Source organism: Paracoccus sp. (in: a-proteobacteria) (assembly GCF_030536915.1).
Lineage (GTDB): Bacteria > Pseudomonadota > Alphaproteobacteria > Rhodobacterales > Rhodobacteraceae > Paracoccus.
This window is the reverse complement of record NZ_JAUNPC010000012.1, coordinates 1-45,763: the sequence shown is the minus strand read 5'-3', so window position 1 is coordinate 45,763 and position 45,763 is coordinate 1. Positions and strand designations below refer to the sequence as shown.

The window sequence follows — 45,763 nt, the reverse complement described above, 5'->3', positions numbered from 1 at the left end:
CCGAAACCGGCATGGCGGGGCAGCCGAAGAACGTCATCATGCTGACCTCGGACGCTTACGGGGTGATGCCGCCGATCGCGCGGCTGACGCCGCAGCAGGCGATGTATCACTTCCTGTCGGGCTTCACGTCCAAGACTCCCGGGACCGAGGACGGGGTTGTGGAACCGCAGCCGACATTCTCGACCTGCTTCGGTGCGCCCTTCATGCCGCGCCGGCCCGAGGAATACGGGCGTCTGCTGGAAGAACGGATCGAGAAGTCGGGCGCTGTCTGCTGGCTGGTCAACACCGGCTGGACCGGCGGTCCGTTCGGCACCGGCTCGCGGATGCCGATCAAGGCGACCCGCGCGCTGCTGACCGCTGCGCTGGACGGATCGCTGAACAGCGTAGAGTTCCGCCGCGACCCGAACTTCGGCTTCGAGGTCCCGGTTTCGGTGCCGGGCGTCGAGGACAAGCTGCTGGACCCGCGCCAGACTTGGGCGGATGGTGCGGCTTACGACGCGCAGGCCGAGAAGCTGAAGGGGATGTTCCGCGAGAACTTCCAAAAATACGAGAACAAGGTCGATCAGGACGTCCGCGACGCGGCGATCTGATTTCGCTTCCAAGCTGATGAAAGGGCGGTTCCGAATGGAGCCGCCCTCTTCTTTTGCGTCATCGCCGGACCGGGGCACTGCCCCATCGCCGGATACGACGATCCCGGGATATTTTCACGAAGAAGAACACACAGGCGGAGCCCTGCCTTGCCGCGGAGGGACCGGCTGGCCTGCAAGGACTCGAAGAAAGTCGTCCACCTGTGCTGCTGCGCTAGTTCCCGCTGGCGCAGCTACCTGCGGGAAATCACCGCTTGCGGATGCGGCGCAGCTTGCGGGCGCGGGCCTCGCCGGCTTTGGCGTTCTGGGTGTCGCGGCGGCGGGGGGGCTTGCCGCGGCGGCCCTGCGGGCCCTTGGCGATGCTGCGGCCCTCGACCTCGACCAGTTCCAGCGTCAGTCCGCCGGTGGTCGGGACCGCCTCGGCCAGGCGCACCGTCACGCGCTGGCCGATGCCGATCACCATGCCGCTGTCGGACCCGACCAGCGTCTGGGCATCGCGGTCGAAGTGGAAATACTCGCGCCCGATCTCGCGGATGGGTAGAAGGCCGTCGGCCCCCGTCTCGTCCAGCTTGACAAAGGCGCCGAAGCGCTGGACGCCGCTGATGCGGCCGGTGAACTCGGAGCCTACGCGGTCGGCGAGGTAGGCGGCGAGGTAGCGGTCGGTCGTGTCGCGTTCTGCCGCCATGCTGCGGCGTTCGGTGTCCGAGATGTGCTGGGCGGTGTCCTCCAGCGTCTCGATGTCCTGCGCGGAGAGGCCATCCTTGCCCCAACCGTGGCCTGAGATCAGCGCGCGATGCACGATCAGGTCCGAATAGCGGCGGATGGGCGAGGTGAAATGGGCATAGTTCTTCAGCGCCAGCCCGAAGTGCCCAAGGTTTTCTGCGTTGTAATAGGCCTGCGTCATCGACCGCAGGGTACTGACGTTGATGAGTTCGTCGAAGTCGGTCCCCTGCGCCTGCGCCAGCAGGCGGTTCAACTGGCTCGTCTGCAGGACCTGCCCCTTGGCCAGCGCGAAGCCCGAGGCCTCGGCCACATCGCGCAGCGCGTTCAGCTTCTCGGGGCTGGGCTCCTCGTGGACGCGGAACAGCAGCGGGCGGCGCAGGCGGGTCAGTTCCTCGGCGGCGGCGACGTTCGCCAGCACCATGAACTCCTCGATCAGCCGGTGGGCGTCGAAGCGGTCGCGGAAGGCCACGGATTTCACCCGGCCGTCCGGGGTCAGCTCGATCCGGCGCTCGGGCAGGTCGAGGTCCAAGGGCTGGCGGCGGGCGCGGGCGGCCTTGAGCAGGTCGTAGGCCGCGAAGAGGGGCCGGATCACACTGTTCATCAGGGGCGCGGCCTGCTCGTCGGGATTGCCGTCCGCCGCCGCCTGCGCCTGTTCGTAGGACAGCGAGGCGAGGCTGTTCATCATCCCGCGGTGGAAGTCGTGTCCGATCTTGTTGCCCTGCGAATCGATCCGCATCCGCACGGCGATCACGGGGCGGTCCAACCCTTCGTGCAGCGAACACAGATCGCCCGACAGAACGTCGGGCAGCATCGGCACCACGCGGTCGGGGAAATAGGTGGAATTGCCCCGGTGCCGCGCTTCTTTATCAAGCGCGGACTGCGGGCGGACGTAATGCGCCACGTCGGCGATGGCGACCCAGAGGATCATGCCGCCTTCGTTCCTCGGGTCGTCGTCGGGCATCGCCGCCACGGCGTCGTCGTGGTCGCGGGCGTCCTCGGGGTCGATCGTGACCAAGGGCAGGTTCCGCAGATCTTCCCGCTCCTTCATGGTGGCAGGCTTTTGCGCGTCGGCCTCGGCCATCACGGCGTCGGGGAAGTCGTCGGGGATGCCGTGCTGGTGGATGGCGATCAGGCTGACCGCGCGGGGGGCCGAAGGGTCGCCCAGCCGCTCGATGATCCGCGCCTGCGGCAGGCCGATACGATTGCGGGAACTGATCTGCTCGGCCTCGACCAGTTCGCCGTCCTGCGCCTCTTGGGTGGCGTCAAGGGGGACGCGCCATTGGCGGTCCACGCCCTTGTCGATGGGGACGATCCGGCCGCCCTCGGTTTCCTTGCGGAAGATTCCGACGACGCGGTGGGGCGCCGTGCCGATCCGGCGCATCAGGCGGGCCTGATACTGGTGATCCTCGCCCTCGACCTCGGCCAGGCGGACCAGCACGCGCTCGCCCGCACCAACGGCAGGGTCGGCCTTGCGCGGGGCGTAGAGGATGCGCGGCATGGGGGCGGTGCCCTGCCATTCCAGCGGTCGCGCGAAGATGTCGCCATCCGCGTCGGGCGGCAGGATTTCCACCACGCTGACGGGGGGCAGCTTCTCGTGGTCGCGGTAATGGCGGCGGCGGCGTTCCAGCAGGCCCTCGTCCTCAAGCTCGCGCAGGATGCGCTTCAGCTCGATGCGGTCGCTGCCCTTGATGCCGAAGGCCTTGGCGATGTCGCGCTTGGCGGTGGCGTCGGGATTGTCGGCGATCCAGTCGAGGATCTGCTGGCGGGAAGGGATCTGGACCATGGTGTCACGCTATCACGCCGCTCGCGGCAGGGTTAGAGGGGAAAGCGCGCGCTTGCCTTTCGGTTTCAAGCCGTGGAAATCGGGGCCATGAATGCCGTGATCTCGCCGGGCTTCCGGCAGTTGTCCGACCGTGCCGTGATCGTGGCCTGCGACGCGGGCTACCTGCCCTATGCCTCGGTCGTTGCAAGCCAGCTTGCCGTGCCGAGGCGGGATTTCGACGTGCTGATCGGCTCGCCCGAGCCGCTGGACCTGCCGCCCGCGCTGGCGGATGCGGGCGCGGGTCATGTCGCGGCGCGGGATGCGGCGCTGGAGGCGGCGTTGCCGCTGGATGGGCGGCGCTCGGTCGCCACCTACATGGACGTCTTCCTTGCGGGCGCGCTGCGGGGGACGTGGCGGCGCATCCTCGTGCTGGACGCAGACATCCTGTTCGAGCGCGGCGATCCGGGGCGGCTGATGGCCGCTGACATGCGGGGCCGCGCCGTGGCGGCGGTGCGCGACAACCGGCAATGGCGCCAGCCCGGCAAGCGGGTGCCGGATTTCAAAAGGCTCGGCTGGCCCGCCGCACCCTATTTCAACGCGGGCGTGGTGATGGTGGACACCGAGGCCTGGACCGGACAGGACCTGCCCGCCCGCTGCGCCGCCTTTGCCCGCACGCATCTGGCGGGCCTAGGCCGCGATCAGGCGCTGCTGAACGGCGTGCTGCGCGGCGACTGGGCCGAAATGAGCCCGCTCTGGAACTGGCAGTTCACCTGGGCCTCGGCGCATCTTTCCGCCATGGCCGACCCCTGCCTTGTCCATTTCATCGGGCCGGAGAAGCCGTGGCTGAAACGGTCGGAAGGCATCGTGCCGATGCGCTGGCGCGCGCCCTATGCCGTCCTGCAGGGTGCCGAGGCGGGGCTGGACCGCCGCCACTGGCCCGACCGCCGCCGCCTGGGCCGCGCGCTTCTGCGGCAATGGCGGGCGGCGGGGCCGATGCTGGATTACCTGAACCGCTTTCCCGACGAATACGCGCTGCTCGACCCGCGCTAGGCGGCCGCACCCCGCAACGCCCGAACCCGCGCGGCAAGGTCGGCCAGATCGTCGTCGGGGATGCCCAGTTCGGCCAGATGCGCGACGGTGTTGTAAAGGTAATCCGCATTCGGTCCCCGCCCGCCGCAGGCGAGCGCGATGATCGCCGCCTGCTCGTCAAGGCTGAGGCCGCCGGCATACTGCCCATGGCCGGGCCGCATGACATAGGTCAGCCCCCGGACCCGGCGGCCATCGGCCAGCGCAAGCGGCAGCAGCGTCTCGCGGTAGGCCTGCGTCACCAGTTCGCGGGCGCGGATGGCGGCGATCACCTCGGGCCACAGCGCGTTCTCGACCCGCAGGGCAAGGCCGGTGCAGTCCTGACCCGGATGCGGTTCCAGCCCCAGGACAAGGCCGGGGCAGGCCTCGGTCCCCCGGTAGGTGACGGACCGCAGGCAGAAGCTGCGCCGCCAGCCGTCGGCTTGGGCGATGACCGATTCCGCCACCGGGAACTCGGGCGCCCACATCAATGAGCCGTAGCCGAACACCCAGAAGCCGTCATCCATCGCTTGCCCTTTCCCTCGCCTGCAGGTTAGGCGAGAGACGCATGATTTCAAGAGAGGCGCCGTGCGGACTCTGGTGATCCTGATGCTGCTGATCGGCGGGACCGTGGCCGGCGCCTGGCTGGGGGGCGAGACCTGGCTTGCGCGCAAGGCGCAGGCCATGATCGCCGAGGACCCCCGGATCGAGGCCGCCTCGGTCACGCCCCTGCGCGAGATCGACCGGATCGGCCTTGGCCTGACCGGGGTCGAGATCGCCACGCCCGCCGGCGAGGCCGTTCTGCCGGCCGTCGAGCTTTGGGCCGCGCCGACCTCGCCCACCCAGTTCCACGCGGCCCTGCCCTCTACCATGACCCTGCCCGTGATGGGCCGCCCGCTGGCGGTGACGGCGGCGGAGGCGGTGCTGTCCATGCGCGTCTCGCCGGGCAGCGACATGGCGATCAGCCGGGTGGCAGCCGCCAGCGGACCCGTGGCGATAGAGGGCCACCCCTTGCTGGAGGGCCTGGACGCGCAGGCGCAGCTGGTGGCGATGGGGGCCACCGCGCCCCGCACGGCCCGCGCGGCCTACGAGCTTGGCGGCCGACTGCGCGACCTGACGGGCATGGGCCTGCTGCCCCGTCCGCCCGCGCTGGCCGACCGCGCCATTTCCGTCGAGGGCGCCGCGCGGGTCTTCCTGACCGCGCCCTTCCGACAGGCGGCGGATGCGCCGCTGCCGGAACTGGTGGGCGTGTCGTCGGACGGCGTGACGCTGACCCTGGGCGACCAGTCGCTGCGCCTTGCGGGCACGGTCCGGGCGGGCGATGACGGCCGGGCCGAGGGCGCGGCCTTCGTCTACACCACCGACGCCCGCGCCTGGCTGCAACTCGCCGCCGATCTGGGCGCCATCCCGGCCGTTACCGTGGCGCTGGCCGATACCGCGCTGCAGCAGGCGGCCGAAATGCCCGTCGAGCTGCCCGCGGGCGTCCCCGCCCCGGCCGAGCCCGCAAAGGGCGAGCTGCGCGTGCCGCTGATCTTCCGCGACGGCAAGGCCTTCCTCGGCCCCCTGCCCCTGGGCGAGGCGCCGCTGTTCCCGGCCTAGGCGCGGTCCTTGACCGCCGCCCGGCCGAAGTCGGGGGCGGCGGTGTCCTGCCCTGCCTCGATGATGCCGCGCCGGATCGCGCGGGTGCCGGTGAAGTATTTGTGCAGATGCTCGCCATCACCCATGCGGATGGCGCGCTGCAGGACGAACAGCTCCTCGGCGAAGCGGCCGAGGATGTCGAGGGTCGCGTCCTTGTTGTGCAGGAACACGTCGCGCCACATCGTCGGGTCCGAGGCGGCGATGCGGGTGAAGTCGCGGAAGCCCGCGGCGGAATAGCGGATCACCTCGGATTCGGTGACGCGGCGCAGGTGGTCGGCGACGCCGACCACCGTATAGGCGATCAGGTGCGGCACATGGCTGGTCACGGCCAGCACGAGATCGTGGTGCGGGGCCTCCATCGTCTCGACATTGGCGCCCATTGCCCGGACCAGCGCCGAGAGTTTCCCGACCGCGGCCGGATCGCTGTCAGGCAGTGGCGTCAGCAGCCACCAGCGGTTCTGGAACAGCGTGGCGAAGCCCGAGCGGGGGCCGGAATGTTCCGTCCCGGCAAGCGGGTGGCTGGGGATGAAATGGATGCCTTGGGGGACATGGGGACCGACCGCGTCGATGACCGACTGCTTGACCGAGCCCACGTCCGTCAGGATCGCGCCGGGCGCCAGGTGCGGTGCGATCTCGGCGGCGACCTCGCCCATTGCGCCGACCGGGACGGCCAGCACGATCAGGTCCGCGCCCTTGACGGCCTCGGCGGCAGTCTCGGCCACCTCGTCCACCAGCCCGATCTCGCGCGCCGTGTCGCGCGTCTCGGGTGAGCGGGCATAGCCCACGACGCGGGCGGCAAGCCCGCCCTCGCGCATGGCCAGCGACATGGAGCCCGCGATCAGGCCGAGGCCGATCAGGGCGACACGCTGGAAGATCGGCCCGCTGCTCATCGCGCGGCCATGAACCGGCCGACGACCTGCGCCACGCGGCGGCAGGCGGCCTCGTCCCCGATGGTGATCCGCAGGCATTGCGGCAACCCGTAGCCGCCGACGCGGCGGACGATGATGCCGTCCTCGCGCAGCGCGGCATCGCAGGCGGTGGCGGTCGCCTCGTCGGCGAAGCGGGCGAGGATGAAGTTCGCGTGCGAGGGGTCCGAGGGAACCCCGTTCCGGGCGAGCGCCGCGGAAAGCCAGTCGCGCATCCGGGCGTTCTCGGCCCGCGCGTGGTCCACGTGGGATCGGTCGCGGACAGCGGCCTCGGCCCCCTCCAGCGCGACGTTCGACAGGTTGAAGGGACCGCGGATGCGGTTCAGCACGTCGATGATCTGACGCGGGCCATAGCCCCAGCCAACCCGCAAGCCACCGAGGCCGTAGATCTTCGAGAAGGTCCGCGTCATCACGACGTTGGGCAGGCGCGTCGCCAGTTCCGCCCCGCCGTCGAAGTCGGCGCTGACGTATTCAGCATAGGCCGCGTCGATCACAAGGATCGCCTGCGGCACAGCTTGGGCCAGCCGCTCAAGCTCTGCCGTCTCGATCATCGTGCCGGTCGGGTTGTTGGGGTTGGCGACGAAGACCAGCCGCGTCTGGGGCGTCGCCGCCGAGATCAGGGCGTCGATGTCGGTCGTCCGCTCGCGTTCCGGGGCCTCGACCGGGGTGGCCCCGGCCGCCAGCGCGCTGATCCGGTACATGGAAAAACCGTGTTCGGTGAACAGCACCTCGGTCCCCGGTCCGGCGTAGGACTGGCAGAGGAAATGGATGATCTCGTCCGAGCCCACGCCGCAGATGATCCGGTCGGGGTCGAGGCCGTGGACCTCGCCGATCGCCGCCCGCAGATGCGCATGGTCGGTCGGGGGGTAGCGGTGCATCGCCTGCGCCGCATGGGCCACCGCCTCGCGGGCACTCGCCGAGGGGCCGAAGGGGTTTTCGTTGGAACTGAGTTTCAGCACGTCGCTGCGGCCCGACAGCGTGGCGCTGCCGGCCTCGTACAGCGCGATCTCCATGATGCCGGGTTGGGGCGTGACCTGAAGGGGGGGCGTCTGGGTCATGGAAAGGCTCTCGGCTGTGCTGCCGGCGTCTTAGGCAAGCGGGCGCGCGATGGAAAGGGGCTGGGGACCGCGCGGCCCCTGTTGACCCTGCCCGCGCCCCCGCCGACAAGGCGGTCATGCGCCTGTCCGACTTTGACTTCGACCTGCCCGAGCGGCTGATCGCCACCCGTCCCGCCCGCCCGCGCAGTTCCGCGCGGCTGCTGGTGGCACGGGGGGACGCCATCACCGATGCCCGCGTCAGCGACCTGCCCGCGTTCCTGCGGCCCGGCGACCTGCTGGTCCTGAACGACACCCGCGTGATCCCCGCCCGCCTGACCGGCACCCGCATCCGCGATTCTGCGCAAGGCCCCGCCACCGCGCGGATCGAGGTCACGCTGCTGGAACCCGCCCCCGGCGGCCGGTGGCAGGCGCTGGCGAAACCCCTGCGCAAGCTGCGGCAGGGCGAGACCATCCGCTTCGGCGAGGCGCTGTCTGCCCGCGTCGAGGCAATCGCCGAGGCCGGGCTGACGCTGTCCTTCGATGCCGAGGGGGAAGCCTTCGACGCCGCCCTGGCGCAGGTCGGCGCGATGCCCCTGCCCCCCTATATCGCCGCGCTGCGGGCACCGGACGAACAGGACCGTACCGACTACCAGACCGTCTGGGCGGAACGCCCCGGCGCCGTCGCCGCCCCGACCGCGAGCCTGCATTTCGACGAACCCCTGCTGGCGGCGCTGGACAGGATAGGCGTCCAGCGGGTCCATGTCACGCTGCATGTCGGCGCGGGCACCTTCCTGCCGGTCAAGACCGACGACGTGAGCCAGCACAAGATGCACGCCGAGCGCGGTATCGTGACGGAGGAAGCCGCCGCCTCGATCAACGCGGCCAGGGCGGAAGGCCGGCGCGTGATTCCCGTCGGCACCACCGCCCTGCGGCTGATCGAATCGGCGGCGGATGAAGCCGGCCGCGTCCGCCCCTTCGACGGGCAGACCGACATCTTCATCCGCCCCGGCTACCGCTTCCGCGTCACCGATGGGTTGATGACGAACTTCCACCTGCCGAAATCGACGCTGATGATGCTGGTCTCGGCGCTGATGGGAACGGACCGCATCCGCGCCATCTATGCCCATGCCGTTCAGGAAAACTACAGGTTCTTCAGCTACGGCGACGCCTCGCTTCTGCTTCCCGGTGAATCATGCTGACCGTCCTGCGCTCGACCTGGCCCCTGCTGCTGGGCATCCTGATGCTGATGGTCGGCAACGGGATGCAGGGCACGCTGCTGGGCATCCGCGGGCAGATCGAGGGCATCCCGACCACCCAGATGTCCGTCGTCATGGCCGGCTATTTCGGCGGCTTCGTGCTGGGCAGCCGGATCGTGCCGGGGATGATCCAGCGCGTGGGCCATGTGCGGGTCTTCGCGGCGCTCGCCTCGCTGATCTCGGCGGTGCTGATCGTCTATGCCGCCATCCCGCACTGGATCGCCTGGGCGCTTCTGCGGCTGCTGATCGGCTTCTGCTTCTGCGGGGTCTACATCACCGCCGAAAGCTGGGTGAACGCCAGCGCCGCGAACGAGACCCGGGGGCAGGCCATGTCCACCTATTTCATCGTCCAGATGCTGGGCCTCGTCAGCGGGCAGGTGCTGATGAACGTGGGCGATCCGGGCGGCTGGATGCTGTTCGTGATCCCCTCGGTGCTGGTGTCGGTGGCATTCACCCCGATCCTGCTGGCGCAGGTCCCCGCGCCGCGGTTCGAGACCATCAAGCCGATGAGCATGCGGCAGCTTTACCGCGCCTCGCCGCTGGGCTGCGTCGGCATCTTCCTGATCGGCGGGGTCTTCGCGGCCGTGCTGGGGATGGGTGCGGTCTGGGCGGCCACCATCGGCATGTCGGTGCGCGAGATCTCGGCCTTTGTCGCGGCGATCTGGATCGGCGGGCTTTTCGCGCAATATCCCATCGGCTGGCTGTCGGACCGGCTGGACCGGCGGGTGCTGATCACGGTGCTGGCGGTCTTCGGCACGGGCGTCGCGGCGGTCGTCGCGGCAAGCGAAATCGGCATCTGGGGCTACCTGCTGGCGGCGGCGCTGGTGGGCGGGGTCGCAAACCCGATCTATGCGCTGCTGATCGCCTATACCAACGACTTCCTCGACACCGCGGACATGGCGGCGGCCTCGGCGGGGCTGCTTCTCATCAACGGGATGGGATCGGTCTTCGGGCCAATCCTGACCGGCTGGCTGATGGCCGCCATCGGGCCGGAAGGCTTCTGGGTCTATATCGCCGTCCTGCTGGGGGCGCTGAGCCTTTACGGCGGCTGGCGGATGACGCAGCGCGCCACCCCCGATGTCGACCAGAACTTTGCGGTCCTGTCACCCAGCGCCACCACCTTCGCCGTCGAGACCGCGCTGGCCGAGGCCGGCGACAGCACCCCCACATCGCAGGAGAGCACGCCATGACCACCGAAGTCACGCCGGCCGGGATCATCCGCTTCTGGATCGACGAGGTCGGGCCGAAAGGCTGGTATACCCAGAGCGACGATCTGGACCGGACGGTGCGCGACCGCTTCATGGCCGCATGGATCGACGCCCCCCAGCTGGCCGCCGAATGGTCGGGCGCGGCCGAAGGGGCGCTGGCCGCGCTGATCCTGACCGACCAGTTCCCGCGCAACATGTTCCGAAACGACGCGCGGGCCTATTCGACCGACCCGCTGGCGCTGCGCATCGCCCGCAAGGCGATCGAGGCAGGCCATGACCTCGCCACCCCGGAACCCGCACGGCAGTTCTTCTACCTGCCCTTCGAGCACAGCGAGGAGCTGCCCGACCAGCAGCGCGCCGTCGCGCTTTTCGCCGAACGGATGCCGGGCGAGAACCAGATCCATGCCGAGATCCACCGCGACACCATCGCGAAGTTCGGCCGCTTTCCCTGGCGCAACGAGGCGCTGGGCCGCATCCCCACGGAATCCGAGCGCATGGTGATGGAGGCGGGCGGCTACGGCGCGCTGGTATCCGGCAAGCTGTCGCTTGCCGATCTGCCCTGAGCCTGCAAATCTGGCGCAACGTCCCGCAGGAGGTTCCGATGGCGCAAGATTTCGACGTGGTGGTGATCGGGGCGGGCCCCGGCGGATATGTCTGCGCGATCCGCGCGGCGCAATTGGGCCTCAAGGTCGCCTGCGTCGAACGCGAGCATCTGGGCGGCATCTGCCTCAACTGGGGCTGCATCCCGACCAAGGCCATGCTGCGCTCGGCCGAGGTCTTTCACCTGATGGAACGGGCCAAAGACTTCGGGCTGAAGGCGGGCGACATCGGCTATGACCTGGACGCCGTGGTGCAACGCTCGCGCGGGGTCGCCAAGCAGTTGGCAGGCGGCGTCGGACACCTGCTGAAGAAGAACAAGGTCACGGTGCTGATGGGCGAGGCCAGGCTGACCGCCCCCGGCAAGGTTTCCGTCAAGACGGACAAGGGCGTCGAGGAACTGGCGGCCAAGTCGGTTGTGCTGGCGACCGGCGCGCGGGCGCGCGAACTGCCGGGGCTGGAGGCGGATGGCGAGTTGGTCTGGACCTACAAGCACGCGCTGGTGCCCAAGCGGATGCCGAAAAAGCTGCTGGTGATTGGCTCAGGCGCCATCGGGATCGAGTTCGCCAGCTTCTTCAACACGCTGGGCGCCGATACCACCGTGGTCGAGGTCATGGACCGCGTCCTGCCCGTCGAGGACGCCGAGATCAGCGCCTTCGCCAAGAAGCAGTTCGTCAAGCAGGGCATGAAGATCATGGAGAAATCCGCGGTCAAAAAGCTCGACCGCAAGGGCCAGACCGTGACTGCCCATATCGAGGCCGGCGGCAAGACCGAGACCCACGACTTCGACACGGTGATTTCCGCCGTCGGCATCGTGGGCAATGTCGAGGGGCTGGGGCTGGAGGAACTGGGCGTCAGGATCGACCGCACCCATGTGCTGACCGACGAATACTGCCGCACCGGGGTGGACGGCCTTTACGCCATCGGCGACGTCGCGGGCGCGCCCTGGCTGGCGCACAAGGCCAGCCACGAGGGCGTGATGGTGGCCGAACTGATCGCGGGCAAGCACGCGCATCCGGTCAAGCCCTCGGACATCCCCGGCTGCACCTATTGCCAGCCGCAGGTCGCCTCGGTCGGGCTGACCGAGGCAAAGGCGAAGGAACTGGGCCACGAGGTCCGCGTCGGCCGCTTCCCCTTCATGGGCAACGGCAAGGCCATCGCGCTGGGCGAACCCGACGGCATGGTGAAGACGGTGTTCGACGCGAAGACCGGCGAGCTTCTGGGCGCCCACATGGTCGGCGCCGAGGTGACGGAACTGATCCAGGGCTACACCGTCGGCAAGACGGCGGAACTGACCGAGGAAGACTTCATGCATACCGTCTTCCCGCATCCGACCCTGAGCGAGATGATGCATGAATCGGTGCTGGACGCCTATGGGCGGGTGATCCACTTCTGAAGTCGCCCCGCGCAAGCTGAGGTATCCCCTCGCTTGCCGCAGCATTCGTTTTGGGGGAACGTGACCCTGCGCCATCACGCAGCGCCGGCTGTCGCCGGGCTGGAATCACGATAACGGGAAAGATGCTGTCAGCCGATGTGGCCTGGAACACGCCCGCGATGATCCGGCGGCAAGACGCATCATGCAGGCAGTTCCCATCCCCTGGCGGTGCTTGCATCCGGCGGCGGCAGGATCAGGTCAGCAGGCAAGGGGCAGGCGGATGAGGCTTGCGATCCTCGCTCTGCTGGTCAGCGCTGCGCCGCTGGCGGCAGAGCCGCTCTTGCCTCCTGCGGGAGGGGCCTATGACAGCCAGTTGGGCGGCGCCTATGCGCCGCCGCCGGGCACGCGGATCGTCAGCCGCGACCGCAAGGACCCGCCCGCAACGGGGCTTTACAACATCTGCTACGTCAACGCCTTCCAGACCCAGCCAGACGAGACGGCATGGTGGCTTGCAACCCACCCCGGCCTGATCCTGCACCGGGACGGCCTGCCCGTCGAGGATCGAAACTGGCCGGGCGAGTTGCTGCTAGACACGGGCTCGGCCAGCAAGCGCAAGGCGTTGCTGGACCTCATGACTCCGTGGCTGCAGGGCTGCGCCTCTGCCGGGTATGACGCCATCGAGGCTGACAATCTCGACAGCTTCTCGCGGTCGAGCGGGCTGCTCACGACAGCCGACAACCTCGATTTCGCCCGCATGGTGAATGAACGGGCGGCTGCGCTGGGCCTTGCCTCGGGGCAGAAGAATGCGGTCGAACTGGGAACGGCGGGCCGGGCGGCGGGCTTCGGCTTTGCCATCGCCGAATCCTGCGAGGTCTATGGGGAATGTGGCAGCTATGCCGAGGTCTATGGCCCGCATGTCCTTGAGATCGAATATACCGACACGCCCCGCACGGGTTTCGAGCGCGCCTGCCGTGAACGGGGCCGGACGGGATCGGTCGTGCTGCGCGACCGGGAACTGGCTCCGGCAGGGGCGCCGGGCCATCACCACGAGACCTGCCGCTGAACCTTCGCCCCGATCTTTCGGCGGTCCGTCCACCTGGACTGCCCTCGCTGGATCGAGCGGCGGAGCCACCTGCCCTTCTTGCGGCCCCCGCGCGCTGCCGCCCGAACGACACTGCCTGCCGGCAGACAGGCCATCCACGCGCCGCCGCAAGAGGTCCAGCCGTCCTGCAAAGGGTGCGCGGCTTTCCTCTTCAGCAATGCCGCCGAAGACAGGCGATCATGCAGCTTTCCTTCAGGCCCGGGATCGCCCCCGTCTCACCCCAGCGCATAGCCTGTCCCGCGCACGGTCCGCACCGGGTTCGAGCCGCCGTTCGCCATCAGCGCCTTGCGCAGCCGACCCACATGGACGTCGATGGTGCGGCTGTCCACGTAGATGTCACGGCCCCAGACGCGGTCCAGCAGTTGCTCGCGGGTCCAGACGCGGCCGGGGCGTTCCATCAGGGTGGACAGCAGGCGGAACTCGGTCGGGCCGAGGTGCAGGGGCTGGCCAGCCCGGAAGACGCGGTGCTCGCCCGAATCGAGAAGGATGTCCTCGAAGCTGAGGCGCTCGCCCATCGTCGTGGGGCGGGTGCGGCGCAGCTGGGTGCGGACGCGGGCCATCAGTTCCACGACCGAATAAGGCTTCACCACATAGTCGTCGGCGCCGGTTTCCAGGCCGCGGACGCGGTCGCTTTCGTCCGAGCGGGCGGACAGCATGATGATGGGGATGTGGCGGGTGCCGGGATCGGCCTTGACGCGGCGGCAGATCTCGATGCCCGAGACGTTCGGCAGCATCCAGTCCAGCACCATCAGGTCGGGCGCCTCCTCGGAGACCAGCAGCATGGCCTCGTCGCCGGTCTCGGCCCCGACCACGCGGAAGCCCTCGGATTCGAGGTTGTAGGTCAGGACCTCGCGCTGGGCGCCCTCGTCTTCAACCAGAAGGACACAGGGTTGCTGGACGCTCATCTCGGACTCCTTTCGCCGCGGGGGCTGGCCCGTCAGCCCCGACGGTCGGGAATGACGGGATCGATCGGGTGGGTGGCGACGTTGTCGCCCTTGGGCCGGGGTTCGTCGGGCAATTCGCCCGACACCAGATACAGCACCTGCTCGGCGATCGAGGTGGCGTGGTCGCCCATGCGCTCGATGTTCTTGGCGATGAAATGCAGGTGCATGCAGGCGGTGATGTTGCGCGGGTCCTCCATCATGTGGGTCAGGAACTCGCGGAACAGCGCGTTGTACATCTGGTCCACTTCCAGGTCGCGCGCCCGCACGTCGGCGGCCAGCGCCGCGTCCCGCTGGACGTAGCTGTCCAAAGCGTCGCGCAGCATCTCCTCGACCGCCTCGGCCATCCGGCGCAGCGAGACGCCGCCGCCGGGGATCACCGGCATCTGCGCAAGCTGGTGCGTGCGCTTGGCGATGTTCTTGGCATAGTCGCCCACCCGTTCCAGGGCGGCCGCGATCTTGATGACCGACAGCACCAGCCGCAGGTCGGTCGCGGTCGGTGCCCGCAGCGCGATCAGCCGGGCGGCGGATTCGTTCACCTGCAGTTCAAGCTGGTCGATGGCGCGGTCGCGGCGGCGGACCTCCTCGGCCAGTTCCTCGTCACGGGTTTCCAGCGCGCGCGCGGCTTCGGAAATGGCCGCCTCGACCATGCCGCCCATCCGCATGATCTCGGCCTGGATGGACTCCAGGTCGCGGTCGAAGGCCGAAAGGATGTGCTTTTCGCTGTGCATTCCGTCCCTCCTCAACCGATCCGGCCGGTGATGTAGCTTTCCGTCCGCGGGTCGCGCGGGCGGGTGAAGATGTCGTCGGTGTCGGCGTATTCGACCAGGTTGCCCAAGTGGAAGAACGCGGTCTTCTGGCTGACCCGCGCCGCCTGCTGCATCGAATGGGTGACGATCACCACCGAATATTCCGAACACAGCTCGTCGATCAGCTCCTCGACCTGCGCGGTGGCAATGGGGTCCAGCGCCGAGCAGGGCTCGTCCATCAGCAGCACCTCGGGCGAGGTCGCGACGGCCCGCGCGATGCACAGCCGCTGCTGCTGGCCGCCTGACAGGCCGGTGCCGGTTTCCTGCAGCCGGTCCTTGACTTCGTTCCACAGGGCCGCGCCGCGCAGCGCCTTTTCCACGATCTCGTCAAGCTCGGCCCTGTTGCGCGCGAGCCCGTGGATACGCGGGCCATAGGCCACGTTGTCATAGATCGACTTGGGGAAAGGGTTGGGCTTCTGGAACACCATGCCGACGCGGGCGCGCAACTGCACCGGGTCCACGCGGCGGTCATAGATGTCCTCGCCGTCCAGCAGCATCTGCCCCTGCACGCGGGCCACGCTGATCGTGTCGTTCATCCGGTTCAGGCAGCGCAGGAAGGTGGACTTGCCGCAGCCCGAGGGGCCGATGAAGGCCGTCACGGTCTTGTCCAGGATATCGACGCTGACGTCCTTGATGGCGTGCTTGTCGCCATAATAGACCTGCACGTCCTTGCACTGGAACTTGATATCCCGGGCGTTGATGTCCACCGTTCGCTCCGCCAATCGCATGTCGTTCATGATGTGGTCCTTTGTTCCGGGACTTACCAGCGGCGCTCGAACTTGCGGCGCAGGTAGATGGCCAGCAGGTTCATCGCCAGAAGAAAGCCCAGCAGCACGATGATCGCGCCCGAGGCCCGTTCGAAGAAGGCGGGGTCCGCACGCTGGGTCCAGTTGAAGACCTGCACCGGCAGGGCCGAGGCGGGCTCGAAGAAACCTTCCGGCGGGGCCGAAGGATAGGTCGTGACAAAGGCCACCATGCCGATCAGCAGCAGCGGCGCGGTTTCCCCCAGCGCCTGCGCCAGCCCGAGGATGGTGCCGGTCAGGATGCCGGGCATTGCCAGCGGCAGGACATGGTGGAAGATCGTCTGCATCCGCGAGGCCCCCACCCCCAGCGCCGCGTCGCGGATAGAGGGCGGCACCGCCTTCAGCGCGGCGCGGGTCGAGATGATGATGGTGGGCAGCGTCATCAGCGTCAGCACCAGCCCGCCGACGATGGGCGCGGATCGCGGCAGGCCCATGAAGTTGATGAAGGCCGCAAGCCCGAGGATGCCGAAGACGATCGAGGGCACGGCGGCGAGGTTCGAGATGTTGACCTCGATCGTGTCGGTCAGCCGGTTCTTCGGCGCGAATTCCTCCAGGTAGATCGAGGCGGCGACGCCGATGGGCAGCGCCAGCACCAGCACGATCAGCATCATGTAGAAGGAGCCGATGATGGCGACCCCCAGCCCCGCCGCCTCGGCGCGCGTGTCGGAACTGTCGGTCGAGGTGATGAAGTCCCAGTTGAACCGCGTGCGCAGGTCGCCCCGTTCCTCAAGCGCCAGGGCGAGGTCGTATTGCGCGACCGAGGTCTTGGCATCGATGGCAGCGGATTCGCGGGTGACGCGGCCCTTGAACATCCCGTCCACGCGGGACGAGGTCATCGCCGGCACCTCGACCACGCTGCCGACCAGTCCGGGGTCCGCCAGCACCGCGTCGCGCAGGTCGGCGCGGGCTTGGGACGAAAAGAAGCTGGACAGGTCGCGGGCGGCCAGACCCTCGATCTCGATCCCGTTCGTCTCGACATAGGCCGCCAGCGCGTTTTCCAGCAGCTTGCCGTAGCTCATCGTCAGGACCTTCTGCATCTCGGCCGGGTCGCGGTTGCCGTTCGGATCGACGACCTCGGCCTCGATGGCGACAGGGATGCGGGCGTAGGTCTGGAAGAAGGCGCTGCTGCCGTCGCGGAAGATCGTGAACAGCAGGAACATCAGCGCGGCCATCGCCAGCAGGATGGCGGTCACGCCATAGGCGCGGAACCGTCGTTCGGCGGCGTTGCGGCGCTTGGTGCGCGCGTCCTCGACCAGCAGCGACTTGCGCGGCTTCGCGGGCGCGGGATTCACCGGCCGGGGCGGCTGCGTGGCGGCGTCGGTCATTCGTACTGCTCCCGGTATTTCCGCACGATGTAAAGCGCGAGCACGTTCAGCCCCAGCGTCATGACGAACAGCGTCAGGCCAAGGGCAAAGGCCACCAGCGTCTCGGGGCTGGCGAAGTCGTTGTCGCCGGTCAGCTGGCCCACGATCTTGACGGTGATGGTGGTCATCGCCTCGAAGGGGTTGCCGCTGATCCTGGCCATGGCACCCGCGCCCAGAACCACGATCATGGTCTCGCCGATGGCGCGCGAGGTGGCCAGAAGGACGGCGCCCACGATGCCGGGCAAGGCCGCGGGCAGAACCACCTGCCGGATGGTTTCCGAGGGCGTCGAGCCCATCGCAAGGCTGCCGTCGCGCAGCGACTGCGGCACCGCGTTGATGATGTCGTCCGACAGCGAACTGACGAAGGGGATGAGCATCATCCCCATGACAAGGCCCGCCGTCATCACCGAGGAGCCGCTGGACCCCAACCCCAGCGGCTGGGCAATCCAGTCGCGCAGCAGCGGGCCGACCGTCACCAGCGCGAAAAGGCCGTAGACGATGGTCGGGATGCCCGCCAGAACCTCGATCAGCGGTTTCACAAAGGACCGCACGCGGGGCGTCGCGTATTCCGACATGTAGATCGCGGCGAACAGCCCGACCGGCACCGCGACCAGCAGTGCGATGAACGAGATGTAGAGCGTGCCCCACAGCAGCGGCAGCATCCCGAGCCTTGATCCCCCGCCGAAGCTGGGCGTCCATTCGGTCCCGAAGAAGAAGTCCTGCCAGGGATACATCTGGAAGAAGCGGGCCGATTCGAAGACCAGCGACAGCACGATCCCGACGGTCGTGGCGATGGCGATCAGCGAGCAGGTGATCAGGATGCCGCGGACGATCTGCTCGACCACGTTGCGGGCTCGGAACTCGGGCGCGACGCGCGACAGCGAGAAGGCAAACCCCGCCAGCGCAAGGGCCACGGCGGCCCACATCAGCCAGCCGGGCGCATCAAGGAAGCGCGTCACCGCCAGCAGCAGCAGCGCAGGCAGCGCGGTGAACAGCACGACGTTCCAGCCGTGATAGGTCGGCCGCGAATGCAGGACGCGGGTGTTGCCCCCGACCATGCGGATCGAGCGGCTTCGTCCCAGCAGGAAGCCTGCTGTGGCCAGGGCAAGGACGGCGATCATTATCCAGAAGGGCGGCATCGGACCTCGGGCACGCGGCGAAAAACCGGCTGAACAGCCGTGATGATCGTGAAGGGGAAAGGCCGTTTCCGGCCCTTCCGCAAGGCTTCAGGCGAGGCTCAGTTCGCGGCCATCACCGTTTCGTCGGCGACCGCCTGCTGGACGATGGCCAGTTCCGGGTCCGGCACCAGGCCGTATTCGGACAGCGGGCCGCCGGGACCGGCGATGGCGTCGGCGACGAAGAACTCGGCATATTCCTTCAGGCCGGGAATCACCCCGATGTGGCCCTTCTTGACGTAGAAGAACAGCGGGCGCGACACCGGATATTCGCCCGAGGCGACGGTTTCGACCGAGGGGGCGACGCCGTTGATGGTGGCGACCTTCAGCTTGTCGGTGTTGTTTTCATAGAAGGACAGGCCGAAGATGCCGATGCCGTTGGGGTTGCTGCCGATGCGGGCCAGCGTTTCGGTATAGTCGCCGTCGATGTCGACCGAGCGGCCATCGGTGCGCAGGGCGACGCAGGCTTCCTCGGCGGTGTCCTCGTCGGACATGGCGGTCATCGCCTCCAGCGCACCCGATTCCTCGCAGCCGGCAGCCATGACCTTTTCCTCGAAGACCTCGCGGGTGCCGTGCTTGGTGCCGGGGACATAGACGGTGATTTCCTGCGCGGGCAGCGCGGGGTTCACGTCGGCCCAGGTGGCGGCGGGGTTGGCGGCCATCTGGCCGTCGACAACGACCTGGGCGGCCAGCGCCTTGTAGACATCGGCAGGCGTCAGCACGAAGTCCGGGCCACCGATCGCCGAGGCGAAGACGATGCCGTCATAGCCGAACTGCACTTCCATGATGTCGGTGACGCCGTTCGCCTGGCATTCGGCCAGTTCGGCCTCGCGGATCGGGCGCGAGGCATTGGCGATGTCCAGGGTGTTCTCGCCCACGCCGGCGCAGAACTGCTTGAGGCCCGCGCCGGTGCCGCCGCCCTCGACCACGGGGGCGGTGAAATCCATGTTCTCGGCGAAGGCTTCGGCCACGATGGTCGAATAGGGCAGGACGGTGGATGAACCCGCGACCTGGATCTGGTCGCGTGCGGCGGCCGCCGTGGCCGAGACGGCCAGGATGGCCAGGGCCGAGGCAGAGAATTTCATGGTGTTCATTGGCAGCTCCTGCGGTATGGGCCCTCAAGGCCTGCATCCGGTTAGACCCGCTTCATGTCATTCATGTGACAGAAATGCGGCAGCGGCGTGAAGCGCCCATGCGCCGGACGCATGACGGACGCGATCAGCCGCTACCCCGTCCGTCGAAAACGAAAGGGACCGGCGTTTCCGCCGATCCCCAAACATGCCGGTCATGCGGCCCGAGGGTGGCCGGTCGCGGCGTCACTGGGTAAGACGCTCGATCTCCTCCTTCAACCGCAGCTTCTCCTTCTTCATGGTCGAGATGCTGAGGTCGTCCGTCCCGGGCGCCCGCTGGGCGCGTTCGACTTGGTCCGAGAGAGACTGGTGCTTCCTGCGCAGTTCCGCGACATGCGACTGAACCGACATTCCGAATACTCCTTCTCTGGTGTCGAGAAGGGCAGTCCAGCATGATTCGCCTGTCCTGTCACGCCGCTCATGAAGGTTTGATGTCGATGGCGGCCCCATGTCGCAGCACCGCCTGCGCGGCAGGCGTCAGGTCCTCTGCGTCCCGCTCATGCACCGGTTTTTCATGCAGCACGAAGGGCGGGCACAGCCGCAGCGGCCCCCGCGCGCCCTTGCAGGCGGCGACGATCACGCGCCCCGCGTCGCGGCCCTGCCGCGCGGCGATGGGCAGGACAAAGGCCGCCCCGGCCCGGCCAGAGAGGGCGATGAGAATCCGATCCAGCGCCTCGGCCCGGTGGATCAGCGTCAGCCGTCCGCCGGGAACCAGCCGGCGCAGGCCCGCGTCGATCCATGCCTCGAGCGGCGTGTCCTCGTGCCGGGCCTGCGCGCGGCCATCGTGGGCGGCGGGGGTGCCGGTGGCAAAGAAGGGCGGGTTGGCGATGACATGGTGAAAGGCCTCGGCCCGCAATCCGGCGGTCATCCGGGCAAGATCGCCGCCGAGGATGCGGGCAGGGATGCCGGTCGCGGCCGCATTGTGCCGCGCGAGGTCGGCCAGTTCCGCCTGCCGTTCCAGCCCCGTCAGGTCCAGTCCCGGCACCCGCGCGCCCAGGCAGAAAAGCGCGACCCCTGCCCCGCAGCCAAGCTCCAGCACGCGCTGGCCCGCCTGCGCCGGGCAGGCGGCGGCCAGCATCACCGCATCCGCACCCGCGCGATAGCCACGCGCGGGCTGGCGCAGCACCAGCCGCCCGCCCAGGAAGGCGTCGTCGCGGGTCATCCGATCCCGTGATCGCGCAGGATCGCCCTGGCTATGAAATGGTCGCGGTCGGCCACCATCAGCCGGCGCGGCAGGATGCCGATCGAGCCTTCCAGCACGCTCATGTGCTGGTCGAACTGGAAGGCGGTGATTCCCTCGGCCGCCAGCAGGCCCTCGGCACGGGTGATGGTCAGGGGATCGGTGGTGCGCAGGACTTCCTTCATCGGCGCCACGCTATGGCGCGGTTGCGAAACTGTCCACGACATGGCAAGGGGCGCGACGAAAAGGGGTGCTCTCATGGGTGTGAACGAAACCGTGGCGAAACCGCTGGACCGCCTGGCCGCGCTGCTGGCCGAGGACATGGGGGCGGTGGACGCCCTGATCCGCCGCCGGATGGAAAGCCGCCACGCCCCGCGCATCCCCGAGGTCACCGCCCACCTCGTCGGCGCCGGCGGCAAGCGGCTGCGGCCCCTGCTGACCATCGCCGCCGCCCGGCTGCTGGGCTATCAGGGCACGCATCACCAGTTGCTCGCCGCCACGGTCGAGTTCATCCACACCGCCACCCTGCTGCATGACGACGTGGTGGATGAAAGCCGCCAACGCCGGGGCCGCCCGACCGCGAACCTGCTGTGGGACAACAAGTCCAGCGTGCTGGTCGGCGATTACCTTTTCGCCCGCAGCTTCCAGTTGATGACCGAGACCGGCAACATGCGGGTCATGTCCATCCTGTCCAACGCCTCGGCCGTGATCGCCGAGGGCGAGGTGCTGCAACTGACCGCGGCGCAGGACCTGAAGACCGACGAGGACATCTACCTGCAGGTCGTCCGCGGCAAGACCGCCGCGCTGTTTTCCGCCGCGACCGAGGTAGGCGGCGTGATCGCGGGGGGCACCGAGGCGCATGTACAGGCGCTTTACGATTACGGCGATGCGCTGGGGATCGCCTTCCAGATCGTCGACGACATCCTCGATTACAGCGGCACGGCCGAGGTCATCGGCAAGAACGTGGGCGACGACTTCCGCGAGCGCAAGCTGACGCTGCCCGTCATCAAGGCGGTGGCGCAGGCGGATACCGAGGAGCGCGCCTTCTGGCAGCGCACCATCGAGAAGGGCGACCAGTGCGACGGCGACCTTGAACAGGCGCTGGCGATTCTGGCCCGCCACGGCGCCATCGAGGTCTCGCGGGCCGATGCGCTGGACTGGGCCGCACGCGGGCGCAAGGCGCTGCAGGCGCTGCCGGAGGGAGAGATCCGCGGGCTGCTGGCCGAGCTTGCGGATTTCGTCGTCGCGCGGGTGGCGTAAGGCAAGACCGGGGCTCTGCCCCATCTCGTATACGACGATCCCGGGATATTTCCAGCCGAAAGACAGACACATCTGATTGCTGCATCTGCCATGAAAAAGGCCCGGCGCGATGCCGGGCCTTCCTGCTCTGGGCTTCTGCCTCAGTTATAGGCGTTCTCGCCATGGGTCGTCAGGTCGAGGCCCTGCCGCTCGTCACTGACCGAGACGCGCAGGCCGATGGTCATGCGGATCAGGTGGGCGGCGGCAAAGGACACGATGCCAGACCAGGCGATGCAGATGATGACGCCCAGCGCCTGCACCCAGACCTGCGGACCCATCGCATAGCCGTCGAGGCCGGTGCCGCCCAGCGAGGGCGCGACGAAGACGCCCGTCAGGATGGCGCCGACGATGCCGCCCACGCCGTGGATGCCGAAGACGTCGAGGCTGTCGTCCACGCCGATGCGCCGCTTGAGCGAGACCACCACCCAGAGGCAGGCCAGCCCCGCCACGATCCCGATCGCGATGGCGCCCATCGGCCCGACGAAGCCCGCCGCCGGGGTGATCCCGACCAGCCCGGCGATGGCGCCCGAGACCCCGCCCAGCAGCGAGGGATGGCCGCGCATCGCCCACTCGCCCCCGGCCCAGGCCAGCGCCGCCGCCGAGGTCGCCACGACCGTGTTGATGATGGCCAGCGCCGTCAGGCCGTTGGCTTCGAGGTTGGACCCTGCGTTGAAGCCGAACCAGCCGATCCACAGCAGGCAGCCGCCGATCATCGTCATGGACAGGTTGTGCGGCGCCATCGGCTCGCGCCCGTAGCCGAGGCGGGGACCCGCGACCATCGCGGCGACCAGCCCTGCCACGCCCGCGTTGATGTGGATGACGGTGCCGCCCGCGAAGTCCAGCGCGCCATGGGCGAACAGGTAGCCGCCGCTCCACCAGACCATGTGGGCCATCGGCAGGTAGGACAGCAGGAACCAGATCGTGACAAAGGTGAGGATGGCGGGGAACTTCAGCCGCTCGGCCGTGGCCCCGACGATCAGCGCGGGCGCGATGCAGGCAAAGGCCATCTGGAAGGCCACAAAGGCGTATTCCGGGATCTGGACGCCCGCCGTGAAGGTATCGACCAGCGAATCCGGGGTGACGCCGCCCAGGAACGCCTTGCCCAGACCGCCGATGAAGGGGGTCAGCGGGCCTGCCGCATCGCCCTCGGACCCGGTGAAGGCCAGCGAGTAGCCGACGACGACCCAGAGGATCGACATGATCGCGAAGACCGACAGCACCTGCATCAGCACCGACAGCACGTTGCGCGACCTGACCAGCCCGCCGTAGAAAAGCGCCAGTCCCGGCAGGGTCATCATCATCACCAGCACCGCCGAGATCATCACCCAGGCCGCGTCGCCCTTGTCCATCACGGGCGCAGGCGCCTCGGGCGCGACCTGCGCCAAGGCAGGCATCGCGCCGGCGACCAGGAAGGCCAGCGCCGTCGCCAGCGCCGTGCCGGCAGTGGCTGGCTTGCGGAAGGTCCTTGTTCCATGGCCCGCAGACTGCGCGCTCGAAGGGGGTAAGATCTGGCTCATCGGCATGTCCTCGTCGTTTGCGGCAGGCCCTTGCGCCGGCCCGCCCATGGGCCCGATCACGCGGCAACTGCCCGTTCCGCGTCCAGCAGCAGGCGGATTGCAGCCGGCATCAGGCAGGTTTTGCGCGGCCTTGCGGCAAATTCCGGGAAAAATGCGCGATAAAAGGGCAGGTCACGTCTGGGTGCGCAGCCCCAAGTGCCGTGTTCTCAAGCAAGGCCAACTGCTATATGTGGGCGGACGAAAAGGCCGGGGAACGGCCCATTGGATGCAGGCATGAAGAAACCCGACAAGCCCCGGCGCCTTGCCGCCGACCGGCGCTATGCCGCCCCTTCCGACGCGCAGGCGCCCTCGGGCGGCGGGCTGCCGCCGCAGCAGGCGCAGCGCCGCGCGCCGCCCAAGCCCAACCGTCCGCCCCGGCGCGGGAACTTCGTCACGCGCGGTGTGACCGGCACGGTGTCGCTGTTCTGGCGCGTCGCCTGGGGCTCGTTCTGGCGGACGGGGGCGACTCTGGCGCTGATCCTCGGCCTTGCGGTCGCCTATTACTATTCCACCCTGCCCGCCCCGCAGGCGCTGTTCGACGGACGCGCGCGCGGATCGGTCACGATGCTGGACCGCGACGGCCGCGTCTTTGCCTGGCGCGGGGAAACCTACAACACCACCAACGCCGACCAGATCGCGCCAGTGCTGCGCAACGCCGTGGTCGCGACCGAGGACAAGCGCTTCTACGGCCACCTGGGCGTCGACCCGCGCGGCATCGCTAGCGCCATCAAGATCAACATGGCCGAGGGCCGCGGCCCGCTGGAAGGCAACGGCGGGTCCACCATCACCCAGCAGGTGTCGAAGCTTTTGTGCCTGGGCGAGGGCTTCGACCCCATCAAGTGGAAGTCCGAGGCCGAATACGAGGCCGACTGCCGCAAGTCCTCGCTGTGGCGCAAGGTGAAGGAGATCCCCTACAGCCTCGCGATGGAGGCCCGGTATTCCAAGGACGACATCCTCAACATCTACATGAACCGCAGCTACCTGGGCGCCGGCGCCCGCGGCTTCGAGGCCGCGGCGCAGCGCTATTTCGGCAAGTCCGCGGCCGAGGTGAACGCGGCCGAGGCGGCGATGCTGGCCGGCCTGCTAAAGGCGCCCAGCTATTTCGCGCCCACCTCGAACCTTCAGCGTTCGCAGGACCGGGCGAACCTGATCCTCGGGCTGATGCACGAGCAGGGTTATCTGGACGACGCGCAACTGGCCGAGGCCCGCGCGAATCCCGCCGTCCTGTCGCGCGCGGCGGCGGCCCGCGCAGGCGGCTATTTCGCCGACTGGGTGATGGAATCCGGCCCCGGATTCCTGACCTCGGAAACGACCGAGGACGTGACTATCACCACCACCTTCGACCAGACCGTGCAGCGGCAGGCCGAAAGGGCGCTGCAGCGCATCTTCGACGAGAAGGTGAAGGACGGGTCCAAGGCGCAGGCGGCGGTGGTGGTGATGTCGGCCGACGGCGCGGTGCGGGCGATGCTCGGCGGACGCGAGACGAATACGGTCGGCACCTTCAACCGTGCCACGCAGGCCAAGCGGCAGACAGGTTCGGCCTTCAAGCCCTTCGTTTTCGCGGCGGCTCTGGACCAGGGCTATTCGCCCAACGACACCATCCTCGACGCGCCGATCACGATCCACATCAAGGGTTCGAAGCCCTGGACGCCCAAGAACTACACCCGCAACCACATGGGCGAGATCACCCTGACGACGGCCTTCTCGAAGTCGATCAACACCTCGACCATCCGCCTGCAGGAAGCCGTGGGCCGCGACAACGTCCGCCGGGTGGCGCGGGACTTCGGCCTCGCCAGCGACATCATGGCCAGCCCCTCGATGGGCTTGGGCGTTGCCGAAACCACGCTGCTGGAGATGACCGGCGCCTATGCGGGCATCCGCAATGGCGGCACGGCGGTGCGCCCCTACGGGCTGGTCGAGCTGCGGATCAAGGGCGATGACAAGCCGCTGATCGGGCAGGTCGGGGGCATGGGGCAGCGCGTCATCTCGCCCAAGGCCGCGTCCGAGCTGATCTGGATGATGCAGCAGGTGGTCGAAAACGGCACCGGCGGGCGGGCGAAGCTGCCGGGGCGCGAGGTCGGGGGCAAGACCGGGACGACCTCGTCCTATCGGGATGCCTGGTTCATCGGCTTCACCGAGCAATATGTGACCGGCGTCTGGATGGGCTATGACGACAACACGCCGCTGCAGGGCGTGACTGGCGGCGGCCTGCCGGCCGAGATCTGGCAGGCGGTGATGGCCGAGATCCACGAGGGCCTGCCCGCCAAGCCGCTGGGCGTGATCGCGCCGGACGCGGCGGGCAACCTGATCGTGGCGGGGGACATCGTGTCGGCCGATGCCGACGACCCGCTGGCCGCCGCGTTGGCGCAGGCAGTGGCGGCGGCGCAGCCGGTGGACGGCCGCGTGGCCGATGTGGCCCTGCCCAGCGATGCGACGGGGATGCCGGTCGATGCCGCGCCGATCGTCACGACCTCGCCCGACGGCAGCGTGGACCCGCTGGCCGCGGCCCTCGCCGAGGCGATGGGACAGCCCGAACCCGCACCCGAGCCGGTGTTCTTCGCCGAACCCGCGCCTTCGGCACCGCCGCCTGCCCCGGTTCCGGCCCCCGTGCCGGTCCGGTCCGGCCCGATCACCGAAGCGGGGGACAACCCGGCCCCGCCCTCCGAGCCTGCCCCTTCGCCGCCGCCGCGCACCGCGGCCGCGACGATCAGCAGTTCGGACCGGCCAAGCGGCGCCCCTGGCAATGTCGCCATGGAGGCCGCGGTCGCGGAAGCAGGCGCCACGCTGCCCGCCCCTGCCGATCTGGCAAGCGACGCATCGGCCGACGATGCGCTGATGCAGGCGCTGCGCGGCATTCCCGGCCTGAACTGATCCGGTCCCTGCAGATGAAAAAGATGGGATGATTGGGGGCTGCCCCGTCCGTTCCGCGGCGGGGTGACAGGCCATCGGTTATCCGGGCAGGCTCCTGAGCATGATCTGATCGAGGAGCCCTGCCATGGACCTGTTCGTCGGCCTTGATGTCTCCGTCCGCACCACCAGCGTGTGCGTCATGGACGGAGAGGGAAACGTCCTGAAGGAAGGGAAGGTCGAAAGCGAGCCTTCCGCCATTGACGCCATGCTGGCCAGGTTCAGAGACCGTCTCAAACGTGTCGGGCTTGAAGCCGGGCCGCTGTCGCAGTGGCTTTACAGCGGGCTTGCGGCGGCGGGCTATCCGGTCATCTGCGTCGAGACGCGCCACATGAAGGCGGCGCTGTCGGCGCAGATCAACAAGACCGACCGCAATGACGCGCGCGGAATTGCGCAGATGATGCGCGTGGGCCTTTACAGGCCAGTGCATGTGAAGACGGTGCGCAGCCAAGAGATCAGGATGCTGCTCACCGCACGCAAGTTCCTGCAGGCGAAGATCATCGACACCGAGAACCACCTGCGGGGACTGCTGCGCAACTTCGGCCTGAAGGTCGGGGCAGTGACGCGCGCGCAGTTCGAGCGAAGGGTGGAGGAGCTGCTATTGCAGTCACCTCATCTGGCCCTGACGGTCACGCCACTGCTGGCCGTGCGCCGTGTCCTGTATGAGCAATACCTGTTGCTGCACGGAGCGATGAAGAAGCTTGCGGCCGACGACAGCATCTGCCGGCTTCTGATGACCGCGCCTGGTGTCGGGCCCGTGGTCGCGCTGACCTTCCGGGCCGGGGTCGATGAGCCTGCCCGCTTCGCGCGATCACGCGCTGTCCCGGCCCACTTCGGCCTGGCGCCAGCGCGCTACCAATCCGGCGAGCTGGATCGAAGCCGCGGCATCTCCAAGTGCGGGGATGCGGGGGTCCGATGGGCCTTGGTCGAGGCGGCTGGCGTCATCCTGCGGCACAGGACCCGGCGCTCGCCCCTGAAGGTCTGGGGCATGGCGATTGCCAAGCGCCGGGGACCGGCGCGGGCCATGGTTGCGGTGGCACGACGCTTGAGCACAATCCTGCACCGGATGTGGGTCGATCACACCGAGTATCGCTGGGAGGCGCCGACCGCCTGATCCAGCACACGGCATCCGCGCAGCCCCCGCGGTGAGAGGTCCCGTGCAGGGACGGGTGGGCAGGCAATTCCGAGCGGGGCTTGAACGCGGCTCCTGTCGCAGTTCGCAAAAAAGATTGGAATGCCTCTCCTTCCGACCCCATCATGAAGCGGCCCTGCGCCGACTTCGAAGAGAAGCAAGACACCTGCCGGGATCGACTGACTGAGGGTTGTGGAGCGCCTGGAAGCTGAGCCAGCCTGGGAAGCAGGCCGCCAGCCGGTTTGAGCCCTTCTTGACCGATGCTGCACGGTGGATGAGCGGCAGCTTTCGGAGACTTGACCTCCAAAGTCACTGTTTGTAGTCGTTAAGTATCCGTAAAGGAGCGAACGACGATGGATCAGCGCCACCGGTAATCCGGCTCTCTGCCCTCAGGGCAATACAGCGCAACGGGCGCATGACGCCCAAAATCCATCAAACGCGAACTCCACGGAGCTTATATGCTCAGACTACAGAACAAGACCGCCCTCGTGACCGGGGGTGCGCGCGGCATCGGTGCCGCCATCGCCCGCGCCTTCCGTGACGAAGGGGCCGACGTGATCCTGACTGACATCGACGCCTGGAGCGGGCAGGCCAAGGCCGACGAGATCGGCGCGATCTTCGCGCAACTCGACGTGGCTTCCGAAGCCGATTGGGCTGCTGCGGCCGAACGCTTTCCCGCGCTCGACGTTCTGGTGAACAATGCCGGCATCACCGGGCTGGAGGGACCGTTCGACGGCGCACCGGCCGCCCACGATCCCGAGCACGCCTCCCTCGCCGATTGGCGGGCCGTCCATGCGGTGAACAACGACGGAACGTTCCTGGGTTGTCGCTACGCGATCCGCGCCATGCGGGCGAGGGGCGCAGGAAGCATCATCAACATCTCGTCCCGATCTGGCGTCGTAGGCATTCCGATGGCCGCCGCCTATGCGGCATCCAAGGCGGCGATCCGCAACCACACCAAGTCTGTCGCGCTCTACTGCGCGGGCCAGGGCCTCGCGATCCGCTGCAACTCGATCCACCCGGCGGCGATCATGACGCCGATGTGGGACCCGATGCTGGGCCACGGTCCAGACCGGGCCGAGCGCGAAGCCGCGATCGTCGCCGACACGCCCATGCGGCGCTTCGGCGAGGCGGCCGAGGTTGCCGCTCTCGCCGTCCTGCTCGCGTCGGACGAGGCGGCCTACATGACCGGCGCGGAGCTGACGATTGATGGGGGCATCCTTGCTGGATCGGCCGCGACTCCCGAAGGGTGAGGGTAGGACAGGAAGCGGGCGTTCCGGTGCTCGCCTCCACCTTTGCATGGTGGCACCAAGCAAGCAGACCTTCGAGGATGCGCGCCAAACGGCAGCTCCATCCGCAAAGCTGTCATGGATCGGCAGCACGCCTGAAGCTTGACACCAAGGCCCCCAATAGAGAAGCCCCGCGCGATGCGGGGCTTTTTCTGTCCGGTCGGGAAGCCTCAGCCCGCCTGCCGCAGGTCCGCGATCAGCGCGTTCACGTCACCGCGGCGGCGGGCCAGCATGGCGCCGATCTCTTCGCGTTCCGAGGCGAGCATGTTCACGCCCTCGATGATCAGGTTGAAGAAGCGCGGCTGCCCGGTCTTGTCCGAGATGTGCCACTCGACCTCCATCGGGCTGCGGCCGTTCAGATAGGCCGTCGAACTGACCGCCCAGAAGGACTTGAGCGGCCGCGCCGCCCCCACTTCGATGCGCGAGCCGAGAAATTCCTGAAAGCGCCGGCCGTATTTGCGCGAGACATAGCCCGTCATCGCGTCGCGGTACGCACGGAAGCTCGCCGCCTCCATCTGCCGCGCCGCCGGTCCCAGCGCCGAGCGGGCAATGGCGTCGATGTCGGCGCGCCGGGCGAAGATCGTCTCGAAGGCCGCGAAAAGCTGCGCCGGGGGCTGGCCCGAGTTGATGACCGCCATCACCTCGTCCACCGCGCGGCGGATCGCGGCCGAGGCCTCGTGCGCCGTCATCGCCTGCGCAGGCGTCACGGCCATCACGCCGCCCATCGCAAGAAGTCCCAAGAACCCGCGTCGGGTGCTATTCGGCATATGGGTCAATGGCGTCCTCTTCCTGCTTCAGCTCGTAGCGGCGGTGCTGCGTGTAAAGCAGCCGCGTCTGGGCGTAACTGTCGGCACTTTCATGCAGGACCGAGTCCACCGTCGAGCCGAATCGCCCCCGCTCACCGGCTTTTGAGACGACCCGCGCCGCCGTTCCCGCCAGCTTCTGTTCGTCGGTCAGGACGCTGTCGAGGGGATCGATCAGAACGAAATCGACGATCTTGCCGGCAAGGTCGCGCTGATTCGAGGGTCCAAGCAGCGGCAGTTCCAGATAGGCCCCTGCAGGCACGCCCCAGACATGCAGGGTTTCGCCGAAGTCGGTGTCGATCTCGGGCAGCCCGAAGCCTCCGCCCGCCGGGTCCAGGATTCCCCCGACCCCTACCGTGCTGTTGACGGCAAAGCGAAAGCCGTTGTGGATCGCGGGCCCCGGCCGGCCCTGCAGCAGGCTGTTGACCACCTTGCCGGGCAGCGACAGGTTGGCGCCGAAGTTTCCAACCATTTCAATCGGACCGGGGGGCCGGTTTCCTGATTCGGGCAGGGGCGCCGCGTCCCTTGGCATGGCCCCTGCCACCGGCCGCAGGACATTGGCGTCCAGCGCCTTGTTGAAGGCATGGACCCGGCGGTTCATCGGCTCGTAAGGATCGGCGATCCCGCCCGGCGGGGCCCCGGCACAGCCGGCAAGACACAGGGCCAGCATGACCATGGCTGATCGCATCAATCTCTCCTTAATATCCATCGGCGAAGCTTGGCTCATCAAGGATGGGATTCGCGGGCCGGGCCTGTCTGAACGGTTCGGAACGGGATAGACAGCGCGCCTTGCGGCGGCAACGGTGGTTGGCGCGACAGGGTGAATGGCGGCCGATCGCCGCGCATGGACAGGACAGGTCATGGTCCGGACGACATCTGCAATGCACGACGGATTTGCCGAGCTGCGCGCGGCGCGCGGGGGCAACCTGGGGCTGGTCGCGGCGGTGGCCGTGTTCTCGGTCGCGGTGAACCTGCTCAACCTGACCGGCCCCTTGTTCATGATGCAGGTTTATGACCGCGTGCTGGGCAGCGGCTCGGTTCCGACGCTGGCGGCGCTGTTCGGGCTGGTGGCGTTCCTGTTCCTGATGATGGGTCTGATCGACCTCGCCCGCGGCCGGGTCATGGCCCGCGTGGCCATGCGGTTCCAGGAACGGATCGAGGCGCGGGTCTTCCAGGCGGCGCTGGCCGAGGGCGCGGTCACGGGCCAGACGGCCTCGGCCCAGGCGGGGCTGCGCGACCTTGACGCGGTGCGGCAGATGATGGGTTCGCCGGTGCTGATGGCGCTGTTCGACCTGCCCTGGGCTCCGGTCTTTCTGGCGGGGCTTTACCTCTTCCATCCGGTGATGGGGGTCGTGGCGACGCTGGGGGCCGTGATCCTTGTGATCATCACCTGGGCGAACCAGGCGATGACCCGCCGGCCGCTGCAGCAGGCGATGGTCGCGGGCCAGACCGCCGACCGTGCCGCCGATCTTTACCGGGACGAGGGCGAGCTGATCGGCGCCATGGGGATGCGGGGGGCGACTTTCACCCGCTGGCGCCGTTATCGCGACCGGATGGCCGAGGCGACCATTGCGGGCAGCGACCGGGGTCTGGGCTTCTCGGTCTTCTCAAAGACTTTCCGGCTGTTCCTGCAATCGGCGCTGCTGGCGGCGGGCGCCTGGCTGGTGCTGCGGCAGGAACTGACCCCGGGCGCGATGATCGCCAGTTCCATCCTGATGGGCCGGGTGCTGGCCCCGGTTGAACAGATCGTCGGCGGCTGGGCCTCGGTCCACCGGGCGCTGGACGGCTGGAAGCGGCTGGGAGAGCTGCTGACGCGCCGCCCGCCGCAGCCGCAGCGCACGCCCCTGCCGCGGCCGGCGGCGCGGCTGGATGTGTCGAACCTGTCGGTCGTTCCGCCGGGACAGACGGCACCCACGCTGCGGGGCGTCAGCTTCACGCTGGAACCGGGGCAGGCACTGGGGGTGATCGGACCGTCGGGCGCGGGCAAGTCGACGCTGGCCCGCGCGCTGATCGGGGCATGGCCCGCGGCGGGCGGCTCGATCCGGCTGGATGGCGCGACGCTGGAACAATACGACCCGGACGTGCTGGGCGCGCTGATCGGCTACCTGCCGCAGCAGGTCACGCTGTTCGACGGCACCATCGCCGAGAACATCGCCCGCCTGTCGGAACGCCCCGACCCCGACGCCATCGTCCGCGCCGCGACGGCGGCCGCGGCGCACAGGATGATCCTCGATCTGCCGCAGGGCTATGACACGCCGCTGTCGCAGGCAGGCGGGCGGCTCTCGGGCGGGCAGATCCAGCGCATAGGCCTTGCCCGCGCCCTTTACGGCGAGCCGGTGCTGTTTGTGCTGGACGAGCCGAACTCGAACCTCGACAACGAGGGGTCCGAGGCGCTGAACCTCGCCATCCGGTCGATCAAGGCCCGTGGCGGCGCGGTCATCATCATGGCCCACCGCCCGGCTGCGATCGCGGAATGCGAGATGCTGCTGGTGATGGAACAGGGGATGCGCCGCGCCTTCGGGCCGCGCGACGAGGTCCTGCGCTCGACCGTCCGCAACGCCGAAACGATCACCCGCACGCGTGGCGCGGGCGGAGGTGTGACATGATCGAAAGAACCGCGAAGATGCCCGCTTCGGGCCGGATGGGCGTCGCCCCCGTCGCCACCATCGAGGAAGCCGCGCCGCGCCGCGCCGGGCGCCCTGCCGCCCCGCCGCCCCCGGCCCAGCCGCCGCCCCCCCAAACAAACCGCTGGTCGGCCCGCGGGGCGCTGATGCTGGGGCTGGTCGCAATGATCCTGCTGGTCGGGGGCTTCGGCGGCTGGTCCGTCGCCTCGCGCATCGCCGGCGCCGTGGTCGCGCCCGGCCAGGTCGAGGTGGAACAGCACCGCCAGGTCGTCCAGCACCTCGAAGGCGGCGTGGTCGAGGCAATCGCCGTTCGCGAGGGCCAGACGGTCGAGGCGGGCGAAGTGCTGATCCGGCTGGACGGCACCCTGCTGCGGACGGAACTCGCCATCGTCGAGGGCCAGTACTTCGAGATCCTCGCCCGCCGCGGCCGGCTGGAGGCCGAGCGCGCCGACAACCCCGAGATCACCTTCCCCGAGGAACTGGTGCAGATTTCCGCCACCCGGCCCGATGTCGCGGCGATGATTCAGGGTCAGACGCAGCTTTTCCAAAGCCGGCTGGACACGCTCAGGCAGTCCACCGACCAGCTTGACCAGCAGGCCCAGCAGGTCCGCAACCAGATCGAGGGCATCGACGCGCAGATTGCTGCCCTGCGCATCCAGCGCGACTTGATCCAGGAGGAATTGACCGACCAGCAGAGCCTCTTCGATCGGGGTCTGGCGCAGGCAACGCGCGTGCTGTCGCTGGAACGCGAGGCCGCGCGGCTGGACGGGCAACTGGGCGAGACGCAGGCGATGCGTGCCCAGGGCGAGACCCGCCTGACCGAGATCGGCATCACCCGGCTGAAAGAGGCCGCCGAGCGCCGCGAGACTGCCGAAACCGAGTTGCGCGACCTCGGCTACCGCGAGTTGGAACTGGCCGAGCGCCGCCGTTCGCTGGCCGAGCAGATCGCGCGGCTCGACATCCGGGCGCCGGTGTCGGGCATCGTCCACCAGTTGCAGGTGACGACCCCACGCGCAGTGATCCGGCCCGCCGACCCGGTATTGTACCTGATCCCGCAGGATCGCCCGCTGGTGATCGCGGCCCGCATCCCCCCCATCAACATCGACGAGGTGTCGGTCGGGCAGGACGTGGTGCTGCGCTTCTCGGCCTTCTCCAGCCGCACGACGCCCGAGATCCACGGCACGCTGAACCGCGTCTCGGCCGATGCGGTGACCGACCAGGCGACGCAGATGCAGTATTACCGCGCCGAGGTGACGATTCCGCCCGCCGAAAGCGACAAGCTGGGCGATTTGTCCCTGATCCCCGGGATGCCGGTCGAGGTCTATATCCAGACCGGCGAGCGCAGCCCCTTGGCCTACCTGATGAAGCCGTTGAGCGACTATTTCACCCGCGCCTTCCGCGAGGACTAGCCGCTTCCGCAACCGGCAACGGCGGGCGGACCACGCCTGCCATTGCCGGACGCCGCGGGGGGGCCTATGGCTGCAAGCTGACGTTCACCGCGGGACAGGCTCATGCGGATCATCATCTGCGGTGCGGGGCAGGTCGGCTGGCAGATCGCGCGGCAGCTTTCGGGCGAGCGGCACGATGTCGTGCTGATCGACCGCGACGAGCGGCTGATCCAGCAGGTCAACGACGCGCTGGACGTGCAGGGCATCGCGGGCCACGCCAGCCACCCCGACGTGCTCGACCGCGCCGGAGCCGCCGACTGCGACCTGCTGATCGCCGCGACCGCCAGCGACGAGGTGAACATCGTGTCGTGCGAGATCGCGGCGGCGCTGTTTTCCGTCCCCCGCCGGATCGCCCGGCTGCGAGCGCCGGCCTACATGCGGCCCGAATATGCCGATCTGTATCAGGCGCAGAACCTGTCCATCGACGTGGTCATCAGCCCGGAACAGGAGGTCGCCGCCGCGGCGCTCTCGCGGCTGGACGCGCCGACGACATTCGATACGGAAACCTTCATGGACGGTCGCGTCAGGCTGCTCGCCATGGCGCTGACGGACAACTGTCCGATCCTGAATTCGCCGCTGCGCCATCTCGACCAGACCTTCTGGGGGCTGCGCGCCGTTGTGGTGGGACTGCGGCGTGGCGGCCGGTTCTTCGCGCCCGAGCCGTATGACCAGTTGCACGCGGGCGACCGCGCCTATGTGGTCACCCCCGAAGAGGACGTGGCCCGCACGCTCGACATCTTCGGCCTGCCCGCGCGCCCGATCCGCCGGGTCGTCCTGATCGGCGCGGGCAACATCGGCCGCGCCGTGGCCCGCGTGCTGGACGACAGCCCCGAGGTCACGCTGCGGCTGATCGAGGCCGACCGCGAGCGGGCCGAGGTTGCGGCCGAGCGGCTGCGCCGCGCGGTCGTGCTGCACGGCGACGGCATGTCGATCGACCTGATGGCCGAGGCGGGGGTGCCAAAGGCCGACGCGGTGCTGACGCTGACCGCCAACGACCATGTCAACATCCTTGCCGCCGTCCGGGCGCGGCAGGCGGGCGCGGGCATGGTGGTGGCGCTGATCAACGACCCCTCGCTGCTGACGCTGGCCTCGTCCCTCGGGATCGACGCGCAGATCAGCCCCCGCGCCGTCAGCGTGTCCAGCATCCTGCGCCACATCCGCCGCGGCCGGGTCCGGGACGTCTATGCCCTGGGCGACGCCGAGGCCGAGCTGATCGAGGCGCAGGTGCTGCCCGGCTCTCCGCTTGCGGGGCAGGCGGTGCGCGATCTGGAACTGCCGAAAGGGGCGCTGATCGCCGCCATCGAGAAGCCGGGCGCGCTGCTGAAGCCGCGGCCCGACACCCGGATGGACCCCGGCGACCTGGTGCTGATCTTCGCCCTCTCGGGCGACATCGAGGAGGTCGAGCGCCTGCTGCAGGTCTCGGCCGACTGGTTCTGATGGATCGGCTCGCCCGCCTGCCCGTGCTGATCATCGCCGGGCTGGCCGTCGCGCTGGCGATGCTGATCCCCGCCGCCCATGCCGAGGCCATCGGAGACCGCCGCATCGCCGCCATCTTCGCGGGTTCGGCCGCCGGCGCGCTGGTGCTGGGCGCGATGCTTGCGCTGGCGACGGCCGCCACGCCCGCCTCCGCGCCCTCGCGCGGCGTGCTGGGCACGCTTCTCGGCGTCTATGCCGGGCTGCCGCTGGTCTGTGCCCTCCCTTTTGCCCTGGTCATGCCTGACACCGGCCTTTTCAACGCCTGGTGGGAGATGCTGTCCTGCCTGACCACCACCGGCGCCACGCTTTACGCCGCCGACCTGGTGGCCCCGACGCTGCATCTGTGGCGCGGCCTCGTGGGCTGGCTGGGCGGGCTGTTCATCCTTGTCGCCGCGATCGCCCTGATGGCGCCGGTCCGCGTGGGCGGGTTCGAGATCATGGACCGCACGACCGGCGCGGATGAACGGTTCGAGCGGCCAGGCGGCGGCTCGGGCCTGCGGCCGGACCGGGACCATGCCGTCCCTCCCGGCGACCCGGCCTTGCGGCTGATCCGCTGGGGCCTTGCCATCGCGCCGCTTTACGCGGGCGCGACCGGGGCGCTGTGGCTGGGGCTGATGATGACCGGGGACCATGCGCTGAACGCGCTGATCCGCGCCATGGGAACCCTGTCCACCAGCGGCGTCGGCCTTGACGCGCGGCCTGTCGGCGCCAGCGGCGGCATGGCGGCCGAGGCGCTGGTCGCCGCCTTCATGCTGACCGCTCTGACCCGCCGCGCCTGGCCGGGCGGGGGCGAGTTGCAGGTCACCCGCCGCCTGCGCCACGACCCCGAACTGCGCGTCGCCGCGGGACTGGTGGCGCTGGTGACGCTGACGCTGGTGCTGCGCCCCTTCTTCGGCGCCTTTCTGGAAGACGTCCAGCCGGTGACCACGCCCGAACCCGCGGCCCCGAACCTTGCCGGCGGACTGGCCCGCGCCGCCGGGGCCGCCTGGGGCAGCCTGTTCACGGCGCTGTCCTTCCTGACCACGACGGGCTGGACCTCGATGCACTGGGAAGGGGCGCGGGCCTGGGCGGGGCTGTCGGCGCCGGGGCTGATGCTGGCTGGCCTGGCCATCATGGGGGGCGGCGTCGCCACCACCGCGGGGGGCGTCAAGCTGCTGCGGGTCTTTGCGCTGGCGCTGCATGCAAGGCGCGAACTGGACAAGATCGTCCACCCCGCCTCGGTCGCGGGCGGCGGGCCGATGATCCGGCGGCTGCGGGGATCGGGGGCCTATCTGTCCTTCATCTTCTTCATGGTCTTCGCGCTGTCGGTGGTTCTGACCATCGCGCTGGTGTCGCTGCGGCCCGTGGCCTTCGAGACGGCGACGATCCTCAGCGTCGCCGCCCTGACCAACACCGGCCACCTGGCCGAGGCGATCCCCCTGACCCCGGTGTTCGAGGGCAGCGCCGGGATCGCCGGCTCGCCCTGGCAGGGCTGGGCGGGGCTTGCTCCCTTCACCAAGGCGGTTCTGGCGGCGGCCATGGTGGCAGGGCGGCTTGAGATGCTGGCGATCCTCGCCTTGCTGACCCCGGGCGCATGGCGGCGCTGACGGGTGCCGATGCCCGCGGGGTGCGGAAGACTGTCGCCCCCAGCCCTTGAGTCCGGAATGCGGCTCAAGCCCGGCTGGGGCAGCGTGCCTTGTCCGAGCGGGTGAAACGACAGGCCAGGCAGAGGATCGGCCGCGGCGCCGCTTCCTTTCGCCCGAGGAGGGCGCAGCGTGGCGAAAGGGAAACACCTGTGGCGCAATTCCCTGCGCGCCTTGTCACATTGACGCGCATGACCTTAATGTGAACGCAACGCCGCAATAACAAGAAAAGGTGTCCCGCATGGCCGGCGACAAGCAGAACCTTCAGGACGCCTTCCTGAACCATGTCCGAAAGGCCAAGGTTCCGGTCACGATCTTCCTGATAAACGGCGTCAAGCTGCAGGGCGTGATCACCTGGTTCGACAATTTCTGCGTGCTGCTGCGCCGCGACGGCCAGTCGCAACTGGTCTACAAGCACGCGATCTCGACGATCATGCCCGGCCAGCCCATCAGCCTGTATGAAGGCGAGGACTGAGTGGCCGAGCCGCAGTCGACCGAAACGCGGCGCACGCCCGCCTTCGTCATCCACCCCGACCTCGGTTCGCGCCGCGACCAGCGCCGCTCGCCCGATCTTGCGCTAGAGGAAGCGGAGGCGCTGGCCCGTGCCCTGCCCGCGATCGAGGTCGTGGGCAGCACGGTGGCCAGGCTGCGCAACCCCTCTCCGGGCACGCTGTTCTCCTCGGGCAAGCTGGAAGAACTGGGAGAGGCGATCCGCGCGGCCGAAGCCGAGCTGGTCCTGATCGACGGTCCCGTCACTCCAGTCCAGCAGCGGAACCTGGAAAAGCACCTGGACGTGAAGATCCTGGACCGCACCGGCCTGATCCTGGAAATCTTTGCCGACCGGGCGCGGACGCGAGAAGGGGTGCTGCAGGTTGAACTCGCGGCGTTGTCCTATCAGCGGACCCGGCTGGTGCGGGCCTGGACCCACCTCGAACGCCAGCGCGGGGGCTTCGGCTTCGTCGGCGGTCCCGGCGAGACGCAGCTCGAGGCCGACCGCCGCGCCATCGACGACCAGATGGTGCGCCTGCGCCGCCAGCTTGAACGGGTGACGCGCACCCGCAGCCTGCACCGCGCGGCCCGCGCCAGGGTCCCCTATCCGATCGTCGCGCTGGTGGGCTATACAAACGCCGGCAAGTCCACGCTGTTCAACCGCCTGACCGGGGCCGAGGTGCTGGCCAAGGACATGCTCTTCGCCACACTCGATCCCACGATGCGGGCGATCCACCTTCCTTCCGCCGATGGCGAGGCGCGGGGCCGCCGGATCATCCTGTCGGACACGGTGGGCTTCATCTCGGACCTGCCGACGGAACTCGTCGCCGCCTTCCGCGCCACGCTGGAGGAGGTGCTGGAAGCCGACCTGATTCTGCATGTCCGCGACATCAGCCACCCGGAAACCGAGGAACAGGCGGGCGACGTCGGCGACATTCTCGACAGCCTGGGCGTGGATGAGGACGTGGCGCTGATCGAGGTCTGGAACAAGATCGACGCCCTGTCGGACGAGACCCGCGCCGCCCTGCGCCGCACCGACGCCCGCCGCGCCGACGTGCAGGCGGTCAGTGCCCTGACCGGAGAGGGCCTGCCCGACCTCATCGCCGCCATCGACCAGCGCCTGTCCGAAGTGCTGGACGAACCGCGCGAGTCTGGCGTTGTCACGCTGCCCCACGCCGAGGGCCGTCGCCGCGCCTGGCTGCACGAAGCGGGCGTGGTGGAACGCGAGGAACAGACCGAGGAAGGATCGCGCCTCAATGTCCTCTGGACCCGGCGCCAGCAGATGGCCTTCGATGCCCTGAATGGAGAAACGGGCCGCACCGAGCCGGAGGATGACGATGATCCGCCCCCGCGCATCGGCGGATGGGACCCTCTGGGCAAGGATTGACGCCGGATCGGGGGCCAGCCCCCGGACCCCCGGGATATTTCCAGCCGAAAGACAGGGACCGCGAAAGCCAAAGTCTCGTCTTTCGGCCCCAAATATCCCCGCCGGAGGCGTCGGAGCGGTGCAGCCCGCGCGGCGCTGGACGCCCTATTTCGCCATCACCTCGTCCTCGACCCGCATGCCGCCCACGACACCCAGCGACTTGAGCTTGCGGTGCAGGGCTGACCGCTCCATGCCCACGAACTGCGCAGTGCGGCTGATGTTGCCGCCGAAGCGGTTGATCTGCGCCAGCAGGTATTCGCGCTCGAAGAGTTCCCGCGCCTCGCGCAGCGCCAGCGCGGTGATCTGGGGGCCAAGCGCTAAGGCCTCGCCGTTATCGGGGGTCGCGCCCTGGGGTTCCAGTTCCGCAGGCTGGATCGGGCCGGTGCCTTCGCCCAGGATCAGGACCCGCTCCATCACGTTGCGAAGCTGGCGGATGTTGCCCGGCCAGCGCATCGCCTGCAGGGCGGCGACGGTTTCATCCGGCAGGGCGCGCAGCGGCAGCGCTTGGCTGGTGTGGAACTGCTCGATGAAATGGTGGGCGAGTTCGGCGATGTCCTCGCGCCGTTCCGCAAGGCCGGGCACCTGTACGGGAACGACGTTCAGGCGATCGTAAAGCTCCTGTCGGAAGCGGCCGGCGGCGATCTCGGAACCCAAGTCCCGGTTGGTCGAGGAGATCACCCGCAGGTCCACCCTCACCCGGTCGCTTCCGCCCGCGCGGGTGAACTGCTGCTCGGTCAGCACCCGCAGGATCTTGGGCTGGGTGCCCAGCGGCATGTCGGCGACCTCGTCGAAATAGATCACCCCGCCATGGGCCTGTTCCAGAAGGCCCGGCTCGATCCCGCGCTCGGGCGTTTCGCGGCCGAACAGGACTTCCTCCATCCGCTCGGGCTCGATGGTGGCGCAGGGGACGGCGACAAAGGGCGCCTCGGCACGGGGCGAATGGGCGTGGATGTAGCGGGCGGCCAGTTCCTTGCCCGCGCCCGGCTCGCCCGTCAGCATCACCCGGCCGTTCGACCTGGCGACCTTGTCGAGATTGTCGCGCAGGCGCCGGAAGGCCGCGGAATGGCCCAGCATCTCGGCCGCCGAAACCTCGCGCCGGCGCAACTGGCTGTTTTCCCGCCGCAACCGGCTGGTTTCCATCGCCCGGGTGATGACCACCATCAATTGGTCGATATTGAAGGGCTTTTCGATGAAGTCATAGGCGCCCTGCTTGATCGCGGCCACCGCGATCTCGATGTTGCCGTGCCCCGAGATGATGACGACGGGCACCGAGGGGTTGTTGCGCTTGACCTGCTTGAGGATGTCGATCCCATCCATCCGGCTGTCCTTGAGCCAGATGTCCAGGATCATCAGCGCCGGCTCCTCGGCGTTGATGGCGGCCAGCGCCTCGTCGGCATTGGCGGCGGTGCGGGTCTTGAACCCTTCGTCGCCCAGGATGTCGGCGATGAGTTCGCGGATGTCGCGCTCATCGTCCACGATCAGGATGTCGCTCATGTGCCTGTCGCCTCTTCGAGTTTATGTTTGCGCGAAGGGGCCAGCCGGACGGGCTGGCGTTCGCGGGGCAGTCTGACTTCGGCCATCGCGCCGCGGTGGCCGCCGGCATCGGGGGGCGCGTCGGTCAGCGTCAGCGAACCGCCATGCTCCTCGACGATCTTCTTGACGATGGGCAGCCCCAGCCCGGTGCCGCCCTGCTTCAGCGTCACGTAAGGCTCGAACAGCCGGGCGCGGTCCTCGGGCAGGCCCACGCCGTTGTCGCAGATGCGGATCGTGACCGCATCGGGGCGGGCCTCCAGCGCCAGTTCGACCTGCGGGGTCCAGTCGCCGGGCGGGCGGTCGCGCAGGGCCTCGCCCGCGTTCTTCAGAAGGTTGGTGAAAACCTGCCCCATCATGCCGGCGTCGCAGTCCACGATCACCGGCTCGTCGGGGATGCGGGCCGCGACCCCGCCCGCGATCGCATCCCGCTGCAGCACGATCGCCTCGCGCAGCAGCGCGGCGATGTCGGTTTCGCTGCGGTCGGGATCGGGCATCCGGGCGAAGCGGCTGAACTCGTCCACGATCCGGCGCAGGTCGTTGGTCTGGCGGATGATGACATCGGTATATTGCGCCAGCGCCTCGCGGTCCTCGTCCGAACTCGCGAGCTTGCCGAACTTGCGCCGGATGCGTTCGGCCGAAAGCTGGATGGGCGTCAGGGGGTTCTTGATCTCATGGGCCACGCGCCGGGCCACGTCGCCCCAAGCGGCCATGCGCTGCGCCGTCACCAGCTCGGTCACGTCATCGAAGGCGATGACATAGCCCGCGACGGACCCGTCCTCGGCCTGCCGCGCGGCCATGCGGACCAGCAGGCTTTCGATGCGCCCGTCGCGATGCAGCCGCACCTCGTCCTGCACGCTGTCGGCGACCGATCCCTGAAGGCGTGCGAACAGCGGCCCGAACTCGGGCACCACCTCCAGCAGCGGGCGGTCCTCGGCGGACGGGTCGAGGCCCAGCAGCCGCAGCGCCGAGCGGTTGACGAAGTCGATCCGCTCGTCATCCCCCAGCCCGATCACCCCGGCCGTGACCGAGGTCAGCACGCTGTCGAACAGCCGCCGCTGTTCATCCGTCGCACGGTAGCTTTCGACCAGCTCGACCCGCTGCTGCTTCAGCGCCTGGGTCATGCGGTTGAAGCTTTGCCCGAGCGTCTGGATCTCGTCGCCGGTATCCGGCTCGGGCACCTGCACGTCCAGGTTCCCCTCGCCTACCTGCTCGGATGCTGCCGCAAGCCGCCCGATGGGCCGGGCCAGCCGTTCCGCGAACCACAGCCCCAGCCAGATCGCGCCGGCCACCAGCAGCAGCGCGAAGCCGAGGTAAAGCAGCGAGAACTCGAACAGCACCCGGCTGCGGGTGCGTTCGAGCTGCTGGTATTCGCCCACCGTGGCGCGGGTGTCATCCAGAAGGCCCAGCAGGTCGCCGTCCACGTCCCGGGTGACGTAAAGATAGCGGTTCGGCAGCCGGTCCAGGTGGACGAGCGCACGGAACTCGTTGTTCTGCCAGTCCTCGACCAGCAGCGTGCCATCCCGGTCGGCGGACAGAAGCTGCGCCTCGGTCGGCTGCTCATACCAGAAGCGGTAGCTGCGGTCGCCGCGCGCCCGGATCGCGCCGGTCGCGTCGATGACATAGGCTTCCCGCAACCCGCGCTGGATCAGCGCCTGCCCGTCGGTCAGCACGGCGCGGATGGTGCCGTCATCCAGAAAGGGCATGGCGCGTGCGGCCTCGTTCAGGACGCGGGCCAGAAGCTCGGCATCCTCGGCCAGATCGCGGCGGTGTTCGTCCTGATAGGCCTCGGCCGCCGACAGCGAGGTGGCGACGACCTGCTGCACCCGGCCGGAAAACCAGCCTTCAAGCCCGATGTTGACCGTCAGCCCCGCAAACAGCGCGACCAGCACCGTCGGGACCAGCGCCAGCGCGGTGAAGACCCCGACCAGCCGCATGTGCAGCCGCGAGCCGGCAGCGGCCGACTTGCGCGCGGTCAGGATCGCCGCCATCCGCGCGCCGACCACCCCCGTCAGCAGCAGGATGTAGATGAGGTCGGCCAGGAAGATCAGCCGCAGCCCGGTGCTGGCCGTATACTGGCTGAGCGGCCCCATGACGACATAGGTCGCGACCGCAAGCACCGGCCCCAGCACGGCCAGGAACAGCGTCGCCGCGTTGCGGACGCGCCGCTGCCGGCGCAGACGCGCCAGCCGTTCCCAGGGTCGCCCCGCGATTGCGTGTGCCACCGTGTCTGCCTCGCCTCGGTCGCCGCTGTGTCGCGGCTTCTTGTTGCACAGGCGTTACGTGCCCCTGTGTCGCTGTGACCGTTTTACATCAGGCGGCGGCGTCGTGTCACCTCGATATTCAGGTCGTTCACTTTCTTGCGAAGCGTGTTCCGGTTGATCTGCAGAAGATCGGCGCAGCGAAGCTGGTTTCCGTTGCACGCGTCCAGCGCGATCTGGATCAGAGGGCGTTCAACCTCGCGCAGAATCCGCTCATAAAGGCCGGGTGGCGGAAGCTGGTCGCCATGCAGGTCGAAATATCGTTGCAGGTGCTGCTCGACGACCTCGGACAGCGGGCGCGAGGGATCGATGCGGGGCGAGGCGACGCGCGGCGCGCCCGGCGTGGGCAGCGCACCCGCCATGTCCTCGGCCTCGATTAGCGGCCCTTGGGCGGTCAGCGCCAGGCGGCGCAGCAGGTTGTCGAGTTCCCGCAGGTTGCCGGGGAACGGGTGCGCGCGCAGCGCCTCCATCGCGCCGTCCGACAGCACGGTTGCCCCCTGCCCCACGCGGTCCAGCATCAGCCGCGCCAGCGCCGGCAGGTCGTCCAGCCGCGACCGCAGCGGCGGCACCATCACCACCATGCCTGCCAGCCGGTAGTAAAGGTCGGGCCGCAGCCGCCCGGATTCGGCCTCGCTCTCGGGATCGGGGCCGGTGGTGGCAACCAGGCGGGGGGCGCGGGCGCGGTCGGGGCCGCTTTCGACGGCCTCGATCAGGCTGGACAGGCGGGCCTGCAGCCCCGGCTCCATCGCCGCCGCGTCCTCGAGGATCAGAGTGCCGCCCTGCGCTTCGGACAGCCGGGCGGAAAGCGCTTCCGCGCTGTCCACCGGGCCCAGCCGCACCAGCGGGCCGTCGCGGCGGTCGCTGAGTTCGTGCAGCGCCTGCGCCAGCGTGCTGCGGCCTGCGCCCGGCTCGCCCGCGACGATCACGGGCAGGTCGGTGTTGACGATCCGCGCCACGCTGCGGAACAGCGCCTGCATGACCGGCGTGTGGCCGATCAGCGAGATGCCCTGCGGGATGGGCGCTGGCTCGGCCACCGGGGCAGGCTCGCGGCGCTTGCGTCGTTCCAGCCCCGCGCGGACGCGGGCCATCAGGTCCGGCAGGTCGAATGGCTTGGGCAGGTAGTCGAAGACCGAGGCTTCGGTCGCCCGGATCGCCGTCACGATGGAATTCTGCGCCGAGATCACGATCACCGGCAGATCCGCCCGCGCGCGGGAAATCGAGGGGATCATGTCCAGCCCGTTGCCGTCGGGCATCATCACGTCGGTCACGACCAGATCGCCAGTCCCGTCCTCGACCCAGCGCATCAGCTGGCCCAAGCTGCCCGTCGCATGGACCCGGCAGCCGGCGCGGGTCAGCGCCTGGGTCAGCACCGTGCGGATGGTGCGGTCGTCGTCCGCGATCAGAACGGTTCCATCCATCAGAACTCTCCTTTTCCGGCAAGCGGCAGGGATACGCGAAACAGGGTGCGGCCGGGGCGGCTGTCCACGCGGACCAGCCCGCCATGCTCGGTCACGATCTTGCCGACCAGCGCGAGGCCGAGGCCGGTGCCGTTTTCCCGCCCCGACACGAAAGGCTCGAAGATCTGGTCGGCGATGGCTTCGGGGATGCCGGGGCCGTTGTCCTCGACCTCGACCCGCAGACCGAGATGCGAGCCATCCGGCGCCCGGGCTTCGCCGTCATAAGCGGTGCGAAGGCGGATCAGCGCGGGACCGGCGCCAGCGGCCCGGGCTTCCCGCGCCACCGCCTCGGCGGCATTCCGCAGAAGGTTCAGCACGACCTGCATGATGCGCCCCGGATCGATCAGCGCGGGCGGCAGCGAGGGGTCGTAGTCGGTCACGATCCGGGGTGCGGCCCCGCCCAGCGCCATGCTGCGGCGGGCACGGTCGAGGATGTCGTGGATGTTCACCGGCTGAAGCCGGGGCGGCGAGGTGTCGCCGAAACGCTCGACCTCCTCCAGCAGGGCGACGATGCGGCGGCTTTCGGCCACGATCAGGTCGGTCAGTTCCCGGTCCTCGGGGCCGAGGCCCTCGGACAGAAGCTGCGCCGCGCCCCGGATGCCGGCCAGCGGGTTCTTGATCTCATGCGCCAGCATCTCGGCCATGCCGATGGCGCTGCGGGCGGCGCGGCGGGGAAAGGCATCCTCGGGATCAGCCTCGGGGCGGATGAGGGCGACGACGCCGCCAGCCTGCAGCGCGGTCAGGTGCAGCCCGGCGCGGCGGGCGGTCCAGCCGCCGGCGCGGTCGCCTATCTGGAAGCGGACGCGGGGATGGACCGCCTCGCCCCCGGCGGCCTGCGCGATCAGCGGCCCCAGTTCGGGCTCCACCCGCAGGCGGGCGAACAGCGCCGGGTCGTCGGGCCTCAGCCCCGCCACGCCACGGGCCGAGAGGTTCAGCCACAGTTTCGCCGCCTCGTTCAGCCCGGTGAAGCGGCCTGCGGCATCGAAGCTCACAACCGGGATCGGCAGGGCCTCCAGCACCTCGCGGGGATCGGGCGAGGCGAGGGCGCCGGTCATGCGGCCTCTGCCTCTCCAGGCGCGCCCGAGAAGACGGCGCGGATCGCGGCTGCGGCGGCTTGGGGGGTGGCGGCGGCCATCAGCGCGGCGCGGGCGGCGGTCAGGTCGGCCAGGCCCGCGCCTTCGGCATACCAGCCGAGGTGCTTGCGGGCGATGCGCATCCCCAACTCGCGGCCATAGTGCAACAGGATGTCGGCGTGATGTTCCGCCACCGCATCGGCCAGCGCCGCGCCTTGCGGCACATCCGGCGCGGGCGTGCCGTGGTTCGCGGCGGCGATCTGTGCCAGCCGCCAGGGCGCGCCCTGGGCGCCGCGGCCGACCATGACCGCATCCGCCCCCGACAACGTGCGCGCCCGCATGGCCGAACCCGCGTCCACCACATCACCATTGGCGATCAGGGCCAAGTCCGGCACCGCCTCGCGCACCGCGCGGATGGCGGCCCAGTCGGCTTGGCCGGTGTAGAACTGCGCCCGCGTCCGCCCGTGAACGGCGATCATCCGAACGCCTGCATCCCGCGCCCGGCGGGCGAGGTCGGGCGCGTTCAGGCAATCGGCATCCCAACCGAGCCGCATCTTCAGCGTCACCGGCAGATCGGGGACGGCGCCCACCACCGCCTCGATCAGGGACAGCGCGCGATCGGGCTCGCGCATCAGCGCCGCGCCCGACAGCCCGCCCGTCACCTTGCGGGCGGGGCAGCCCATGTTGATATCG

The 45,763-nt window shown here is 69.0% G+C and carries 39 protein-coding genes; 18 read left to right on the top strand and 21 right to left on the bottom strand.

Annotated elements, in window-relative coordinates; all coding sequences use genetic code 11:
* Positions 1–590 (top strand): phosphoenolpyruvate carboxykinase (ATP) (locus Q4F04_RS03920; RefSeq protein ID WP_303368521.1); only part of this gene is annotated, 590 nt, incomplete at its 5' end.
* A gap of 244 nt (positions 591–834) precedes the next feature.
* On the opposite strand, the gene rnr is transcribed toward Q4F04_RS03920, so the two are convergent.
* Positions 835–3,093, bottom strand: a complete 2,259-nt coding sequence (gene rnr / locus Q4F04_RS03915) for a ribonuclease R (RefSeq protein ID WP_303368520.1) — start codon at positions 3,091–3,093, stop codon at positions 835–837.
* Positions 3,094–3,180: 87 nt separating this feature from the next.
* On the opposite strand from rnr, the gene Q4F04_RS03910 reads away from it, so the two are divergent.
* Positions 3,181–4,122, top strand: coding sequence for a glycosyltransferase (locus tag Q4F04_RS03910; RefSeq protein ID WP_303368519.1), 942 nt, complete (start codon positions 3,181–3,183; stop codon positions 4,120–4,122).
* Here Q4F04_RS03910 and Q4F04_RS03905 read toward each other — a convergent pair.
* On the bottom strand, positions 4,119–4,664 hold the full coding sequence (locus Q4F04_RS03905) for a gamma-glutamylcyclotransferase (protein WP_303368518.1): 546 nt from the start codon (positions 4,662–4,664) through the stop codon (positions 4,119–4,121). The two genes, Q4F04_RS03910 and Q4F04_RS03905, sit on opposite strands and share 4 nt — an antisense overlap.
* A 61-nt stretch (positions 4,665–4,725) precedes the next feature.
* Between Q4F04_RS03905 and Q4F04_RS03900 the strand changes: the two genes are divergently transcribed.
* The gene (locus Q4F04_RS03900) at positions 4,726–5,736 is read left to right on the top strand and encodes a DUF2125 domain-containing protein (RefSeq protein WP_303368517.1); all 1,011 of its coding nucleotides are present in this window, start codon (positions 4,726–4,728) and stop codon (positions 5,734–5,736) included.
* Here the strand turns inward: Q4F04_RS03900 and Q4F04_RS03895 are convergent.
* A complete protein-coding gene (locus tag Q4F04_RS03895) occupies positions 5,733–6,665 on the bottom strand; it encodes a prephenate/arogenate dehydrogenase family protein (protein ID WP_303368516.1) in 933 nt (310 codons plus the stop codon). The genes Q4F04_RS03900 and Q4F04_RS03895 overlap by 4 nt on opposite strands.
* On the bottom strand, positions 6,662–7,759 hold the full coding sequence (hisC, locus tag Q4F04_RS03890) for a histidinol-phosphate transaminase (RefSeq protein ID WP_303368515.1): 1,098 nt from the start codon (positions 7,757–7,759) through the stop codon (positions 6,662–6,664). Before hisC ends, Q4F04_RS03895 begins: the two co-directional genes overlap by 4 nt.
* 116 nt (positions 7,760–7,875) lie before the next feature.
* Between hisC and queA the strand changes: the two genes are divergently transcribed.
* From queA to Q4F04_RS03865, 5 genes are all read left to right on the top strand, one after another.
* On the top strand, positions 7,876–8,937 hold the full coding sequence (gene queA / locus Q4F04_RS03885; protein WP_303368514.1) for a tRNA preQ1(34) S-adenosylmethionine ribosyltransferase-isomerase QueA: 1,062 nt from the start codon (positions 7,876–7,878) through the stop codon (positions 8,935–8,937).
* On the top strand, positions 8,931–10,184 hold the full coding sequence (locus Q4F04_RS03880) for an MFS transporter (protein WP_303368513.1): 1,254 nt from the start codon (positions 8,931–8,933) through the stop codon (positions 10,182–10,184). Before queA ends, Q4F04_RS03880 begins: the two co-directional genes overlap by 7 nt.
* Positions 10,181–10,765 (top strand): DUF924 family protein, encoded by a 585-nt coding sequence (locus tag Q4F04_RS03875; RefSeq protein ID WP_303368512.1) that lies wholly within the window; start codon positions 10,181–10,183, stop codon positions 10,763–10,765. Before Q4F04_RS03880 ends, Q4F04_RS03875 begins: the two co-directional genes overlap by 4 nt.
* Before the next feature lie 38 nt (positions 10,766–10,803).
* Positions 10,804–12,195 carry a dihydrolipoyl dehydrogenase gene (lpdA, locus tag Q4F04_RS03870; RefSeq protein ID WP_303368511.1) on the top strand — a complete coding sequence of 464 codons (1,392 nt, stop codon included), beginning with the start codon at positions 10,804–10,806 and terminating at the stop codon, positions 12,193–12,195.
* A gap of 259 nt (positions 12,196–12,454) precedes the next feature.
* Positions 12,455–13,237, top strand: coding sequence for an endo alpha-1,4 polygalactosaminidase (locus Q4F04_RS03865; RefSeq protein ID WP_303368510.1), 783 nt, complete (start codon positions 12,455–12,457; stop codon positions 13,235–13,237).
* A 254-nt stretch (positions 13,238–13,491) separates the two neighbouring features.
* Here the strand turns inward: Q4F04_RS03865 and phoB are convergent, their stop codons facing one another.
* The 9 genes from phoB to Q4F04_RS03820 form a co-directional block, all read right to left on the bottom strand.
* Positions 13,492–14,181, bottom strand: a complete 690-nt coding sequence (gene phoB, locus Q4F04_RS03860) for a phosphate regulon transcriptional regulator PhoB (protein ID WP_303368509.1) — start codon at positions 14,179–14,181, stop codon at positions 13,492–13,494.
* Positions 14,182–14,213: 32 nt separating this feature from the next.
* A complete protein-coding gene (gene phoU / locus Q4F04_RS03855) occupies positions 14,214–14,948 on the bottom strand; it encodes a phosphate signaling complex protein PhoU (RefSeq protein WP_303368508.1) in 735 nt (244 codons plus the stop codon).
* 11 nt (positions 14,949–14,959) lie between these two features.
* On the bottom strand, positions 14,960–15,763 hold the full coding sequence (pstB, locus tag Q4F04_RS03850) for a phosphate ABC transporter ATP-binding protein PstB (RefSeq protein ID WP_303368507.1): 804 nt from the start codon (positions 15,761–15,763) through the stop codon (positions 14,960–14,962).
* A gap of 23 nt (positions 15,764–15,786) precedes the next feature.
* Complete coding sequence (pstA, locus tag Q4F04_RS03845; RefSeq protein WP_303368506.1) at positions 15,787–17,154, bottom strand: phosphate ABC transporter permease PstA; 1,368 nt, start codon at positions 17,152–17,154, stop codon at positions 15,787–15,789.
* A complete protein-coding gene (pstC, locus tag Q4F04_RS03840) occupies positions 17,151–18,332 on the bottom strand; it encodes a phosphate ABC transporter permease subunit PstC (RefSeq protein WP_303368505.1) in 1,182 nt (393 codons plus the stop codon). The genes pstA and pstC overlap by 4 nt, the downstream gene beginning before the upstream one ends.
* A gap of 98 nt (positions 18,333–18,430) precedes the next feature.
* Entirely contained in the window at positions 18,431–19,462 is a 1,032-nt protein-coding gene (locus Q4F04_RS03835; RefSeq protein WP_303368504.1) for a substrate-binding domain-containing protein, read from the bottom strand.
* A 222-nt stretch (positions 19,463–19,684) separates the two neighbouring features.
* Positions 19,685–19,849 (bottom strand): YdcH family protein, encoded by a 165-nt coding sequence (locus Q4F04_RS03830; protein WP_303368503.1) that lies wholly within the window; start codon positions 19,847–19,849, stop codon positions 19,685–19,687.
* A gap of 67 nt (positions 19,850–19,916) precedes the next feature.
* A complete protein-coding gene (locus Q4F04_RS03825) occupies positions 19,917–20,660 on the bottom strand; it encodes a tRNA1(Val) (adenine(37)-N6)-methyltransferase (protein WP_303368502.1) in 744 nt (247 codons plus the stop codon).
* A complete protein-coding gene (locus Q4F04_RS03820; protein ID WP_303368501.1) occupies positions 20,657–20,863 on the bottom strand; it encodes a DUF2007 domain-containing protein in 207 nt (68 codons plus the stop codon). Before Q4F04_RS03820 ends, Q4F04_RS03825 begins: the two co-directional genes overlap by 4 nt.
* Positions 20,864–20,936: 73 nt before the next feature.
* Between Q4F04_RS03820 and Q4F04_RS03815 the strand changes: the two genes are divergently transcribed.
* Complete coding sequence (locus Q4F04_RS03815; RefSeq protein ID WP_303368500.1) at positions 20,937–21,938, top strand: polyprenyl synthetase family protein; 1,002 nt, start codon at positions 20,937–20,939, stop codon at positions 21,936–21,938.
* Positions 21,939–22,078: 140 nt separating this feature from the next.
* Here the strand turns inward: Q4F04_RS03815 and Q4F04_RS03810 are convergent, their stop codons facing one another.
* Positions 22,079–23,371 carry an ammonium transporter gene (locus Q4F04_RS03810; protein ID WP_303368524.1) on the bottom strand — a complete coding sequence of 431 codons (1,293 nt, stop codon included), beginning with the start codon at positions 23,369–23,371 and terminating at the stop codon, positions 22,079–22,081.
* Positions 23,372–23,767: 396 nt separating this feature from the next.
* Between Q4F04_RS03810 and Q4F04_RS03805 the strand changes: the two genes are divergently transcribed.
* From Q4F04_RS03805 to Q4F04_RS03795, 3 genes are all read left to right on the top strand, one after another.
* Positions 23,768–26,404 carry a transglycosylase domain-containing protein gene (locus Q4F04_RS03805; protein ID WP_303368499.1) on the top strand — a complete coding sequence of 879 codons (2,637 nt, stop codon included), beginning with the start codon at positions 23,768–23,770 and terminating at the stop codon, positions 26,402–26,404.
* A 124-nt stretch (positions 26,405–26,528) separates the two neighbouring features.
* On the top strand, positions 26,529–27,554 hold the full coding sequence (locus tag Q4F04_RS03800; protein ID WP_303368498.1) for an IS110 family transposase: 1,026 nt from the start codon (positions 26,529–26,531) through the stop codon (positions 27,552–27,554).
* A gap of 506 nt (positions 27,555–28,060) precedes the next feature.
* The gene (locus tag Q4F04_RS03795; RefSeq protein WP_303368497.1) at positions 28,061–28,825 is read left to right on the top strand and encodes an SDR family oxidoreductase; all 765 of its coding nucleotides are present in this window, start codon (positions 28,061–28,063) and stop codon (positions 28,823–28,825) included.
* A gap of 206 nt (positions 28,826–29,031) precedes the next feature.
* On the opposite strand, the gene Q4F04_RS03790 is transcribed toward Q4F04_RS03795, so the two are convergent.
* On the bottom strand, positions 29,032–29,628 hold the full coding sequence (locus Q4F04_RS03790; protein ID WP_303368496.1) for a phospholipid-binding protein MlaC: 597 nt from the start codon (positions 29,626–29,628) through the stop codon (positions 29,032–29,034).
* Entirely contained in the window at positions 29,618–30,352 is a 735-nt protein-coding gene (locus Q4F04_RS03785; RefSeq protein ID WP_303368495.1) for a VacJ family lipoprotein, read from the bottom strand. The genes Q4F04_RS03790 and Q4F04_RS03785 overlap by 11 nt, the downstream gene beginning before the upstream one ends.
* Before the next feature lie 193 nt (positions 30,353–30,545).
* Here Q4F04_RS03785 and Q4F04_RS03780 point away from each other — a divergent pair, with 193 nt between their 5' ends.
* The 6 genes from Q4F04_RS03780 (at position 30,546) to hflX (ending at position 38,710) form a co-directional block, all read left to right on the top strand.
* Positions 30,546–32,270 (top strand): type I secretion system permease/ATPase, encoded by a 1,725-nt coding sequence (locus Q4F04_RS03780; protein ID WP_303368523.1) that lies wholly within the window; start codon positions 30,546–30,548, stop codon positions 32,268–32,270.
* Between the two features lie 164 nt (positions 32,271–32,434).
* Positions 32,435–33,697 (top strand): HlyD family type I secretion periplasmic adaptor subunit, encoded by a 1,263-nt coding sequence (locus Q4F04_RS03775; protein ID WP_303368522.1) that lies wholly within the window; start codon positions 32,435–32,437, stop codon positions 33,695–33,697.
* A gap of 102 nt (positions 33,698–33,799) precedes the next feature.
* The gene (trkA, locus tag Q4F04_RS03770; protein WP_303368494.1) at positions 33,800–35,173 is read left to right on the top strand and encodes a Trk system potassium transporter TrkA; all 1,374 of its coding nucleotides are present in this window, start codon (positions 33,800–33,802) and stop codon (positions 35,171–35,173) included.
* Positions 35,173–36,798 carry a TrkH family potassium uptake protein gene (locus tag Q4F04_RS03765; RefSeq protein WP_303368493.1) on the top strand — a complete coding sequence of 542 codons (1,626 nt, stop codon included), beginning with the start codon at positions 35,173–35,175 and terminating at the stop codon, positions 36,796–36,798. The genes trkA and Q4F04_RS03765 overlap by 1 nt, the downstream gene beginning before the upstream one ends.
* A gap of 277 nt (positions 36,799–37,075) precedes the next feature.
* On the top strand, positions 37,076–37,309 hold the full coding sequence (gene hfq / locus Q4F04_RS03760; RefSeq protein ID WP_020949330.1) for an RNA chaperone Hfq: 234 nt from the start codon (positions 37,076–37,078) through the stop codon (positions 37,307–37,309).
* Positions 37,310–38,710, top strand: coding sequence for a GTPase HflX (gene hflX / locus Q4F04_RS03755; RefSeq protein WP_303368492.1), 1,401 nt, complete (start codon positions 37,310–37,312; stop codon positions 38,708–38,710). It begins immediately after the preceding gene.
* Positions 38,711–38,854: 144 nt separating this feature from the next.
* On the opposite strand, the gene Q4F04_RS03750 is transcribed toward hflX, so the two are convergent.
* The 5 genes from Q4F04_RS03750 to Q4F04_RS03730 form a co-directional block, all read right to left on the bottom strand.
* Positions 38,855–40,243: a sigma-54 dependent transcriptional regulator gene (locus Q4F04_RS03750; protein WP_303368491.1), complete on the bottom strand. Its 1,389-nt coding sequence runs from the start codon at positions 40,241–40,243 to the stop codon at positions 38,855–38,857.
* The gene (locus Q4F04_RS03745; RefSeq protein ID WP_303368490.1) at positions 40,240–42,504 is read right to left on the bottom strand and encodes a PAS domain-containing sensor histidine kinase; all 2,265 of its coding nucleotides are present in this window, start codon (positions 42,502–42,504) and stop codon (positions 40,240–40,242) included. Before Q4F04_RS03745 ends, Q4F04_RS03750 begins: the two co-directional genes overlap by 4 nt.
* Positions 42,505–42,587: 83 nt before the next feature.
* Complete coding sequence (locus Q4F04_RS03740) at positions 42,588–43,958, bottom strand: sigma-54 dependent transcriptional regulator (RefSeq protein WP_303368489.1); 1,371 nt, start codon at positions 43,956–43,958, stop codon at positions 42,588–42,590.
* Complete coding sequence (locus Q4F04_RS03735) at positions 43,958–45,052, bottom strand: nitrogen regulation protein NR(II) (RefSeq protein WP_303368488.1); 1,095 nt, start codon at positions 45,050–45,052, stop codon at positions 43,958–43,960. Before Q4F04_RS03735 ends, Q4F04_RS03740 begins: the two co-directional genes overlap by 1 nt.
* A partial coding sequence (locus Q4F04_RS03730; RefSeq protein WP_303368487.1) for a tRNA-dihydrouridine synthase occupies positions 45,049–45,763 on the bottom strand: 715 nt, incomplete at its 5' end. The genes Q4F04_RS03735 and Q4F04_RS03730, both read right to left, overlap by 4 nt.

What these genes read in the sequence shown, in the direction of transcription:
- rnr (WP_303368520.1), bottom strand. Translation starts at nt 3,093, where the DNA reads ATGGTCCAGATCCCTTCCCGCCAGCAGATCCTCGACTGGATCGCCGAC.
- Q4F04_RS03910 (WP_303368519.1), top strand. Translation starts at nt 3,181, where the DNA reads ATGAATGCCGTGATCTCGCCGGGCTTCCGGCAGTTGTCCGACCGTGCC.
- Q4F04_RS03905 (WP_303368518.1), bottom strand. Translation starts at nt 4,664, where the DNA reads ATGGATGACGGCTTCTGGGTGTTCGGCTACGGCTCATTGATGTGGGCG.
- Q4F04_RS03895 (WP_303368516.1), bottom strand. Translation starts at nt 6,665, where the DNA reads ATGAGCAGCGGGCCGATCTTCCAGCGTGTCGCCCTGATCGGCCTCGGC.
- hisC (WP_303368515.1), bottom strand. Translation starts at nt 7,759, where the DNA reads ATGACCCAGACGCCCCCCCTTCAGGTCACGCCCCAACCCGGCATCATG.
- queA (WP_303368514.1), top strand. Translation starts at nt 7,876, where the DNA reads ATGCGCCTGTCCGACTTTGACTTCGACCTGCCCGAGCGGCTGATCGCC.
- Q4F04_RS03880 (WP_303368513.1), top strand. Translation starts at nt 8,931, where the DNA reads ATGCTGACCGTCCTGCGCTCGACCTGGCCCCTGCTGCTGGGCATCCTG.
- Q4F04_RS03875 (WP_303368512.1), top strand. Translation starts at nt 10,181, where the DNA reads ATGACCACCGAAGTCACGCCGGCCGGGATCATCCGCTTCTGGATCGAC.
- lpdA (WP_303368511.1), top strand. Translation starts at nt 10,804, where the DNA reads ATGGCGCAAGATTTCGACGTGGTGGTGATCGGGGCGGGCCCCGGCGGA.
- Q4F04_RS03865 (WP_303368510.1), top strand. Translation starts at nt 12,455, where the DNA reads ATGAGGCTTGCGATCCTCGCTCTGCTGGTCAGCGCTGCGCCGCTGGCG.
- phoB (WP_303368509.1), bottom strand. Translation starts at nt 14,181, where the DNA reads ATGAGCGTCCAGCAACCCTGTGTCCTTCTGGTTGAAGACGAGGGCGCC.
- phoU (WP_303368508.1), bottom strand. Translation starts at nt 14,948, where the DNA reads ATGCACAGCGAAAAGCACATCCTTTCGGCCTTCGACCGCGACCTGGAG.
- pstB (WP_303368507.1), bottom strand. Translation starts at nt 15,763, where the DNA reads ATGAACGACATGCGATTGGCGGAGCGAACGGTGGACATCAACGCCCGG.
- pstA (WP_303368506.1), bottom strand. Translation starts at nt 17,154, where the DNA reads ATGACCGACGCCGCCACGCAGCCGCCCCGGCCGGTGAATCCCGCGCCC.
- pstC (WP_303368505.1), bottom strand. Translation starts at nt 18,332, where the DNA reads ATGCCGCCCTTCTGGATAATGATCGCCGTCCTTGCCCTGGCCACAGCA.
- Q4F04_RS03835 (WP_303368504.1), bottom strand. Translation starts at nt 19,462, where the DNA reads ATGAACACCATGAAATTCTCTGCCTCGGCCCTGGCCATCCTGGCCGTC.
- Q4F04_RS03830 (WP_303368503.1), bottom strand. Translation starts at nt 19,849, where the DNA reads ATGTCGGTTCAGTCGCATGTCGCGGAACTGCGCAGGAAGCACCAGTCT.
- Q4F04_RS03825 (WP_303368502.1), bottom strand. Translation starts at nt 20,660, where the DNA reads ATGACCCGCGACGACGCCTTCCTGGGCGGGCGGCTGGTGCTGCGCCAG.
- Q4F04_RS03820 (WP_303368501.1), bottom strand. Translation starts at nt 20,863, where the DNA reads ATGAAGGAAGTCCTGCGCACCACCGATCCCCTGACCATCACCCGTGCC.
- Q4F04_RS03815 (WP_303368500.1), top strand. Translation starts at nt 20,937, where the DNA reads ATGGGTGTGAACGAAACCGTGGCGAAACCGCTGGACCGCCTGGCCGCG.
- Q4F04_RS03810 (WP_303368524.1), bottom strand. Translation starts at nt 23,371, where the DNA reads ATGCCTGCCTTGGCGCAGGTCGCGCCCGAGGCGCCTGCGCCCGTGATG.
- Q4F04_RS03805 (WP_303368499.1), top strand. Translation starts at nt 23,768, where the DNA reads ATGAAGAAACCCGACAAGCCCCGGCGCCTTGCCGCCGACCGGCGCTAT.
- Q4F04_RS03800 (WP_303368498.1), top strand. Translation starts at nt 26,529, where the DNA reads ATGGACCTGTTCGTCGGCCTTGATGTCTCCGTCCGCACCACCAGCGTG.
- Q4F04_RS03790 (WP_303368496.1), bottom strand. Translation starts at nt 29,628, where the DNA reads ATGCCGAATAGCACCCGACGCGGGTTCTTGGGACTTCTTGCGATGGGC.
- Q4F04_RS03785 (WP_303368495.1), bottom strand. Translation starts at nt 30,352, where the DNA reads ATGCGATCAGCCATGGTCATGCTGGCCCTGTGTCTTGCCGGCTGTGCC.
- Q4F04_RS03780 (WP_303368523.1), top strand. Translation starts at nt 30,546, where the DNA reads ATGCACGACGGATTTGCCGAGCTGCGCGCGGCGCGCGGGGGCAACCTG.
- Q4F04_RS03775 (WP_303368522.1), top strand. Translation starts at nt 32,435, where the DNA reads ATGCTGGGGCTGGTCGCAATGATCCTGCTGGTCGGGGGCTTCGGCGGC.
- trkA (WP_303368494.1), top strand. Translation starts at nt 33,800, where the DNA reads ATGCGGATCATCATCTGCGGTGCGGGGCAGGTCGGCTGGCAGATCGCG.
- Q4F04_RS03765 (WP_303368493.1), top strand. Translation starts at nt 35,173, where the DNA reads ATGGATCGGCTCGCCCGCCTGCCCGTGCTGATCATCGCCGGGCTGGCC.
- hfq (WP_020949330.1), top strand. Translation starts at nt 37,076, where the DNA reads ATGGCCGGCGACAAGCAGAACCTTCAGGACGCCTTCCTGAACCATGTC.
- Q4F04_RS03750 (WP_303368491.1), bottom strand. Translation starts at nt 40,243, where the DNA reads ATGAGCGACATCCTGATCGTGGACGATGAGCGCGACATCCGCGAACTC.
- Q4F04_RS03740 (WP_303368489.1), bottom strand. Translation starts at nt 43,958, where the DNA reads ATGGATGGAACCGTTCTGATCGCGGACGACGACCGCACCATCCGCACG.
- Q4F04_RS03735 (WP_303368488.1), bottom strand. Translation starts at nt 45,052, where the DNA reads ATGACCGGCGCCCTCGCCTCGCCCGATCCCCGCGAGGTGCTGGAGGCC.